Annotated in this window: 41 protein-coding genes, 2 pseudogenes and 3 riboswitches (2 of these 46 cut by a window edge); of the genes and pseudogenes, 10 read left to right on the top strand and 33 right to left on the bottom strand. The window is 74.5% G+C overall.

Annotation, left to right across the window (positions count from 1 at the left end; translation table 11 throughout):
* The 4 genes from ilvN to HJG43_04110 all read right to left on the bottom strand — a co-directional run.
* Nucleotides 1–148, bottom strand: partial view of an acetolactate synthase small subunit gene (gene ilvN, locus HJG43_04125; protein ID UER53876.1) — the 5' portion only. The gene continues 365 nt to the left of window position 1, outside the view; 148 of the gene's 513 nt are visible here — the first part of the coding sequence; it begins with the start codon at nt 146–148; its stop codon lies off the left edge, out of view.
* A 2-nt stretch (nt 149–150) separates the two neighbouring features.
* Nucleotides 151–2016, bottom strand: coding sequence for an acetolactate synthase large subunit (locus tag HJG43_04120; GenBank protein UER53875.1), 1866 nt, complete (start codon nt 2014–2016; stop codon nt 151–153).
* 302 nt (nt 2017–2318) lie between these two features.
* Entirely contained in the window at nt 2319–4025 is a 1707-nt protein-coding gene (ilvD, locus tag HJG43_04115; GenBank protein ID UER53874.1) for a dihydroxy-acid dehydratase, read from the bottom strand.
* A 41-nt stretch (nt 4026–4066) separates the two neighbouring features.
* Entirely contained in the window at nt 4067–5032 is a 966-nt protein-coding gene (locus tag HJG43_04110; GenBank protein ID UER53873.1) for a 2-hydroxyacid dehydrogenase, read from the bottom strand.
* Between HJG43_04110 and HJG43_04105 the strand changes: the two genes are divergently transcribed.
* Nucleotides 5031–6278, top strand: a complete 1248-nt coding sequence (locus HJG43_04105) for a PQQ-dependent sugar dehydrogenase (protein ID UER53872.1) — start codon at nt 5031–5033, stop codon at nt 6276–6278. The genes HJG43_04110 and HJG43_04105 overlap by 2 nt on opposite strands.
* A 7-nt stretch (nt 6279–6285) precedes the next feature.
* On the opposite strand, the gene gatB is transcribed toward HJG43_04105, so the two are convergent.
* The 12 genes and pseudogenes from gatB to HJG43_04045 all read right to left on the bottom strand — a co-directional run bounded on the left by gatB (nt 6286) and on the right by HJG43_04045 (nt 20800).
* A complete protein-coding gene (gene gatB / locus HJG43_04100; GenBank protein ID UER55691.1) occupies nt 6286–7797 on the bottom strand; it encodes an Asp-tRNA(Asn)/Glu-tRNA(Gln) amidotransferase subunit GatB in 1512 nt (503 codons plus the stop codon).
* Nucleotides 7798–7817: 20 nt separating this feature from the next.
* A complete protein-coding gene (gatA, locus tag HJG43_04095) occupies nt 7818–9332 on the bottom strand; it encodes an Asp-tRNA(Asn)/Glu-tRNA(Gln) amidotransferase subunit GatA (GenBank protein ID UER53871.1) in 1515 nt (504 codons plus the stop codon).
* Nucleotides 9329–9628 carry an Asp-tRNA(Asn)/Glu-tRNA(Gln) amidotransferase subunit GatC gene (gene gatC, locus HJG43_04090; GenBank protein UER53870.1) on the bottom strand — a complete coding sequence of 100 codons (300 nt, stop codon included), beginning with the start codon at nt 9626–9628 and terminating at the stop codon, nt 9329–9331. Before gatC ends, gatA begins: the two co-directional genes overlap by 4 nt.
* Before the next feature lie 11 nt (nt 9629–9639).
* The gene (locus tag HJG43_04085) at nt 9640–11781 is read right to left on the bottom strand and encodes an EAL domain-containing protein (protein UER53869.1); all 2142 of its coding nucleotides are present in this window, start codon (nt 11779–11781) and stop codon (nt 9640–9642) included.
* 94 nt (nt 11782–11875) lie between these two features.
* Nucleotides 11876–13996 (bottom strand): NAD-dependent DNA ligase LigA, encoded by a 2121-nt coding sequence (ligA, locus tag HJG43_04080; GenBank protein UER53868.1) that lies wholly within the window; start codon nt 13994–13996, stop codon nt 11876–11878.
* Between the two features lie 114 nt (nt 13997–14110).
* Entirely contained in the window at nt 14111–15103 is a 993-nt protein-coding gene (locus HJG43_04075; GenBank protein UER53867.1) for a methionine synthase, read from the bottom strand.
* Nucleotides 15100–16170, bottom strand: a complete 1071-nt coding sequence (gene mnmA, locus HJG43_04070) for a tRNA 2-thiouridine(34) synthase MnmA (GenBank protein UER55690.1) — start codon at nt 16168–16170, stop codon at nt 15100–15102. Before mnmA ends, HJG43_04075 begins: the two co-directional genes overlap by 4 nt.
* A gap of 14 nt (nt 16171–16184) precedes the next feature.
* Nucleotides 16185–17381, bottom strand: coding sequence for a cysteine desulfurase (locus HJG43_04065; protein UER53866.1), 1197 nt, complete (start codon nt 17379–17381; stop codon nt 16185–16187).
* 39 nt (nt 17382–17420) lie between these two features.
* Nucleotides 17421–18374 carry an electron transfer flavoprotein subunit alpha/FixB family protein gene (locus tag HJG43_04060; GenBank protein UER53865.1) on the bottom strand — a complete coding sequence of 318 codons (954 nt, stop codon included), beginning with the start codon at nt 18372–18374 and terminating at the stop codon, nt 17421–17423.
* Between the two features lie 37 nt (nt 18375–18411).
* Nucleotides 18412–19203: an electron transfer flavoprotein subunit beta/FixA family protein gene (locus tag HJG43_04055; protein ID UER53864.1), complete on the bottom strand. Its 792-nt coding sequence runs from the start codon at nt 19201–19203 to the stop codon at nt 18412–18414.
* A gap of 257 nt (nt 19204–19460) precedes the next feature.
* The gene (locus HJG43_04050) at nt 19461–20297 is read right to left on the bottom strand and encodes an enoyl-CoA hydratase/isomerase family protein (protein ID UER53863.1); all 837 of its coding nucleotides are present in this window, start codon (nt 20295–20297) and stop codon (nt 19461–19463) included.
* A gap of 89 nt (nt 20298–20386) precedes the next feature.
* Nucleotides 20387–20800, bottom strand: a pseudogene (locus HJG43_04045) (hypothetical protein).
* A gap of 92 nt (nt 20801–20892) precedes the next feature.
* Between HJG43_04045 and glgX the strand changes: the two are divergent.
* The gene (gene glgX, locus HJG43_04040; protein ID UER55689.1) at nt 20893–23025 is read left to right on the top strand and encodes a glycogen debranching protein GlgX; all 2133 of its coding nucleotides are present in this window, start codon (nt 20893–20895) and stop codon (nt 23023–23025) included.
* Between the two features lie 24 nt (nt 23026–23049).
* Here glgX and glgP read toward each other — a convergent pair whose 3' ends face one another.
* Nucleotides 23050–25608 (bottom strand): alpha-glucan family phosphorylase, encoded by a 2559-nt coding sequence (glgP, locus tag HJG43_04035; protein ID UER53862.1) that lies wholly within the window; start codon nt 25606–25608, stop codon nt 23050–23052.
* A gap of 167 nt (nt 25609–25775) precedes the next feature.
* Here glgP and HJG43_04030 point away from each other — a divergent pair, with 167 nt between their 5' ends.
* From HJG43_04030 to glgB, 3 genes and pseudogenes are all read left to right on the top strand, one after another.
* On the top strand, nt 25776–27842 hold the full coding sequence (locus tag HJG43_04030; protein ID UER53861.1) for an alpha-1,4-glucan--maltose-1-phosphate maltosyltransferase: 2067 nt from the start codon (nt 25776–25778) through the stop codon (nt 27840–27842).
* A 2-nt stretch (nt 27843–27844) separates the two neighbouring features.
* Nucleotides 27845–29539: a maltose alpha-D-glucosyltransferase gene (gene treS / locus HJG43_04025; protein ID UER53860.1), complete on the top strand. Its 1695-nt coding sequence runs from the start codon at nt 27845–27847 to the stop codon at nt 29537–29539.
* Nucleotides 29540–29619: 80 nt separating this feature from the next.
* Nucleotides 29620–33180, top strand: a pseudogene (glgB, locus tag HJG43_04020) (1,4-alpha-glucan branching protein GlgB).
* Nucleotides 33181–33201: 21 nt separating this feature from the next.
* On the opposite strand, the gene cobA reads toward glgB, so the two are convergent.
* Nucleotides 33202–33963: a uroporphyrinogen-III C-methyltransferase gene (gene cobA, locus HJG43_04015; GenBank protein ID UER53859.1), complete on the bottom strand. Its 762-nt coding sequence runs from the start codon at nt 33961–33963 to the stop codon at nt 33202–33204.
* Nucleotides 33960–34538 carry a histidine phosphatase family protein gene (locus tag HJG43_04010; protein ID UER53858.1) on the bottom strand — a complete coding sequence of 193 codons (579 nt, stop codon included), beginning with the start codon at nt 34536–34538 and terminating at the stop codon, nt 33960–33962. Before HJG43_04010 ends, cobA begins: the two co-directional genes overlap by 4 nt.
* Nucleotides 34537–34666, top strand: a riboswitch (cobalamin riboswitch). (Overlaps the previous gene by 2 nt.)
* Nucleotides 34667–34702: 36 nt before the next feature.
* On the opposite strand from HJG43_04010, the gene cobN reads away from it, so the two are divergent.
* Genes cobN through HJG43_03990 form a run of 4 tightly spaced genes read left to right on the top strand, consistent with a single transcriptional unit; the run spans nt 34703 to nt 41290 of the window.
* Entirely contained in the window at nt 34703–38320 is a 3618-nt protein-coding gene (cobN, locus tag HJG43_04005) for a cobaltochelatase subunit CobN (protein ID UER53857.1), read from the top strand.
* Entirely contained in the window at nt 38317–39033 is a 717-nt protein-coding gene (locus HJG43_04000; protein ID UER53856.1) for a precorrin-6A synthase (deacetylating), read from the top strand. The genes cobN and HJG43_04000 overlap by 4 nt, the downstream gene beginning before the upstream one ends.
* A 5-nt stretch (nt 39034–39038) precedes the next feature.
* Nucleotides 39039–40508, top strand: a complete 1470-nt coding sequence (locus HJG43_03995) for a cobyric acid synthase (protein ID UER55688.1) — start codon at nt 39039–39041, stop codon at nt 40506–40508.
* The gene (locus HJG43_03990) at nt 40505–41290 is read left to right on the top strand and encodes a cobalt-precorrin-6A reductase (GenBank protein UER53855.1); all 786 of its coding nucleotides are present in this window, start codon (nt 40505–40507) and stop codon (nt 41288–41290) included. The genes HJG43_03995 and HJG43_03990 overlap by 4 nt, the downstream gene beginning before the upstream one ends.
* On the opposite strand, the gene HJG43_03985 is transcribed toward HJG43_03990, so the two are convergent.
* From HJG43_03985 to HJG43_03955, 7 genes are all read right to left on the bottom strand, one after another.
* Nucleotides 41214–41942, bottom strand: a complete 729-nt coding sequence (locus tag HJG43_03985; GenBank protein ID UER53854.1) for a CbtA family protein — start codon at nt 41940–41942, stop codon at nt 41214–41216. The genes HJG43_03990 and HJG43_03985 overlap by 77 nt on opposite strands.
* A gap of 8 nt (nt 41943–41950) precedes the next feature.
* Nucleotides 41951–42148, bottom strand: a complete 198-nt coding sequence (locus tag HJG43_03980; GenBank protein UER53853.1) for a CbtB-domain containing protein — start codon at nt 42146–42148, stop codon at nt 41951–41953.
* Nucleotides 42149–42290: 142 nt separating this feature from the next.
* Complete coding sequence (locus tag HJG43_03975; protein UER53852.1) at nt 42291–43322, bottom strand: cobalamin biosynthesis protein; 1032 nt, start codon at nt 43320–43322, stop codon at nt 42291–42293.
* A complete protein-coding gene (cobT, locus tag HJG43_03970; protein ID UER53851.1) occupies nt 43322–44362 on the bottom strand; it encodes a nicotinate-nucleotide--dimethylbenzimidazole phosphoribosyltransferase in 1041 nt (346 codons plus the stop codon). Before cobT ends, HJG43_03975 begins: the two co-directional genes overlap by 1 nt.
* Nucleotides 44363–44372: 10 nt before the next feature.
* On the bottom strand, nt 44373–46817 hold the full coding sequence (locus tag HJG43_03965; GenBank protein UER53850.1) for a cobyrinate a,c-diamide synthase: 2445 nt from the start codon (nt 46815–46817) through the stop codon (nt 44373–44375).
* A 16-nt stretch (nt 46818–46833) separates the two neighbouring features.
* Nucleotides 46834–47448 (bottom strand): cob(I)yrinic acid a,c-diamide adenosyltransferase, encoded by a 615-nt coding sequence (gene cobO / locus HJG43_03960; GenBank protein UER53849.1) that lies wholly within the window; start codon nt 47446–47448, stop codon nt 46834–46836.
* Nucleotides 47448–49490, bottom strand: a complete 2043-nt coding sequence (locus tag HJG43_03955; GenBank protein ID UER53848.1) for a VWA domain-containing protein — start codon at nt 49488–49490, stop codon at nt 47448–47450. Before HJG43_03955 ends, cobO begins: the two co-directional genes overlap by 1 nt.
* A 28-nt stretch (nt 49491–49518) precedes the next feature.
* Nucleotides 49519–49661: riboswitch (cobalamin riboswitch) on the bottom strand.
* A 48-nt stretch (nt 49662–49709) separates the two neighbouring features.
* Between HJG43_03955 and cbiE the strand changes: the two genes are divergently transcribed.
* The gene (cbiE, locus tag HJG43_03950; protein ID UER53847.1) at nt 49710–50933 is read left to right on the top strand and encodes a precorrin-6y C5,15-methyltransferase (decarboxylating) subunit CbiE; all 1224 of its coding nucleotides are present in this window, start codon (nt 49710–49712) and stop codon (nt 50931–50933) included.
* On the opposite strand, the gene cobM is transcribed toward cbiE, so the two are convergent.
* The 7 genes from cobM to HJG43_03915 all read right to left on the bottom strand — a co-directional run.
* Nucleotides 50918–51685, bottom strand: coding sequence for a precorrin-4 C(11)-methyltransferase (gene cobM / locus HJG43_03945; protein UER55687.1), 768 nt, complete (start codon nt 51683–51685; stop codon nt 50918–50920). The two genes, cbiE and cobM, sit on opposite strands and share 16 nt — an antisense overlap.
* The gene (locus tag HJG43_03940; protein ID UER53846.1) at nt 51685–53205 is read right to left on the bottom strand and encodes a precorrin-2 C(20)-methyltransferase; all 1521 of its coding nucleotides are present in this window, start codon (nt 53203–53205) and stop codon (nt 51685–51687) included. The genes cobM and HJG43_03940 overlap by 1 nt, the downstream gene beginning before the upstream one ends.
* Complete coding sequence (locus tag HJG43_03935) at nt 53202–53867, bottom strand: precorrin-8X methylmutase (protein ID UER53845.1); 666 nt, start codon at nt 53865–53867, stop codon at nt 53202–53204. The genes HJG43_03940 and HJG43_03935 overlap by 4 nt, the downstream gene beginning before the upstream one ends.
* Nucleotides 53864–54709 (bottom strand): nitrite reductase, encoded by an 846-nt coding sequence (locus HJG43_03930; protein ID UER53844.1) that lies wholly within the window; start codon nt 54707–54709, stop codon nt 53864–53866. The genes HJG43_03935 and HJG43_03930 overlap by 4 nt, the downstream gene beginning before the upstream one ends.
* A 56-nt stretch (nt 54710–54765) precedes the next feature.
* Nucleotides 54766–54961: riboswitch (cobalamin riboswitch) on the bottom strand.
* A gap of 22 nt (nt 54962–54983) precedes the next feature.
* On the bottom strand, nt 54984–56723 hold the full coding sequence (thiC, locus tag HJG43_03925; GenBank protein UER53843.1) for a phosphomethylpyrimidine synthase ThiC: 1740 nt from the start codon (nt 56721–56723) through the stop codon (nt 54984–54986).
* Entirely contained in the window at nt 56723–57544 is an 822-nt protein-coding gene (thiD, locus tag HJG43_03920; protein UER53842.1) for a bifunctional hydroxymethylpyrimidine kinase/phosphomethylpyrimidine kinase, read from the bottom strand. Before thiD ends, thiC begins: the two co-directional genes overlap by 1 nt.
* Nucleotides 57541–57671 carry the end of a thiamine phosphate synthase gene (locus tag HJG43_03915; protein UER53841.1) on the bottom strand. The gene runs 454 nt beyond the window's last position, so 131 of the gene's 585 nt are visible here — the last part of the coding sequence; its start codon lies off the right edge, out of view; its stop codon occupies nt 57541–57543. The genes thiD and HJG43_03915 overlap by 4 nt, the downstream gene beginning before the upstream one ends.

Genomic DNA, 57671 nt, shown 5'->3' with positions numbered 1-57671 from the left:
CCACGGTCATCCGGGAGACGTCGTCGTGCTCGGTGGGGCCGACGGCCAGGGAGTGGATGTTGAACCCGCGGCGGGCGAACAGGCCGGCGACCCGGGTCAGCACGCCGGGCTTGTTCTCCACCAGCACCGACAGGGTGTGACGGCTCATCGCTACCCCTCCTCCCGGTCCCAGACGGGCGCGGTGCCCCGGGCGACCTGGATGTCGTCGTTACTGACCCCGGCGGGCACCATCGGCCAGACCATCGCGTCCCGGTGGACGACGAAGTCGATGACCACCGGCCGGTCGGTGACCTCCATCGCGCGGCGCAGCACGTCGTCGACGTCCTGGGGCCGCTCGCAGCGCAGGCCCACGCAGCCGTAGGCGTCGGCGAGCTTGACGAAGTCGGGCACCCGCTGGCCGGCCTCGACCGCCGACCCGGTGTGCAGGTCGGTGTGGGAGTACCGGCCGTCGTAGAAGAGGGTCTGCCACTGGCGCACCATGCCGAGGCTGGAGTTGTTGATGATCGCCACCTTGATCGGGATGCCGTTGATGGCGCAGGTGGCGAGCTCGTGGTTCGTCATCTGGAAGCAGCCGTCGCCGTCGACCGCCCAGACGGTGGCGTCCGGGCGCCCGACCTGGGCCCCCATGGCGGCCGGGACGGCGAAGCCCATCGTCCCCAGGCCGCCGGAGTTGATCCAGCTGCGAGGCTTCTCGTACCGGATGAACTGGGCCGCCCACATCTGGTGCTGGCCGACCCCGGCCACGTAGACGGCGTCCGGGCCGGCGAGCGCACCCAACCGCTCGATCACGTACTGGGGCGACAGCGTGCCGTCGTCCGGCTCGGTGTACCCGAGCGGGTAGGTCTCCCGCCAGGAGTCCACCTGCCGCCACCAGGGCGCCAGGTCGGGCCGCCCGCAGCCGGCGTGCTCCTCGGCCAGCGCGGCGACGAGCTCGGCGATGACCTCCTTGGCGTCCCCGACGATGGGCACGTCCGCGACCCGGTTCTTCGAGATCTCGGCCGGGTCGATGTCGGCGTGCACGACGGTGGCGTGCGGGGCGAACGTCGACAGCTGGCCGGTGACCCGGTCGTCGAACCGGGCACCGAGGGACACGATGAGGTCGGCCTTCTGCAGCGCGGTGACGGCCGCGACGGTGCCGTGCATCCCGGGCATGCCGAGGTTCTGCGGGTGGGAGTCCGGCAGGGCGCCGCGGGCCATCAGCGTCGTGACCGCGGGTGCACCGGACAGGTCGACGAGCCGCCGCAGCTCCTCGGTCGCGTCAGCCTTGATCACCCCGCCCCCGACGTACAGCACCGGACGACGGGAGGTGGCGAGCAGCCGGGCGGCCTCGCGCACCTGCTTGCCGTGCGGGCGGGTCACCGGGCGGTAGCCCGGCAGGTCGATCCGGGTGGGCCAGCGGAACGTCGTCGCCGCCTGCAGGGCGTCCTTGGAGATGTCGACGAGCACGGGACCGGGCCGCCCGGTGCCGGCGATGTGGAAGGCCTCGGCGATCGTGCGCGGGATGTCGTCGGCGTCGGTGACGAGGTAGTTGTGCTTGGTGATGGGCATCGTGATGCCGGCGATGTCCGCCTCCTGAAAGGCGTCGGTGCCGATCGCTGCGCTGGACACCTGACCGGTGATCGCGACCACCGGCACGGAGTCCATGTGGGCGTCGGCGATGGCGGTGACGAGGTTCGTCGCCCCAGGTCCGGACGTCGCCATGCAGACCCCGACCCGGCCGGTCGCCTGGGCGTAGCCGGCCGCGGCGTGCCCGGCGCCCTGCTCGTGGCGGACGAGGATGTGGCGGACCTTCTCGCTGTCCAGCAGCGGGTCGTAGGCCGGCAGGATCGCCCCGCCCGGGATGCCGAAGACCACGTCCACCCCGGCGGCCTCGAGGGCCAGGACGAGGCTGCCGGCCCCGGTGGTGCGTACCGGCTCCGGGTGTGCCGGGGCCGGTCGGTCGGCCGGGGCCTCGTCGACGCGCCGGCCGCTGGGCCGGGGTGCGGGGCGGGGCACCGCACGTGGTCCGCTGGACATCTGGCTTCCCTTCGGTGGTGACGCGGGCCGGGGGTGGTCCGCTCGGTGCTGCGGCACGAAAAAACCCCTCGGCCCGGAGGCTCAGCGAGGGGTCGCGCGCGGTCAGGTCGGCTCTCGGGTCGGCTTACGCGCGCCGTCCGAGTACGAGGAGCCGGGAGTTGGTCCGCACGCCGCCAGGTTGCTGCGGTTCACCCCGGGTGTCAACGCAGTGGGACGCACGTCTCGGTATCCGGACGCTCGGTATCCGGACGCTCGGTATCCGGACGCTCGGCATCCGGACGCCGCCGGCAGCGGCCGGCCGGTCAGTCGCACACGGCCCCCCCGGACGCCGGACCGACGAGCCGGGCGTACTTGGCCAGGACGCCGCGGGTGTAGCGCGGTGGCAGCGGCTGCCAGCCGGCCCGGCGCCGCTCGAGCTCGTCGTCGTCGACGAGCAGGTCGAGGGCGCGGGTCCGCAGGTCCAGGCGGATCCGGTCGCCGTCGCGGACGAAGGCGATCGGCCCGCCGTCGACGGCCTCCGGGCACAGGTGCCCGACGCACAGCCCGGTCGTCCCGCCGCTGAACCGGCCGTCGGTGAGCAGCAGCACGTCCTTGCCGAGGCCGGCGCCCTTGATGGCCCCGGTGATGGCGAGCATCTCCCGCATGCCCGGGCCGCCCTTTGGACCCTCGTAGCGGATCACGACGACGTCCCCGGCGCCGATCGTGCCGTCCTCGAGCGCGTCCATCGCGGCCCGCTCCCGGTCGAACACGCGCGCGGTGCCGACGAACTCCGTGCGCTCGAAGCCGGCACTCTTGACGACCGCGCCGTCAGGTGCCAGCGACCCCCGCAGGATGGTCAGGCCGCCGGTGGCGTGGATCGGGTCGGCGATCGCCCGCAGGACCTGTCCGTCGGGGTCGGGCGGCGCGATGTCGGCGAGGTTCTCCGCCACGGTGCGGCCGGTGACGGTGAGGCAGTCGCCGTGCAGCAGCCCGGCGTCCAGCAGCGCCTTCATGACGACCGGGACGCCACCGACCCGGTCCACGTCGGTCATGACGTGCCGGCCGAACGGCTTGACGTCGGCGAGGTGCGGGACGCGGTCGCCGACGCGCTGGATGTCGTCGAGGGTGAACTCGACCTCCGCCTCGTGCGCGATGGCGAGCAGGTGCAGGACGGCGTTGGTCGACCCGCCGAGGGCCATGACGACGGCCACCGCGTTCTCGAACGCCTCGCGGGTCATCACCTGCCGGGCGGTGATACCGCGGGCGAGCATGCCGACGACGGCCTGCCCGGATCGCCGGGCGTACCCGTCGCGGCGGCGGTCGGTGGCCGGCGGCGCGGCGCTGCCGGGCAGGGACATGCCGAGGGCCTCGGCCGCGCTGGCCATGGTGTTGGCGGTGTACATGCCGCCGCAGGCGCCCTCACCGGGGCAGATCGCGCGCTCGATCGCGTCGACGTCCGCCCGGCTCATCAGTCCCCGCGCGCACGCCCCGACGGCCTCGAAGGCGTCGATGATGGTGACCTCGCGCTCGGTGCCGTCGGACAGCTTGGCGACGCCGGGCAGCGTCGACCCGGCGTAGAGGAAGACGCTGGCGAGGTCGAGACGGGCCGCGGCCATCAGCATCCCGGGCAGCGACTTGTCGCACCCGGCCAGCAGCACCGACCCGTCGAGGCGCTCGGCCTGCATGACGGTCTCGACGCTGTCGGCGATGACCTCGCGCGACACCAGCGAGAAGTGCATCCCCTCGTGGCCCATCGAGATCCCGTCGGAGACGGAGATCGTGCCGAACTCCAGCGGGTAGCCGCCGGCGGCGTGCACGCCGTCCTTGACCGCCTGGGCGAGCCGGTCCAGCGACAGGTTGCACGGGGTGATCTCGTTCCAGCTGCTGGCGACGCCGATCTGGGGCTTGGCGAAGTCCTCGTCCCCCATCCCGACCGCGCGCAGCATGCCGCGGGCGGCAGCACGCTCCAGGCCGTCGGTGACGTCCCGACTGCGGGGCTTGATGTCGGGCTGGGAAGGCGCCTCGGTCATGTCCGCACTCTACCGAGCGTCCGAGTCCTAAGACGCTGTGCTCACCTGCCGAGACGGGAGTCCGGGACGAGGTTGCGTGGCGGCTCGCCGCGCGCGAGCCGGGCCACCTGGTCGCGCAGCAGCTCGAGTGCCCGTGGCCGCATCGCCGTGGTGTCCCCGCCGACGTGCGGGGTGAGCAGCAGCCCGGGGGCTCCCCACAGCGGGTGGTCGGCCGGCAGCGGCTCCGGGTCGACCACGTCCAGTGCCGCCCGCAGCCGGTGCCGGCGCAGCTCGGCGAGCAGCGCGCCGGTGTCGACGACCTGGCCGCGCGAGACGTTGACGAGCAGCGCGCCGTCCGGCATCGCGGCGAGGAACGCGGCGTCGACGAGGTGACGCGTGCGCTCGGTCAGCGGCACGGCGAGCACGACGACGTCGTGCCCGGGCAGCAGCGCGGGCAGCTCGTCCACACCGTGCACGTGACCGTCGTCGTCCTGCCGGGCCCGGGTCGCGACCCGGGTGAGGACGACCTCGAACGGCCGCAGCCGCTCGACGACGGCGCGGCCGATACCGCCGGTGCCGACGACGAGCACCCGCCGGTCGGCGAGGGATGGCCGCAGCACGTGCCGCCAGCGGGCGGACTCCATGTCCCGCGCCGCGTCGTCGATGCCGCGCAGCGAGGCGAGGGCGAGCCCGACGGCGAGCTCGGCGGTCGCCGCGTCGTGCACCCCGGACGCCGTCGCCAGGGCCACCCCGGGCGGGACGTGCGGGGCGACCGTGTCGTACCCGGTGGTGAGCGTCTGGACCAGCCGCAGCGCCGGCAGGTCGCGCAGCGACGGGAGGGCGGGGGCCGGGTGCAGGTAGGGCGGGACGACGACGGCCACGTCGGCGAGGTCGGCGCCGAGCGCGCCCGCGGGCGGGTGCTCGACGTCCCAGACGGCGGGGCGTACCCCGTCGGGCAGGTCGCCGAGGTCCTCCACCCACTGGGAGTCCGGCAGGGTGATCACCCACGAGTCCGGGAACGACAGCATGCCCGGCATCGTGGCAGCGACGCCGTGCCTGCGGCCACCCCTGGGGGACACTGCTGCCGTGCCCCGCGCTGCGCTCGCCGCCCTGTCCGCCGCCGTCGCGGCCGCCCTGCTCGCCTCGTGCACGGGGTCCACGGAGCCGACCGGCGGGGGCACCGGCCGGGCGGCGGCGCCGGCACCCACGGTGACCGGGGACGGGGCCGGGTCCGAACCGGCCGCCACGCCCACCGCCGTCGGCCCGCACGCCGCGACCCGGGTGACGGGACGCCCAGGAGCACCGCGCGACGTCGTCACCGACCTCGACGTGCCGTGGTCGGTGGCGGTGCTGCCGGACGGGTCGGCGCTGGTCTCGCTGCGTGACCGGGCGCAGCTGGTCCGAGTCGGCGCGGACGGCACGCCGGAGGTCGTCACGGCCACCGGCGCGGACGGCCGGGTCCCGGACGTGCGGCCGGACGGGGAGGGCGGGCTGCTCGGCGTGGCGGTCTCGCCGACGTTCACCGAGGACGCCCTGGTGTACCTCTACCTCACCGCCGCGGACGGCAACCGGGTCGTGCGGGCGCCGCTCGACGGGCTCACTCTCGGGGACCCGGAGGTGCTGCTCGACGGCATCCCCGCCGGGGCCAACCACAACGGTGGGCGGATCGCGTTCGGCCCGGACGGCATGCTCTACGCCACCACCGGGGACGCCGGCCAGGCCGACCTGGCCCAGGACCTGGGTTCGCTGGGGGGCAAGGTGCTCCGGCTCACTCCCGACGGCGGTGTCCCCGCCGACAACCCGTTCCCGGGCTCCCCGGTCTGGACCGTGGGGCACCGCAACGTGCAGGGCCTGGGCTGGGACGCCGAGGGCCGGCTGTACGCCAGCGAGTTCGGCACCGACCGGCTCGACGAGCTGAACCTGCTCGAGCCGGGCGCCAACTACGGCTGGCCGTACGTCGAGGGGCCCGGCGGTGACGACGACTTCGTCGACCCGCTGCTCATCTGGCCGACCGCGGACGCCTCCCCCAGCGGGCTGCTCGTCACCGGTGACGCCGTCTACCTGGCCGCCCTGCGCGGGCAGCGGCTGTGGCGGGTGCCGCTGGTCGACGGCCAGGTGGGCGAGCCGGAGGCCCTGCTCACCGGGGAGCTGGGCCGGCTGCGCGACGTCGTCCTGGCCCCGGACGGGGCCGCCCTGTGGGTACTGACGAACAACACCGCCCGCGGCGAGCCCCGCCCCGGCGACGACCGGCTGGTCCGCCTTCCGCTGGGCTGACGCCCGCTCAGCCGGACTGGCCGAGCCGCTCCAGGACGAGCTCGCGGACCCGACCGGCGTCCGCCTGCCCGCGCATCTCCTTCATCACCGCGCCGATCAGGGCACCGGCAGCGGCCACCTTGCCGGCCCGGATCTTGTCGGCGACGTCGGGGTTGGCGCTGATCGCCCGGTCGACGGCGGCACCGAGGGCCGCGTCGTCGCTGACCACCTCGAGCCCGCGGGCGGCGATCACCTGCTCGGGGTCGCCCTCACCGGCCAGTACCCCGTCGAGGACCTGGCGGGCGAGCTTGTCGTTGATCCGGCCGGTGTCGACGAGCCGTTGCAGCTCGGCGACCTGCGCGGGGGTGATGCCGAGGTCCGCCAGGTCGACGCCGTCCTCCTTGGCCCGCCGCGCGACCGGACCGCTCCACCACTTGCGGGCGGCGGCGGGGCTGGCCCCCGCCGCCACGGTGGCCTCGATCAGCGGCACCGCACCGGCGTTGAGGACGTCGCGCATCTCCAGGTCGGAGAACCCCCACTGCGCCTGCAGCCGGCGCCGGTGCTGCGCCGGCGGCTCCGGCAGGGTGCCGCGCAGCTCCTCCACCCAGGCCGGGTCGGGGGCGACGGGCACGAGGTCGGGCTCGGGGAAGTAGCGGTAGTCCTCGGCGGTCTCCTTGCTGCGCCCCGGGGTGGTCAGCCCGGTGTCCTCGTGCCAGTGCCGGGTCTCCTGGTGCACCCGGCCTCCCGCGGCGAGCACCGCCGCCTGCCGGCCGATCTCGTAGCGGACGGCCCGCTCGACCGAGCGCAGCGAGTTGACGTTCTTCGTCTCGGTGCGGGTGCCCAGCGGGGCCTGCGGGCTCTCGCGCAGGGAGAGGTTGACGTCGCAGCGCAGCGACCCCTGCTCCATCCGGACGTCGGACACCCCGAGCGCCCGCAGCAGGTCCCGCAGGGTGGCGACGTACGCGCGGGCGACCTCCGGGGCCCGTGACCCGGTACCCTCGACCGGCTTGGTGACGATCTCGATCAGCGGCACGCCGGCCCGGTTGTAGTCGAGCAGCGAGTAGTCCGCGCCGTGGATGCGGCCGGTGCCGCCGCCGACGTGCAGGGACTTGCCGGTGTCCTCCTCCATGTGGGCGCGCTCGATCTCGACCCGCACCACCTCGGGCGCGGCGTCGCTGCCCTCGGGGGCCGGCACCTCGACGTCGAGCCAGCCGCCGGTGGCGATCGGCTCGTCGTACTGGGAGACCTGGTAGTTCTTCGGCATGTCCGGGTAGAAGTAGTTCTTGCGCGCGAACCGGCACCACGAGGCGATGTCGCAGTTGAGCGCCAACCCGATCCGGACGGCCGACTCCACGGCGGCGGCGTTGAGCACCGGCAGCGCCCCGGGCAGACCGAGGCAGGTGGGGCAGACCTGGGTGTTCGGTTCGGCGCCGAACTCCGTCGGGCACCCGCAGAACATCTTCGTCGCGGTGCTCAGCTCGACGTGGACCTCCAGCCCCAGCACCGGGTCGAAGCGCTCCATCGCCTCCTCGAACCCCATGGGGGTCACCGTCTCGGTACTCACGCCGTCACCTCCGGGGCCCGGTCGAGCAGGCGGCCGCCCCAGCGCTCGGTGAGCATGGCCTCGAGGGCGGCGCCGACGTGGTAGAGCCGGTCGTCGGCGCGGGCCGGGGCGAGCAGCTGGACGCCGGCGGGCAGGTCGTCCTCGGCGAGCCCGCTGGGCAGGCTCATCCCCGGCACGCCGGCGAGGTTGGCGGGGATCGTCGCGATGTCGTTGAGGTACATGGCCAGCGGGTCCTCCAGCTTCTCCCCCAGCCGGAACGCGACCGTCGGCGCCGTGGGGGACACCAGGACGTCGGCACGCTCGAACGCGGCGGCGAAGTCGCGCTGGATGAGCGTGCGGACCTTCTGCGCGCTGCCGTAGTAGGCGTCGTAGTAGCCCGCGGACAGGGCGTAGGTGCCGAGGATGATCCGGCGCTTCACCTCCTCGCCGAACCCGACGGCGCGGGTCGCGGCCATCACCTGGGCCGCGGTGGGGGCACCGACCCCGTCGGGCAGCACCCGCAGTCCGTAGCGCATCGCGTCGAACTTGGCGAGGTTGCTGCTCGCCTCGCTCGGCAGGATGAGGTAGTACGCGGCGAGCGCGGACGCGAAGCTCGGGCAGGACACCTCGACGATCTCGGCGCCGGCGCCGGCGAGCAGGTCGACGGCCTCGTGGAAGCGGGCGCGCACCTGGGGGGCGTACCCCTCACCGTCGAGCTCCCGGACCAGTCCGACGCGCAGGCCCCGGACCCCGTCGCCGGACGCGCCCCGACGGGCGGCCTCCACCAGGGCGGGGACGTCGTCCGGCAGGGACGTCGAGTCCAGCGGGTCGTGCCCGCCGATGGTCTCGTGGAGCAGGGCCGCGTCGAGGACCGACCGGGTGACCGGACCGGCCTGGTCGAGGCTGGAGGCCAGGGCGACGAGGCCGTAGCGGGACACGCCGCCGTAGGTCGGCTTGACCCCGACCGTGCCGGTCACGGCACCGGGCTGACGGATGGACCCGCCGGTGTCGGTGCCGATGGCCAGCGGCGCCTCGAAGGCCGCGACGGCCGCGGCGGAGCCGCCCCCGGACCCGCCCGGGATCCGGTCGGTGTCCCAGGGGTTGCGGGTGGGCCCGAACGCCGAGTGCTCGGTGCTCGACCCCATCGCGAACTCGTCCATGTTCGTCTTGCCGAGGACGACGAGGCCGCCGTCGGCGAGCCGGCGCACCACGGTCGCGTCGTAGGGCGGTACCCAGCCCTCGAGCATCCGGGAGCCGCAGGTCGTCGGCATGCCGGTGGTGACCAGGACGTCCTTGACGGCCACCGGCACGCCCGCCAGCGGGCCGAGCGGCTCACCCGCGGCCCGCCGCCGGTCGACGTCCCGGGCGGCGGCCAGCGCCCGGTCGACGGCCACGTGGAGGAAGGCGTGGACGACGCCGTCGACGGCCTCGATCCGGTCCAGGTGGGCCCTGGTCACCTCCTGCGAGCTGACCTCCCCGGCGGCGAGCCGGCCGGCGAGGTCGGCGGCGTCCAGGCGGGTGAGGTCGGTCACTGCTCCTCCTCGAGGATCCGCGGCACCCGGAACCGCTGCTGCTCGCTGTCCGGCGCGCCGGAGAGGGCCTGCTCGGCGGTGAGCGAGGGCCGGACCTCGTCGGGGCGGGTGACGTTGGTCAGCGGCAGCGGGTGGGAGGTGGCCGGCACGTCCTCACCGGCCACCGTGGACACGGTGGCGACGGCGTCGACGATGGCGTCGAGCTGGCCGGCGAGCCGGTCCAGCTCGTCGTCGGTGAGGTCGATCCGCGCCAGGTGAGCGAGGTGCGCGACCTCGCTGCGGGAGATGGCGGACATGGGGACGGACTCTACCGACCGGCCAGGCCGGCCCCGTCCCCCGTCTGGCCCGGCACGGGCTGCGGGCGCTCCGTGCGGTCGCCGACCTGGCGCGCACCGTGGCGGTCCCTGGCTCGTTCACGCACCCACGCCGTCGCCGCCGGCGCGGGCAGCGACCGGGCGATGTGCCACCCCTGGGCGGTGTCGCAGCCCATCGCCGCCAGCGCGGACCAGGTGGCGGCGTCCTCGACCCCCTCGGCGACGACGACGAGATCGAGCTCGTGGGCGAGGTCGATGACGGCGCGCACGATGGCGGCGTCGCTGCGGGACCGGGCGACCTGGGCGACGAAGGATCGGTCCAGCTTGACCTCGGCGACCGGCAGCCGGCGCAGCAGCACGAGGGAGGACCAGCCGGTGCCGAAGTCGTCCAGCGAGACCCGCACGCCGAGCCCGCTGACCTCCTCGAGGGTGGCCTGGACGCGCAGCATGTCCTCGGCGAGGACGCGCTCGGTGATCTCCAGCGTGAGCATCGGCCCGAGCACGCCGTAGCGGACGAGCCGTTCGGCCACCCCGACGGCGAACCGGGCGTCCAGCACGTCGCGCAGCGACACGTTGACCGCGACCGGGACGCGCAGCCCCGCCTGCTGCCACGCCGCGCACTGGGCGAGCGCCTGCTCGAGCACCGACGCGGTGAGCCGCGGCATGAGCCCGGACTGCTCCGCCAGCGGGACGAAGTCGTCCGGCGGCACGAGCACGCCGTCGGTGGTGCGCCAGCGGACCAGTGCCTCGACGCCGTCCGTCGCACCGGTGCGCATGTCGATCTTGGGCTGGTACTCCACGACGAGGTCGCCGGCCTCGATCGCGCGGCGCAGCGACCCGAGCAGGCCCACCCGCCCGGTAGCACCGGAGTCCAGCTCCGGGCCGTAGACCCGGATGCCGCCGCCGTCGCGCTTGGCGGCGAACATGGCGGCGTCCGCCCGGGAGAACAGGGCCTCGAAGTCCCCGGCGTGCTGCGGCAGCAGCGCCACTCCGACACTGCCGCCGAGGTCGACGAGCCGGCCCTCCACCTCGAACGGCCGCTCGAGCTCGGCGACCACCCGCTGGGCCACGCCGAGAGCGTCGTCGAGGGAGGTGATCGCCGGGACGAGGACGGCGAACTCGTCGCCGCCGAGCCGCGCGACGACGTCCCCGTCCCGGACGGCGTGCCGCAGCCGCCGGCCGACCTCGACGATCGTCCGGTCACCGGCCTGGTGGCCGAGGACGTCGTTGACCTCCTTGAACCGGTCGAGGTCGACGACGAGCAGGGCGAGGGACTGGTCGCTGCGGGCGGCCAGGTCCATGGCGCTCTCGGCGAGGGTGAGGAAGTGCTTGCGGTTGGCGAGCTGGGTGAGGTCGTCGTGGGTGGCGGCGTGCCGGCTCTCCCGCTCGGCGACCGCCTGCCGGTGGATGGCCAGCACGGGCAGCACGCCGAGGGCGGTCAGCGCCGGTGCGTGCTCCATCACGACGGCGACCAGCGGCGCCAGCCCGAGCTGCGCACCGTTGGCGACCAGCTCGAAGTAGAGGACCGACCGCAGGTCGTCGAGGAGGCTGGTGCCGCTCAGCGCGCTGACCGCGAAGGTGACGAGCAGCTCGTTGACGACGAAGTACGCGGCGGCCGCGAGCGCGACCACACCGAGGTCGGACAGGTCCGCCGGGGACCACAGCTCCGAGGGGCGGGCGTCGCGGTCGAACACCACCAGCACGCCCCAGGCGGCGAGCAGGCTGAGGCTGTACTGGCCGGCGTTGAAGACCCAGCGGTAGGCGGCCTTGCGGGCGAGCACCCCGGAGAGCACCGAGGCACCGGCGAGCAGGGCGACCGCCGGCAGCAGCCCGGCGAACAGCAGGACGGCGAACGCGAACGTGGTCGACCAGGCGACTCCGCTGGGATCGACGGTCCGGCTGCCGAGGACGGGCCACAGCTCGCCCCCGACGACGAGCACGACCCCGACCGCCAGCGCGACTGCCGCACCGGTGGGGAAGGCCTGGCCGTCGGCAGGCCACCACGGCCCGGCAGTCGCCGTCTGCCACGCGACGAGCAGGACGGCGAGGACGGGCACGGTGACGACGTGTCCCCAGAACACCGCGGGCCGGGCCGGCGCCGGACGCTCGCGCTCGACGTCCGTCGCGCTCGTCATCGTGCCGTCATCCGCTCCACGTCTCGCTCCCGCGCCGATGGCCTGGTCCACCATCGGCACCGGCGGGCGGTTCTTGAGCCGGTCGGGTGCCCCCTCAGCCCTCGGAGCGGCCGGCAACGGCACCCGGACCGCCCTCGAGCAGAGCGCGGAACCCCTCCTCGTCGAGGACGGGCACGCCGAGCTCGGCTGCCTTGTCCGCCTTGCTGCCCGGGGAGTCCCCGACGACGACGAACGACGTCCGTCTCGACACGCTGGACGCGGCGCGGCCGCCCCGGGCCAGGATCGCCTCCTTGGCCTCGTCGCGGGTGAACCCGGCCAGGCTGCCGGTGACGACGACGGTGAGGCCCTCGAGGGTGCGGGGTACCGACTCGTCCCGTTCGTCGGCGGTGCGCACCCCGGCAGCCGCCCAGCGCTCGACGACCCTGCGGTGCCAGTCGACCTGCCACCAGGCGCGGACGGCCTCGGCGATGACGGGTCCCACGCCGTCCACGGCCGCCAGCTCCTCGACGTCCGCGGCGAAGATCCGTTCCAGCGACCCGAAGTGCTGGGCCAGCGCCCGGGCCGCGGTCGGACCGACGTGCCGGATCGACAGCGCCACGAGCACCCGCCACAGGGGCTGGGACCGGGCTCGCTGGAGGTTGTCCAGCAGCCGCCGCCCGTTCGCGGACAGCTGCCCGTCCTTGCGGGTGAACAGCGGGACGCGGCGCAGGTCGTCCTCGGTCAGGTCGAACAGCCCGCCCTCGTCGTCCAGGACGCCGGCCTCGAGCAGGGCGCCGGCCGCCTCCCACCCGAGCGCCTCGATGTCGAACGCCCCACGGCTGGCGACGTGGAAGAGCCGCTCGCGCAGCTGGGCCGGGCAGGACCGGGTGTTGGGGCAGCGGATGTCCTTGTCGCCCTCGCGCTCGGGGCGCAGCTCGGTGCCGCACGAGGGGCAGTGGGTGGGCATGACGAACTCGCGCTCGTCGCCGTCGCGCAGGTCGACGACCGGGCCGACGATCTCGGGGATGACGTCGCCGGCCTTGCGGACCACCACGGTGTCCCCGATGAGCAGGCCCTTACGGCGCACCTCGTCGGCGTTGTGCAGGGTGGCCATCTCGACGGTCGAGCCGGAGACCCGGACGGGTCGCATCACGGCGTAGGGGGTGACCCGCCCGGTGCGCCCCACGTTGACCCGGATGTCGAGCAGCTCGGTGGTCACCTCCTCGGGGGGGTACTTGTACGCGATCGCCCACCGAGGTGCCCGACTGGTCGACCCGAGGCGCCGCTGCAGGGCCACCTCGTCGACCTTGACCACGACACCGTCGATCTCGTGCTCGACCGCGTGCCGGTCCTCGCCGTAGGCGGCGACGATCGCCTGGACCTCCTCGATGGTGTCGACGACACGGGTGTGCGGCGAGGTCGGCAGCCCCCACGAGGCGAGCACCTCGTAGGCCTGTGACTGCCGCTCGACGTGCAGACCGTCGTGCAGCCCGAGGCCGTGGACGAGCATCCGCAGCGGCCGGGATGCGGTGACCCGCGGGTCCTTCTGCCGCAAGGAGCCGGCGGCGGCGTTGCGGGGGTTGGCGAACGGTGGCTTGCCTGCCTCGACGAGCGCTGCGTTGAGGTCGGTGAACGCCTCGACCGGGAAGAACACCTCGCCGCGGACCTCCACCCGCGGGGGGTGCCCGGCGCCGGCCAGCACGTGCGGGACACCGCTGATGGTGCGCACGTTGTTCGTGACGTCCTCGCCGGTGCGGCCGTCCCCGCGGGTGGCGGCCCGGGTGAGCCGGCCCTCCTCGTACAGCAGGTTGACCGCCAGCCCGTCGATCTTCAGCTCGCACAGGTAGTGGACGTCGGCGCCCCCGACCTCCCGCTCGACGCGGGCCGCCCAGGCGAGCAGCTCCTCGGTGGAGAAGGCGTTGTCGAGGCTGAGCATCGGCTCGAGGTGGTCGACGGGGGCGAAGTCGGTGGAGAAGGTCCCGCCGACCACCTGCGTGGGCGAGTCGGGTCGGCGCAGACCCGGGTACCGCTCCTCGAGCTCCGCCAGCCGGCGGACGAGCGCGTCGTACTCCCCGTCGCTGATGACCGGTGCGTCCCGGACGTAGTACGCGAACTGGTGGGAGCGGATCTCCTCGGCCAATTCGGTCCACTCGTGCTGGGCCTCCGGTGGCGGCGCCTCCTGCTCGGTCGCCGGCGGGACGTCGTCCGGGAGATCGGCGGGGCTGCTCTCGCTCACGCGCCCATCCTGCCCGAGCCCACCTCCGCCGGGGTTCGCACACGCAGTGGTCGTCAAACCGGGCCGTCAGGGGCCACATCACCGCCACTGGGTGCGCGAACCTCCGGCCGGGGGTCAGGCGGCGACCTCGGTCAGCGCTCCGGCCGCCTCCACCAGCAGCGCCAGGACGGCGCGGGCGTGCGCCGGTGAGGACCCCGCCAGCCCGCAGGCCGGCGACAGGACGACGTCCGCCAGGGCACTGTCCGGCAGCCCCACCCGCGCCCACGGGCGACGAACGGCGTCCACCACCGCGGTCACCGACGGCAGCGGGCCCGACGTCGGCACCGCCCCCGCCCACAGCCCCACACCGGACTCGACCGCCACGGCCACCGACTCCCAGGCGCCGGCACCCAGGAGCGCGACGTCCACCGACAGCGCGCCGGCGCCGGCGTCGCGGAGCAGGGCCACCGGCAGCTCGGCCGCGCAGCAGTGCACCGCCGTGCTCCCGGCGCCGGCGCCGGTCGCCGCGGCCAGCACCGAGCGCAGGGCCTCGGTGGTCTCGGGGCGGTCGACGGCGGGCAGCCGCCCCCACCCGCTGGACGTCGCCAGGTGGCCGGCGAGCACGGCCGGCAGCCCGGGCTCGTCGACCTGGACGACGACCCGGGCGCCCGGGAGGAGCCGCTGCACCTCCCGTACGTGCTGCGCGACCCCCTCGGCCAGCGACAGGGCCAGGTCGCGGCGGGCCCCGCGGTCGGCCAGGACGCGCTCCCCGCGGGCGAGCCGCACCGTGGAGGCCAGCGTCCACGGCCCGCACACCTGCACCTTGAGCTCCCCGGTCCACCCGTCAGCGGCCTCGGCGAGCGCGTCGAGGTCGGCACGCAGCAGGGCCCGGGCCCGCTCGAGGTCACGCCCCGGCCGGTCGACCAACCGCCACCCGCTCGGCTGCAGGTCCACCGGCAGCTCGACGAGGACGGCGGCCGCTCGCCCCGTCAGGTCGGCGCCGGGACCGCGTGCGGGCAGCTCGACGAGGTGCGGCAGGTGGCCGGCGCCGAGCTCGCCGAGCACCGTGCGAGCGGCCTCCAGCGGGTCGGCCCCGGGCCAGGAGCCGATACCGGTGGCGCGGGTCACCGGTCGCGCCCCGCCGCCTCGACGGTGGCGCTGCCGACGACGCGGTCGCCGTCGTACAGGGCGGCCGTCTGCCCGGGGGCGACCCCGCGCACCGGCCGGTGCAGGGCGACCACGAGCCGCTCGCCGGCCTCGGTGACGGTGCCCGGCACCTCTTCCCCGTGCGCGCGGACCTGCACGCCGACGACGGCACCGGGCTGGGCCGGTGGGCCGCACCAGACCGGCCCGGTGCCGGCGACCCGGTCCACGCCGAGGTCCTCGGCCGAGCCGACCGTGATGGTGTTCGTGGCCACCGAGACGTCGAGCACGTAGCGGGGCCGGCCGTCCGGCGCCGGGGTGCCCAGCCGGAGTCCGCGCCGCTGGCCGACGGTGTGCCCGGCGGCGCCGTCGTGGCTGCCGACGACCTGCCCGGCGGTGTCCACGACGGGGCCGGGACGCTGCGGCGGCAGCCGGCGAGCCAGCCAGCCGCGGGTGTCGCCGTCCGGGACGAAGCAGATGTCGTGGCTGTCCGGCTTCCCGGCCACGGCGAGCCCGCGCTCAGCCGCCTCGGCGCGCACGGCGGCCTTGTCCACCGCGTCCCCGAGCGGGAACAGCGCGTGGGCCAGCCGGGCGGCGGGCACCACCGACAGCACGTACGACTGGTCCTTGACGCGGTCGGCCGCCCGGTGCAGGGCGGGCCGGCCGTCCGGGCCCGGCGCGATCCGGGCGTAGTGCCCGGTGGCGACGGCGTCGAAGCCGAGCGCCAGGGCGCGGTCGAGCAGCGCGGAGAACTTGATCCGCTGGTTGCACAGCAGGCACGGGTTGGGTGTGCGACCGGCCGCGTACTCGGCGGTGAAGACGTCGACGACGTCGGTCGCGAAGCGCGCGGACAGGTCCCAGACGTAGAACGGGACGCCGAGGACGTCGGCGGTGCGCCGGGCGTCGTGGGCGTCCTCGACCGTGCAGCAGCCGCGGGCGCCGGTCCGCTCCCCGGCCGGTTCCCGGGACAGGGCCAGGTGGACGCCGACGACGTCGTGGCCGGCGTCGACCGCGCGGGCCGCGGCGACGGCCGAGTCGACCCCGCCGCTCATCGCGGCCAGGACCCTCACGACGCCACCCGGGGCGCGGCCGCGGCCAGCCCGGCTGAACGGGCCCGCTGCACCACCGGCCCGATGGCCTCGAGCACCGCGTCGACGTCCTGCTCGGTCGAGGCCGCGCCGAGGGTGAGCCGCAGCGCGCCCGAGGCGGTCTGCTCGTCCAGGCCCATGGCGAGCAGCACGTGGCTCGGCCGGGCGACCCCGGCCTGGCAGGCGGACCCGGTCGAGCACTCCACGCCACGGGCGTCGAGCAGGTAGAGCAGCGAGTCCCCCTCGCAGCCGGGCACGGTGATGTGCACGTTGCCGGGAAGCCGTCCGGCCGGGTCCGGGTCGCCGCGCAGGACGACGTCCGGCACCGTCTCGAGCAACCCGGCGACGAGCCGGTCGCGCAGGGCGGCCACCCGTGCGGCGGTCTGCGGGCGGCGGCGCACCGCGGTGTCCGCGGCCACCGCGAAGCCCCGGAAGGAGGCGGCAGCCAGCGTGCCCGAGCGCACCCCGCGCTCCTGGCCACCGCCGTGCAGCAGCGGGACGACGTCGACGCCGCGGCGCAGCAGCAGGGCCCCGGCTCCGACCGGACCACCGAGCTTGTGCGCCGAGACGGTGAGCGCGTCCAGCCCGCTGGCGGTGAAGTCGACGGGCAGCGCCCCGACCGCCTGGACGGCGTCGGAGTGCACCGGGACGCCGTACTCGGCCGCGGCGGCGACCACGTCGGCGACCGGCTGGACCGTGCCGACCTCGTTGTTCGCCCACATCACCGTCACCAGGGCGACGGACCCGGGGTCGGCGGCCAGCTCGGCGCGCAGGGCGTCGACGTCCACCCGGCCGACCGTGTCGACGGGCAGCAGGACGACCTCGGCGTCCTCGTGGACGGCGAGCCACTCCAGCGCGTCGAGGACGGCGTGGTGCTCCACCGCCGAGGCGAGCACGCGGCGCCGGCGCGGGTCGGCGTCCCGGCGGGCCCAGAACAGCCCCTTGACCGCGAGGTTGTCGGCCTCGGTGCCGCTGGCGGTCAGGACGACCTCGCCCGGGCGGGCACCGAGCGCGGCCGCGAGCAGCTCCCGGGACTCCTCGACCACCCGGCGGGCACGCCGGCCGGAGGTGTGCAGCGACGAGGCGTTGCCCACGGCGGTGAGCTCGGCCGTCATCGCTGCCACCGCCTCCGGCAGCATCGGCGTGGTCGCCGCGTGGTCGAGGTAGGCCGTCACGACCGAGGAGTCTAGGTCGGCTCGACGACGCGCCGGGTCTCAGCCCTTGCGGCGGAGGATCTCCTCGGTGGCCTGCGGCAGCACGGTGAACAGGTCACCGACGACGCCGAAGTCGACGAGCTCGAAGATCGGCGCCTCCTCGTCCTTGTTGACCGCGACGATGGTCTTCGAGGTCTGCATCCCGGCCCGGTGCTGGATCGCCCCGGAGATGCCCGCGGCGACGTACAGCTGCGGCGAGACCGTCTTGCCGGTCTGCCCGACCTGGTTCGCGTGCGGGTACCAGCCGGCGTCCACAGCAGCGCGGGAGGCACCGACCGCCGCCCCGAGCGCGTCGGCGAACGCCTCCACCGGACCGAAGTCGCCGTTCGTGCCCCGCCCGCCGGAGACGACGATGGCCGCCTCGGTGAGCTCGGGGCGGCCGCTCTTCTCGCGCGGCCTGCGCTCGGTCACCCGGGCGGTCCTGGCCGCCTCGGACACGGTCGGCGTGACGTCGACCCGCTCGGCGGCAGCCGGGGCCGGCTCGGGGGTCGTCGAGTTCGGCTTGACGGTGATGATCGGGGTGCCGGTGGTGACGGTGGCCTCCACCGTGTAGGAGCCGGCGAACACCGACTGGGTGGTGCGCAGCCCGCCGTCCGCCTGGACGTCGACCGCGTCGGTGATCAGGCCGCTGCCGGTCTTGATGGACAGCCGGGCCGCGACCTCCTTGGCCTCGGCGTTGGAGGGCAGCAGCACCGCGGCCGGCGAGGCCTGCTCGACGAGCTGGGCGAGCACCTCCGCCGTGGGCGCGACGAGGTAGTCGGTGACGTCGCCGGACGGCACGACGTACACCTTCGCGGCGCCGTACTCGGCGAGCGAGGGACGGGCGGCGTCGAAGCCGTCACCGATGAGCACGGCGGCGGGCTCGCCGATCCGGCGGGCGATGGTGAGCAGCTCGTGAGTGGTCTTGCGGACGGCGCCGTCGACGTGGTCGACGAGCACGAGGACCTCGGTCATCTGAGGTTCTCCTCCTTCGTGGCGTGGACGACGCCGGTCAGACGAACTTGCGGGAGACGAGGAACTCGGCGAGCTTCACGCCGCCGTCGCCCTCGTCGGTGACGACCTCGCCCTGGGTCCTCGGGGGACGAGCGGTGAAGGACTCGACCTTCGTCCAGGCGGCGGCCAGCCCGACCTGGGAGGGGTCGAGGCCGAGGTCGGCGAGCGACCAGGTCTCGACCGGCTTCTTCTTCGCCGCCATGATCCCCTTGAACGAGGGGTAACGGGGCTCGTTGATCTGGTCGGTGACGCTGACCACCGCAGGCAGGCTCGCCTCGACGACCTGCGTCGAGGCGTCCCCGTCCCGCCGGATGGTCACGGTGCCGTCGCCGACGGTCAGCTCCGAGGCGTAGGTGACCTGCGGCAGACCGAGCCGCTCGGCGAGCATCGCGGGCACGACGCCCATCGTGCCGTCGGTGGACGCCATACCGGTGAGGACGAGGTCGACCGGGCCGCTCTCGCCGATCTTGCGGACGGCGTGGGCGAGGACGAGGGACGTCGCCGGGGCGTCCGAGCCGTGCAGGGCGTCGTCGAGGACGTGGACGCCGGAGTCGGCGCCCATCTGCAGGGACTTGCGGACGGCGTCGACGGCGTCCGCCGGGCCCATGGTCAGGACCACGACCTCGGCCTCCGCGGACTCCTTGAGCTTGAGCGCCTCCTCGACGGCGTACTCGTCGAGCTCGGACAGCAGTCCGTCGACCGCGGTGCGGTCGGTGGTGTTGTCGCTGGCGTTGAACGTGCGCTCGCCCTGGGCGTCAGGGACGTGCTTGACCAAGACGACGATCTTCATGGCCGTGGGCCGACCTCCTGTGCTCGCGTCGTCGGCGGTGCGCCGACGCGGGACCGGGCGGTCCCGTGGACCCCGGTCAGGGTGCCAGATCGGAACCGTCCCGGGAATGTGACGGTGCTCTCGAGACCCGTCGCTTCCGACCCATGGTTACTTACGAGTAGCCCCGGGCTCAACCGGTGCCGGCGTGACCCTTCCCACTCCGCCCGCCGACACCACAGCCGCCCGCCGAACCACAGCAGAGTGCTCGCCGGCGGAGGTCACCGCCCCTCGAAGCGGGCCTTGCCGGGCCCCTCCTCGACGAACGACCTCATGCCGGTGTCCTTGTCGGCGGTGGCGAACAGGCCGGTGAACTGCATCCGCTCGATCGCCAGCCCGGTGTCCAGGTCGACCTCGAGCCCCCGGTCGACGGCCTCCTTGGCCGCTCGTAGGGCGAACGAGGCGGCCCCGACGTACCTCTCGACGCCCTGCCGGGCGGCGGTGTAGACCTCCTCGTCCGGGACGACGCGGTCGACCAGACCGATCCGCAGCGCCTCGTCGGCCGTCACGTGCCGACCGGAGAAGATCAGGTCCTTGGCCCGCGAAGGACCGACGAGCCGCGGCAGGCGCTGGGTGCCGCCGGCGCCGGGGATGATGCCGAGCAGGATCTCCGGCTGACCGAGGCGGGCGGACTCGCCGGCCACCCGCATGTCGCAGCACAGCGCCAGCTCGCAGCCGCCGCCGAGGGCGTAGCCGGTCACCGCCGCCACGGTGGGCTTCGGGATCCGCGCGACGGCGGTGAACGCGGACTGCAGCGCCGTGGAGCGCTCGACCATGTCCGTGTACGACATCGCCTGCATCTCCTTGATGTCCGCTCCGGCGGCGAACACCTTCTCGCCCCCGTAGACGACGACGGCGGCGACGTCGCGCCGCTCGGCGGCCTCCGTCGCGGCGGCCCGCAGCTCCTCCTGGACCTGAGAGTTCAGCGCGTTCATCGGCGGTCGGTCCAGCCGGATGGTGCCGATACCGCCGTCGACCTCGAGCCTGACGTACTCGCCCAACGGTGCCTCCAGTTCGTCGCAGGGGTGCTGGTCGGAGCAGGGATGGTGGCCGGGCATCAGGCCCGGGGGTCGTCGCCCCCGGGCGACCCGCCGGCGTCCTGGGGACCGGCGCCGGTGTCACCGGGGGCGGTGCCGCCGGCGGCGACGTGCCAGGTCTTGACCGCCTGGAAGATCCCGGCGAAGGCTCCCTGAAGCAGCTGGCGCAGCGGCGCCGGCTGCGGGACGACGAGGTCGACGGCGACGAGCAGCACGTCGTCGTGGACGGTCGCCTTGACGAGGTTGCTCCGCGCGGTGAGGTCGTTCGCGGCGCGCAGCCGGGTCAGCGGGTCGGCCGGCACCGACTCCCCGATCCGCCACTGCCCGAACACCCGCATGAGCGGGAGCGGTTTGTCCGCGCAGCGGACGAACAGCTTCTGCTGCTGGACGGTGACCGACACGTCGCCCTGGGCGTCCACGTTCGGCTGCTGGCCGAGGTCGATGAGCGCGTCGAGCACCCGGCCTCGCAGCGGGTGCTCGCTCTCCGGCGGGGGAAAGTTCGGCAGTGCAGTGGGATCGCTCACCCGTCCACCGTAGCCGCGACCGGGCACGGCCCGGGACCGGCCCTGGGGCAGACTTGCGCGCCGTGGAACGCTCCGGTCCCTGGCCCCTCGGCCTGCACCTGCGGGACGGTGGCGCGCACGTCGCCGTCCACGCCCCGCACGCCGACGCCGTCGAGGTGGCCCTGCTCGACGGCGGTCCCGGAGGTGGTCTCACCGAGCGCCGGCTGCCGCTGCGGCGGCGCACTCACGGCGTGTGGCACGACGTGCTCCCGGGTGTCGCCGAGGGCCAGCGGTACGGCCTGCGGGTGCACGGCCCGTGGGACCCGGCCGCGGGGCACCGCTTCAACCCCGCCAAGCTCGTCCTGGACCCGTACACCCGGGCGGTGACCGGACGGGTGCGCTGGGGGCCGGAGGTGTTCGGCCAGCAGGTCGACCCGGTCACCTGGGCGCCGCGGCCGGGCGACGTGCGGGACGAGCGGGACTCCGCCGGGCACGTGCCGCACGGGGTCGTCGTCCGGGCGCCGGTGGCGGACCCGGCCGAGCGGCCGCGCGTGCCGTGGGCCGACACGGTCGTCTACGAGGCGCACGTGCGCGGCCTGACCATGCGGCACCCGGACGTCCCGGAGGAGCTGCGCGGCAGCTACGCGGCGCTGGCGCACCCGGCGGTGGTGGGCCACCTCCTCGACCTGGGTGTCACGACGCTCGAGCTGCTGCCGGTCCACGCGATCGCCGACGAGCCGGCGCTGGTCCGGCGGGGGCTGCGCAACTACTGGGGGTACAACACCCTGGCGTTCTTCGCCCCCGAACCGCGGTACGCCAGCGCGGCGGCGCGGGCGGCGGGCCCGCAGGCGGTGCTCGACGAGCTGCACGACGCGGTCCGCGCCCTGCACGCCGCCGGGCTGGAGGTGCTGCTCGACGTCGTCTACAACCACACCGCCGAGGGAGGTCCGCACGGCCCGGTGCTGAGCCTCAAGGGCGTCGACCACGCCGCGCACTACCTGCTCGACGGCTCGGGCGGCGCGGTCGACGTCACCGGCTGCGGCAACACCCTCGACTTCACCAGCGCGCGGGTCGTGCAGCTGGCCCTGGACTCGCTGCGCTACTGGGTGCAGGCGTTCGGCGTGGACGGGTTCCGGTTCGACCTGGCCACGACGCTGGCACGCGGGCGCAACGGCTTCGACCCGGACCACCCCTTTCTCGTCGCGGCCCGCGCCGACCCGGTGCTGGCCGATGTCAAGCTCGTCGCCGAGCCGTGGGACGTCGGGCCGCACGGGTGGCGAACCGGGCAGTTCCCGCCGCCGTTCGCCGAGTGGAACGACCGGTTCCGGGACGGGGTGCGCACCTTCTGGCTGGCCGACCCGGCGCGCCTGGAGCGCGGGCACGGCCCGGGCCACGGGGTCCGCGAGCTCGCCACCCGGGTCGCCGGCTCGGCGGACCTGTTCACCGCCGGCGACCGGGGACCGCACGCCTCGGTGAACTACGTCACCGCGCACGACGGCTTCACCCTGGCCGACCTCACCGCCTACGAGCACAAGCACAACGAGGCCAACGGCGAGGGGAACCGCGACGGCCACCCCGACAACCGCAGCTGGAACCACGGGACCGAGGGCTGGGCGCCGCCGGGGCCCGACGGCGACGTCATCGAGGAGGTCCGGCGGCGCTCGGCGCGCAACCTGCTCGGCACCTTGCTGCTGTCCGCCGGGGTGCCGATGCTCACCGCCGGCGACGAGATCGGCCGCACCCAGCTCGGCAACAACAACGCCTACTGCCTGGACGACGCGACGACGTGGCTCGACTGGGCGGCGGTGCCGGGCAGCTGGCGGGAGGACCTGCTCGCCACCGTCCGCGAGCTGCTGCGGCTGCGCCGCGAGCACGCCGTCCTGCGCCGGGACACCTTCTGGGCGGGCCGGCCGGTGCACCCCGACGGCACCCGGGACCTGGCCTGGTTCGGGCCGGACGCGGCCCCCATCGACCACGCCCGGTGGCACGACCCGGGCCTGCGCACCCTGCAGGCCTACCTGGACGGCGAGGGACCTGGCACCTCGCTGCTGCTGGTCCTGCACGGGGACCTGGACGACGGACCGGTGCTGCTGCCGGGCCCGCCGTGGGCACGGGCCTGGCAGCTGCTGTGGGACAGCGCCTGGCGCAGCCCCCGGGACGCCGGGCAGGACGGCGAGACGCAGGCCGGCGGGACCTCGGTGCCGGTGACGGCGTTGTCGATGCGGCTCTACGGCGCCGCCGGCTGAGCCGGGCAGCGCGCCCCGCCCCGGTCAGGCGTTCGCGACCAGACCGGTCTCGGCGACGCTGGCGAGGTGCTCGTGCCGTGGCACGACCCGCACGGTGTACCCGAAGGGGCCGGTCCGGCGCAGGGTGACGTCACCGGCGAAGTGGTGCCGCCCCGCCTCGTAGGCCTCGACGTGCGCGAGCGTCTCGGTGCGCACGTCCGTCAGCTCGTCGTTCTCGCTGACCCGGCCGTGGACCACCTGGACGGCGACGTCCCGGGGGTCGAGGTCGCCGAGCGACACGTAGGCGTTGACGTGCAGCACCTCACCCACCTGCGGGGAGTCGCCCAGCCCGGAGGACTCGACGTGGTCGACGCGGACGCCGTGCCAGCCCGCGCGCAGCCGCCGCTTCCAGGCGGCGAGCTCGGCGGCGCCGGCGTACCGCGGGCCGTTGAGCGACCGCTGGGCGTGCGCGGCGGGCAGGTAGAGCTGGCGAACGTAGTCGGCGACCATCCGGGTGGCGAGCACCTTGGGGCCCAGGCTGGCCAGGGTGTGCCGGACCATCTCCAGCCAGCGCCGGGGCAGCCCGTCGGCGTCCCGGTCGTAGAACCGGGGGGCGATCTGGGACTCGATGAGCTCGTACAGGGCCGCGGACTCCAGGTCGTCGCGGTGGTCGGGGTCCTCGACCCCGTCGGCGGTCGGGATCGCCCACCCGTTCTCGCCGTCGAACCACTCGTCCCACCACCCGTCGCGGACGGACAGGTTCAGGCACCCGTTCAGGGCGGCCTTCATCCCTGAGGTGCCGCACGCCTCGAGCGGTCGCAGCGGGTTGTTGAGCCAGACGTCGCAGCCCGGGTAGAGGGTCTGCGCCATCTCGATGTCGTAGTTCGGCAGGAACACGATCCGGTGGCGCACCCCGGGGTCGTCGGCGAACCGCACCATCTGCTGGATGAGCCGCTTGCCCTGCTCGTCGGCGGGGTGCGACTTGCCGGCGATGACGATCTGGACGGGCCGCTCCGGGTCCAGCAGCAGCGAGCGCAGCCGCTGCGGGTCCCGCAGCATGAGGGTGAGCCGCTTGTAGGTCGGGACCCGGCGGGCGAAGCCGATGGTCAGCACGTCGGGGTCCAGGACGTCGTCCACCCACCCGAGCTCGGCGTCCGTGGCCCCGCGCTCCCGCCAGGAGGCCCGCACCCGCCGGCGGGCGTCGCGGACCAGCTGCTCGCGCATCTCCCGCCGGGCGTTCCAGATGGCGGCAGCGGGGACGTCGTCGACGTGCTCGAACGAGCGGGGGCCCGGCCGGCCACCGACGTGCTCGGCCGCCAGCTCGTAGACCCGGCGGTCCACCCACGTCGGCGCGTGCACGCCGTTGGTGATCGCAGTGATCGGCACCTCGGAGTGGTCGAACCCCGGCCACAGACCGTTGAACATCGCCCGGCTCACGCGGCCGTGCAGCTGGGAGACGCCGTTGGCGCGCTGGGCCAGCCGCAGACCCATCACCGCCATGTTGAACACCGTCGGGTCGCCGCCCGCGTAGTCCTCCGCGCCGAGCGCCAGCACCCGCTCGACGGGGACGCCGGCCAGGACGTCGGAGTCGCCGAGGTACAGCTCGACCTGGTCCCGGCCGAACCGGTCGATCCCGGCCGGCACCGGGGTGTGGGTGGTGAACACGGTGGCGGCCCGGACCGCCTCGAGCGCCGCGTCGAACTCGAGGCCGGCGGCGACGAGCTCGCGGATCCGCTCCAGGCCGAGGAAGCCGGCGTGGCCCTCGTTGGTGTGGTACACCTCCGGGGCCGGGGCGCCGGACAGCCGCGACCACAGCCGCAGCGCCCGGACCCCGCCGATGCCGAGCAGCATCTCCTGCTGAAGCCGGTGCTCCCCGCCGCCGCCGTAGAGCCGGTCGGTGACCGTGCGGGCGGCCTCGTCGTTGGACGGGACGTCGGAGTCGAGCAGCAGCAGCGGGACCCGCCCGACGTCGGCCTTCCACACGTGCGCGGTCAGCTCACGGCCGCCGGGCAGCTCGACGGTGACCGAGGCGGGCGTGCCGTCGGCGTCCCGCAGCAGGGTCAGCGGGAGCCCGTCGGGGTCGGTGACCGGGTAGGTCTCGGTCTGCCACCCGTCGCGGGTCAGCGCCTGCTTGAAGTAGCCGCTCTTGTACAGCAGGCCGACCCCGACGACGGGGACGCCGAGGTCCGAGGCGCTCTTGAGGTGGTCCCCGGCCAGGATGCCGAGGCCGCCGGAGTACTGCGGCAGCACGGAGGTGATGCCGTACTCCGGGGAGAAGTAGGCGATGGCCGCGGGCGGGGAGCCCTCCAGTCCCTGGTACCACATCGGCTCGGTCAGGTACCGGTGCAGGTCCGCGGCGGCGTCCTGGACGCGGGCGACGAACGCGTCGTCGGCGGCGAGCTCCTCGAGCCGCTCCGGCGGCAGGTCACCGAGGAGGGCCACCGGGTCCCGGTGCACGGCCTCCCAGCGGGCCGGGTCGATGGCGGCGAAGAGGTCCCGGGTCGGCTGGTGCCACGACCACCGCAGGTTGAGGGCCAGCTCGCCGAGCGCCTCGACGGGCTGGGGCAGGACGGTGCGGACGGTGAACCGGCGGATCGCTCTCACGGGCGGTCAGGGTACGCGCCCGCGGTCGCTCGCAGACCACCCCCGTGCCGTGTCCTTGCTCCGACCGCAAGTTCTTTCAGCCCTCTGGTGGCGCCGGCGGCCGGCGTACCGGCGCGGCGGCGCCGTGCGGGTGCCGGTGCCCGCCCCGTCTCGGTAGGTTTCCGCGGGTGAGCGACACACGCACCCCACGCCGGTCCCCCCGGAGCGAGGTCACCGCTCCCACACCCCCTCACCCGGCGACCGGCACCCGCGTCGGCCGGATCCCCGTCCTGGACGTCGGCCCGAGCGTGGACTGCGGCCGCTGGCCGGCCCGCTGCGTCGTCGGCGAGGCCGTGCCGGTGACCGCGACGGTCTTCCGCGAGGGGCACGACGCCGTCGCCGCGACCGCCGTGCTGCTGCGGCCCGACGGCTCGGAGCACACCCGGGTGCGGATGCAGCCGACGGAGCCCGGCACCGACCGGTGGCGGGCCTGGGTCGTCCCGGACGCCGAGGGCGAGTGGACCTTCCGGGTCGAGGGCTGGGACGACCCGTACGGCACCTGGGAGCACGACGCGGTGATCAAGGTCGCCGCGGACGTCGACACCGAGCTCATGCTCACCGAGGGCGCGCTGCTGCTCGAGCGCGCCGCCACCCAGGAGGGCCGCGACGCCGAGGGAGCGGCGGTGCTGCGGGCGGCGGTGGAGGGCCTGCGGGACACCGACCGTCCGGCCCAGGCCCGGCTCGCCGCCGGCACCTCCCCCGAGGTGCACGCCGCGCTGGCCCGGCTGCCGGTGCGCAACCACGTGACGCGGAGCGAGCCGCTCGGCCTGCGGGTGCAGCGGGAGCGGGCGCTCGTCGGCTCCTGGTACGAGATCTTCCCGCGCTCGCACGGCGCACAGCGCGACCCGGCCACCGGCGAGTGGCGCTCGGGGACCCTGCGCACCGCGGCCGAGGCGCTGCCCCGGATCGCCGGGATGGGTTTCGACGTCGTCTACCTCACCCCGGTGCACCCGATCGGGACCACGAACCGCAAGGGCCGCAACAACGCGCTGACCGCGCAGCCGGGTGACCCCGGCTCCCCCTACGCGATCGGCTCCCCGGACGGCGGGCACGACGCCGTCGAGCCGACCCTCGGCACGTTCGAGGACTTCGACGCCTTCGTCGCCCGGGCCCGCGAGCTCGGCCTCGAGGTAGCCCTCGACCTCGCCCTGCAGTGCTCCCCCGACCACCCCTGGGTGCGCGAGCACCCCGAGTGGTTCACCACCCGCGCCGACGGGTCGATCGCCTACGCCGAGAACCCGCCGAAGAAGTACCAGGACATCTACCCGCTGAACTTCGACAACGACCCCCGCGGCATCTACGAGGAGGTGCTGCGCGTCGTCCTGCTGTGGGTGTCCCACGGGGTGACGCTGTTCCGCGTCGACAACCCGCACACCAAGCCGGTCGAGTTCTGGGAGTGGCTCATCGCCGAGGTGACCGCCCGGCACCCCGAGGTCGTGTTCCTGTCCGAGGCGTTCACCCGGCCGGCGATGATGCGCACCTTGGCCAAGGTCGGCTTCCACCAGTCGTACACGTACTTCGCCTGGCGGCACTCCAAGCAGGAGCTCGGCGACTACCTCCTCGAGCTGTCCGAGGAGACCGCCGACTACCTGCGACCGAGCTTCTGGCCCACGACGCACGACATCCTCACCCCGTACATGCAGTACGGCGGACCGGGCGCCTTCCGGCTGCGCGCGGTGCTCGCCGCGACGATGGTCCCCACCTGGGGGATCTACTCCGGCTACGAGCTGGTCGAGAACGTCGCCCGGCCCGGCGCCGAGGAGCAGATCGACAACGAGAAGTACGAGCTGCGGCCCCGGGACTGGCAGGGTGCGCTGGAGCGGGGCAGCAGCCTGGAGCCGTTGCTCACCCGGCTCAACGCCATCCGCCGGGCCCACCCGGCGCTGCAGCGGCTGCGGGGGGCGGTCGTGCACCGCACCGACGACGACGCCGTCCTGGCCTACTCCCGCCGGGTGCCGGCCGACCAGTCCCCCACCGGCGTCGAGGACGTCGTGGTCACCGTCGTCCTGCTCGACCCGCACTCCACCCGGGAGACGATGCTGCACCTGGACATGCCCGCGCTCGGACTGGACTGGCACGACACCTTCGTCGCCCACGACCTGCTGGGCGAGCACACCTGGAGCTGGGGCGAGCACGTCTTCGTCCGCCTCGACCCGGAGAACCCCGCGCACGTCGTCCACGTCAGGAGGGCCTGAGCGTGGAGGGGCTCAACGTCACCGCGCCCGGTCTGCGACACGACCCCCACTGGTACAAGAAGGCAGTCTTCTACGAGGTGCTCGTCCGCGGGTTCGCCGACTCCAACGGGTCCGGCTCCGGGGACTTCACCGGCCTGATCGGCAAGCTGGACTACCTGCAGTGGCTCGGTGTCGACTGCCTGTGGCTGCCGCCGTTCTACGCCTCCCCGCTGCGGGACGGCGGCTACGACATCAGCGACTACTGCGCCGTGCTGCCGGAGTTCGGCACCCTGCCCGACTTCACCGAGCTGGTCTCCCAGGCGCACGCCCGCGGGCTGCGGATCATCACCGACCTGGTGATGAACCACACCTCCGACCAGCACCCCTGGTTCCAGGCCAGCCGCAGCGACCCGGACGGGCCGTACGGTGACTTCTACGTGTGGAGCGACACCGACCAGCGGTACTCCGACGCCCGGATCATCTTCGTCGACACCGAGACGTCGAACTGGACGTTCGACCCGGTCCGCCGGCAGTACTACTGGCACCGGTTCTTCAGCCACCAGCCCGACCTCAACTTCGAGAACCCGGACGTCGTGGAGGCGGTGTTCGACGTCGTCCGGTTCTGGCTGGACCTGGGGATCGACGGCTTCCGGCTGGACGCCGTGCCGTACCTCTTCGAGGAGGAGGGCACGAACTGCGAGAACCTGCCCCGCACCCACCGGCTGCTGCAGGACCTGCGGGCGATGGTGGACCGGGAGTACCCCGGGCGGGTGCTGCTCGCCGAGGCCAACCAGTGGCCCAGGGACGTCGTGGAGTACTTCGGCTCCGAGGACGAGCCGGAGTGCCACATGTGCTTCCACTTCCCGGTGATGCCGCGGATCTTCTACGCCATGCGCGACCAGAAGGCCGCGCCGATCCTCGACATCCTCGCCGACACCCCGCGGATCCCCCGCAGCGGCCAGTGGGGCACGTTCCTGCGCAACCACGACGAGCTCACCCTGGAGATGGTCACCACCGAGGAGCGGGCGGCGATGTACGGCTGGTACGCGCCGGACCCGCGGATGCGCGCGAACATCGGCATCCGTCGCCGGCTGGCGCCGCTGCTGGACGGCTCGCGCGCCGAGATCGAGCTCATCAACGCGCTGCTGCTCTCCCTGCCCGGGAGCCCGTGCCTCTACTACGGCGACGAGATCGGCATGGGGGACAACATCTGGCTGCCGGACCGGGACGCCTCCCGCACCCCGATGCAGTGGACCCCGGACCGCAACGCGGGGTTCTCCACGGCCGACCCGGGCAAGCTGTACCTGCCGGTCGTGCAGTCGCTCGTCTACCACTACAACAACGTCAACGTCGAGGCGCAGCTGGCGACGTCGTCGTCGCTGCTGCACTGGGTCCGCGGCATGCTCGCCGTCCGCCGGCGGCACCCGGTGTTCGGACTCGGTGACTTCGCCGCGGTCCCGGCGGACAACGAGGCGGTGCTCGCCTACCTGCGGGTCCACCGGCCGGCCGAGGGCGAGGACGGCGAGCCCGAGACCGTGCTGTGCGTCAACAACCTGTCGAGCACACCGCAGGCGACGACCCTGCAGCTGCCCGACCACGCCGGCGCCCAGCTCGAGGACCTCTTCGGCGGGGCCGGCTTCCCCAAGGTGGGCGACGACGGGAGGCTGCCGATGACGCTGGGGTCCCGGGACTTCTTCTGGCTGCGGGTGACGTCGTGACCGGCGACGGCGCCCCTGGGAGCCACGGCGCCGTGCCCGACCCGCCGGTCGAGGACCTGGACCGGCTGCTGCACCGGTGGATGCCCGCTCAGCGCTGGTACCCGGCCAAGGGACGCGGCGTCGCCCTGCGCCGGGCCGGCGCGCTGGCGCTGCCGTCCCCCGACCCGGACGCCGTCGTGGAGACGGTGGTCGTCGAGCTGGACTCCGGCGACCGCCGGGACGTCGTCCAGGTGCCGCTGACGTTCCGTTCCCGTCCGCTGGACGGCGCCGGGCCGGCGCTCCTGGGCCGCACCGACCGCCCCGGGACCGGCCCGGCCTGGGTCTACGACGGACCGCACGACCCCGCGTTCGTCGACGCCCTGCTCGGCGCGCTGGAGCCGGCACCCGGTCGTACCGGCTGGCAGGGCAGCGCGGTCTCGAGGGTGCTGTCCGGGGAGCAGTCGAACACGAGCATCATCGTCGGGGACACCCCCCTGGACGACGGCCGGCCGGCGGACCCGCTCATCGTCAAGGTGTTCCGCACCCTGCACCCAGGAGCGAACCCGGACGTCGAGGTGCTCGCCGCCCTGGCCGCGCAGGGGACCCGGCACGTGCCCGGCCTGGTCGGCTGGCTGGAGGGCCGCTGGACGGCGAGGGACGGCACCGAGCAGTCCGGGCAGCTGGCGGTCGCCACCGAGTTCCTGCCCGGCAGCCAGGACGCCTGGCGCGAGGCCACCGCGGCGGTCGAGCAGGGGCGGGACTTCACCGCCGAGGCGCGCGGCCTGGGCGAGGCCACGGCGGAGGTCCACCTGGCGCTGGCCGAGGCGTTCGGCACGACCGAGGCCGACGAGGAGGTCCGGGCCGCGCTCCTCGCCGGGCTGCGGGACCGGATCGCCTGGGCGCAGCGCTCCAGCGACGCCCTCGGCGGGTGGGCGGAGCAGCTCCGCGCGCACCGGGACCGCCTGGACCTGCTCACCGACCTGCCACCGCTGCAGCGGGTCCACGGCGACTACCACCTCGGCCAGGTGCTGCACGCGCCAGGCCGCGGGTGGGTGCTGCTGGACTTCGAGGGGGAGCCGCTGCGTCCGCTCGAGGAGCGGACCCGGCCGGACCTGGCGCTGCGGGACGTCGCCGGGATGCTGCGGTCCTTCGACTACGCCGCCCGGCACGTCACCGTCGGGCGGGACGACCCGGGGGCGGAGGCGGCCGCCGACGCGTGGGCGGACGCCGCCCGGGACGCGTTCTGCGACGGCTACGCCGCCCAGGCAGGCCGTGACCCGCGGGAGCACGAGGACCTGCTCGCGGCGCTCGAGCTGGACAAGGCCCTGTACGAGGTGGTCTACGAGAGCCGCAACCGACCGGCGTGGGTCGACGTCCCCCTGCACGCGGTGCGCCGGCTGCTCGGCTGAGCGCTCCCTTTGCCGCCGGTGCCCGGGACCGACAGACTGACGGGCATGGCTGACGACCCCCGCTCCGCCACTCCCACGCCCACGCCGCGGCCGGTCGCCGCCGAGGAGCTGCACCGCGTCGCCTCCGGCTCGCACTGGATGCCGCACTCGGTGCTCGGCGCGCACGTGCACGAGGGTGCGGTGACCGTGCGGACGCTGCGCCCGCTGGCGGAGTCCGTCACCGTCGTCACCGACGCCGGGCGCACCCCGCTGCGGCACGAGGCCGAGGGCGTGTGGGTCGGTGTGCTCGGCGTCCCGGAGGTGCCGGACTACCGGCTCGAGGTGGTCTACGCCGGCCACGACCCGCAGCTCGTGGACGACCCGTACCGGTTCCTGCCGACGCTCGGCGAGGTCGACCTCCACCTCATCGGGGAGGGCCGGCACGAGCAGCTGTGGACCGTGCTCGGCGCCCACGTGCGCCACTACTCCGGGCCGCTCGGTGAGGTCACCGGCACGTCGTTCGCCGTGTGGGCACCCAACGCGCAGGCCGTCCGCGTGGTCGGCGACTTCAACCACTGGGACGGGCGCTCGCACGCGATGCGCTCGCTGGGCTCGACCGGGGTGTGGGAGATCTTCGTCCCGGGCACCGGCGCGGGCACCCGGTACAAGTACGAGCTGCTCGGCCGCGACGGCCAGTGGCGGCAGAAGGCCGACCCGATGGCCCAGGGCACCGAGGTCCCGCCGTCCACCGCCTCCGTCGTCGTCGAGAGCCACTACGAGTGGCAGGACGCCGAGTGGATGGACCGGCGCGCCCGCACCGACCCGCACACCGGCCCGATGAGCGTCTACGAGGTGCACCTCGGGTCGTGGCGCGTCGGCCTGGGCTACCGCGAGCTCGCAGACCAGCTCGTCGACTACGTCGTCGACACCGGGTTCACGCACGTGGAGCTCATGCCCGTGGCCGAGCACCCCTTCGGCGGGTCGTGGGGCTACCAGGTGACCGGCTACTACGCCCCGACGGCGCGGTTCGGCCACCCGGACGACTTCCGGTACCTCGTCGACCGGCTGCACCAGGCCGGGATCGGCGTGATCATGGACTGGGTGCCCGCGCACTTCCCCAAGGACTCCTTTGCCCTCGCGCGCTTCGACGGCGAGCCGCTGTACGAGTACCCCGACCCGCGCAAGGGAGAGCACCCGGACTGGGGCACGCTGGTCTTCAACTACGGACGCAAGGAGGTCCGCAACTTCCTCGTCGCCAACGCCCTGTACTGGCTGGAGGAGTTCCACGTCGACGGGCTGCGGGTGGACGCGGTCGCCTCGATGCTCTACCTCGACTACTCCCGCCAGGACGGGCAGTGGGTGCCGAACCGGTACGGCGGCCGGGAGCACCTGGAGGCGATCGAGTTCCTCCAGGAGGTCAACGCCACCGCCTACAAGCGCGTCCCGGGCATCGTCACCGTCGCCGAGGAGTCCACCGCCTGGCCGGGCGTCACCCGGCCCACCCACGTGGGCGGCCTGGGCTTCGGGCTGAAGTGGAACATGGGCTGGATGCACGACTCCCTCGGCTACGTCGCCGAGGACCCGGTGCACCGGCAGTACCACCACCACCGGATGACGTTCTCGCTCATGTACGCGTTCAGCGAGAACTTCGTCCTGCCGATCAGTCACGACGAGGTCGTGCACGGCAAGGGCTCGCTGCTGCGCAAGATGCCGGGCGACCGCTGGCAGCAGCTGGCGAACCTGCGCGCCTACCTCGCGTTCATGTGGGCGCACCCCGGCAAGCAGCTGCTGTTCATGGGCGCGGAGTTCGGGCAGGAGGCCGAGTGGTCGGAGTCCCGCAGCCTGGACTGGTGGCTGCTCGACCAGCCGCTGCACGCCGGCGCGCACGCCATGGTGCGGGACATGAACCGGCTGTACCGGCAGACCCCGGCCCTGTGGGGCCTGGACTTCGACCCGGCCGGCTTCGAGTGGATCGACGCCAACGACACGACCCACAACGTGTTCTCGTTCGTCCGCCGCGACCGGGAGGGCGACGAGCTCGTCTGCGTCGTGAACTTCGCCGGCGTCCCGCACGAGGGCTACCGGGTGGGCATGCCCGCTGCCGGCGCCTGGGACGAGGTGCTCAACACCGACGCCGAGGGGTACGGCGGCTCGGGGGTCGGCAACCTGGGCCGGGTCCAGGCCGAGGAGACGCCGTGGCACGGGATGGCCGCCTCGGCCACGCTGCGGGTACCCCCGCTCGGCGCGCTGTGGCTGCGCCGGGCCAGGGACTGAGCGGTCCTCTCCCGGGGCGGCTCACAGGGCGGCGACCTCTCCGACCACGACGACCGCCGGCGGACGGATCCGCTCCGTCGCGATGACCCGGCCGAGGTCGGCCAGCGTGGTGCGCACCACCCGCTCGGTCGGCAGCGAGCCGTCACAGACCACGGCGGCTGGCTGGCTGCCCGGGCGTCCCGCGGCGAGCAGCGTGTCAGCGATCGCACCGCCGTTCTCCACCGCCATCATGAGGACGAGGGTGCCGCGCAGGGCAGCGACCGCGGCCCAGTCGACGAGGCTGTCCGGGTGGCCGGGCGGCAGGTGACCGGACACGACCGTGAAGTCGTGGACGACGCCCCGGTGGGTGACGGGGATCCCGGCGAGCGCCGGGACGGCGAGCGAGGACGACAGCCCCGGGATCACCCGGACGGGGACGCCCGCCTCCTGCAGCGCGAGCACCTCCTCGAAGCCTCGGCCGAACACGTAGCCGTCGCCACCCTTGAGCCGCACGACGCTGCGCCCGGCCCTCGCCCGCTCGACGAGCAGCTCGTTGATCCGCTCCTGCGCGGTCGAGCGGCCGCGGGGGACCTTGGCCACGTCGATCACCTCGACTCCTGGCGACAGCTCGGCGAGCAGGCCGGCCGGGGCCAGCCGGTCGGTGACCACGACGTCGGCGCCGAGCACGGCACGCAGCCCGGCGACGGTGATCAGGTCCCGGTCGCCCGGCCCGCCACCGACCAGGGTGACGCCGGGGAACCCGTCCGGTTCCACGGTCATGCTGCGCACCGTCATACCGGTCATTGTCCGAGCCAGGTCACGTCGTCGCCGACCCGGGCCACCGCGCCGTTCGGGACGTCGAGCCACCGGGTCTGGTCCGGCGTGACGCCGTCGAGGTGGGCTACCGCGGCCCGGATGGCGTCGCCGTGGGACACCAGGACCGTCACCGCTGAACGGTCCAGGCCGTCGAGGACGGCCCGCATGCGATGGTAGACGTCCATCGGCGACTCGCCGCCGCAGACCGGTTGGGTGGGGTCCGACCAGTCCGTCGCACCGGCCACGGCCCAGGCCTCCTCGTAGCGGCGGCCCTGCAGGGCCCCGAGGTGCTGCTCGCGCAGTCGCACGTCGCAGGTCAGGGTCGCGCCGAAGCAGGCAGCCACGACGTCCGCGGTCTCCATCGCGCGTGTCAGGTCGCTGGTGACGACTCGCTCGACCCGCAGGCCGAGCCGGGACACGTCCGAGGCGATGGTCCTCGCCGCCGCGGCGGCCTGCCGCCGGCCGAGGTCGGTGAGCCGGGGGTGGGGGGTCTGTCCCTGGGTCAGACGGGCGAGGTTCCACTGCGACTGACCGTGTCGCACGAGGTACACCGGACGGCTCACGAGGCCATCCTCCCGTAGGCTGCGTCGTGCCCGTGGACCAGGAACCCGGTGCGACTCCGGGGCGGTTCCGCCACTGTGACGTCGACTGACGACGTAGCCAGACACTGCTCACGGGTCGTCCGACCGCACGACGGGGCGAGAACCCCGGAGGAGGATCCCGGCAGATGGCCGAGTCGCCGGCGCACGTCGCGCTGCTGTCCACGTCCGACACGGACCTGTTGTCCGCGCGCGCCAGCGGCGCGAGGTACACCTGGGCCAACCCGAGCCGCGCCACGGAGGCCGAGCTGACGGCCACGGTCGCCGACGCCGACGTCGTCGTCGTACGACTCCTCGGCTCACCGCACGACCTGTGGCCGGGTCTGCGCTCGGTGCGCGAGCGCGGCACCCCGGTCGTGGTCCTGGGTGGCGAGCAGCAGCCGAGCGCCGAGCTGATGGAGCTGTCCAGCGTGCCGATGGGCGTGGCGACGCAGGCGCACCACTACCTGGCCGAGGGAGGTCCGGCGAACCTCACCCAGCTGCACGCGTTCCTCTCCGACACCGTGCTGCTGACCGGCCAGGGGTTCGAGCCACCCGTCGCCGTACCCGCCTGGGGGTTCGTCGAGCGGTCGGCTGCAGCCGACCCCGGTCTGCTGCGGGTGGGAGTGCTGTACTACCGGGCGCACCAGGCCAGCGGCAACACCGCGTTCGCCCACGCTCTGGCCGACGCGATCGACGCGACCGGCGAGGCCGTCGGCGTACCCGTCTTCGCCGGGTCGCTGCGCTCGGCGCCCGACGACCTCTACGAGGCGCTCGGCACGCTGGACGCCCTGGTGGTCACCGTCCTGGCGGCGGGAGGCTCGGCGCCGGCCACGGCGAGCGCGGGCGGGGACGACGAGGCGTGGGACGTCGAGCGGATCGCCGCCCTCGACATCCCCGTGCTGCAAGGTCTGTGCCTGACCACGAGCCGCGCCCAGTGGGAAGCCTCCGACGAGGGGGTGAACCCGCTGGACTCGACGACACAGATTGCGATCCCCGAGTTCGACGGCCGCATCATCACGGTGCCGTTCTCGTTCAAGGAGCTCGACGAGCAGGGGTTGCCGCACTACCTCGCCGACCCGGAGCGCGCCGGCCGGGTGGCTCGTACGGCCGTCAACCACGCTCGCCTGCGCAGGACGGCCAACGCCGAGAAGAGGATCGCCCTCGTGCTGTCGGCGTACCCGACCAAGCACGCGCGCATCGGCAACGCCGTCGGCCTGGACACCCCGGTCTCCGCCGTCCGGCTGCTGCGCCGACTGCGCGAGGAGGGCTACGACCTCGGGGGCGAGAACGAGGTCACCGCCCTGCTCGACCTCGACGACGACACGGTCGCGGGGGACGCCCTCATCCACGCCCTCGTCGCGGCCGGCGGGCAGGACGAGGAGTGGCTCACCGGTGCCCAGCTCACCGACGCGCACGTACGGATCACACCGGCCGAGTACGACGCCTGGACCGCCGACCTGCCGGCGGACCTGCGGGACGCCGTGGTCCAGGCCTGGGGCGCCGCCCCGGGACGTCTGTTCGTCAACGACGCCGGCGAGCTCGTCCTGGCCACCCTGCGGGCCGGGAACGTCGTCGTCCTGATCCAGCCGCCGCGAGGCTTCGGGGAGAACCCGGTGGCGATCTACCACGACCCCGACCTGCCGCCGAGCCACCACTACCTCGCCGCCTACCGCTGGCTGGAGCACGGCTTCGGCGCCGACGCCGTCGTCCACCTCGGCAAGCACGGCTCGATGGAGTGGCTGCCCGGCAAGAACGCCGCACTCTCCGCGTCCTGCGGGCCCGACGCGGCGATCGGCGACCTTCCGCTGGTCTACCCGTTCCTGGTCAACGACCCCGGCGAGGGCGCGCAGGCGAAGCGGCGTGCCCACGCCACCGTCGTGGACCACCTCGTCCCGCCGATGGCGCGCGCCGAGACGTACGGCGACCTCGCCCGCCTGGAACAGCTCCTCGACGAGCACGCCAACATCGCGGCGATGGACCCGGCCAAGCTGCCCGCCGTCCGCGGTGAGATCTGGCAGCTCATGCGGTCAGCGCAGATGCACCGCGACCTCGGGCTGGAGGAACGCCCGGACGACGAGGAGTTCGACGACTTCCTCCTGCACGTCGACGGCTGGCTGTGCGAGATCAAGGACGCCCAGATCCGCGACGGGCTGCACGTCCTCGGCGTGGCGCCGACCGGCGAGGCGCGCGTCAACCTCGTGCTGGCGATCCTGCGCGCCGCCCAGGTGTGGGGCGGCGCCGGCAACGCCGTGCCCGGCCTGCGGACGGCGCTCGGCCTGCGGGACGGCACGGACCTGCAGGCCGTCGACGCGGCCGAGGCCCAGGCCCGGGCCCTCGTGGAGTCGATGGAGGCGAGCGGCTGGGACCCGGCGGCGGTCTCGGCCCTGCACGACGACCCTGAGGTCCGGCGGGTGCTGGCGTTCGCCGCCGAGCAGGTGGTGCCCCGGCTGGCGAGGACCGGCGAGGAGATCGACGCCGTCGTGCACGCCCTGGCCGGCGGCTTCGTTCCCGCCGGCCCCTCCGGGTCCCCCCTGCGCGGACTGGTCAACGTGCTGCCGACGGGCCGCAACTTCTACACCGTCGACCCACGGGCAGTGCCCTCGCGGCTGGCCTGGCAGACCGGCCAGGCGATGGCCGACTCGCTGCTGGCGAGGTACCTCGAGGAGACGGGGACCTACCCGACGTCGGTCGGCCTGTCGGTCTGGGGGACCTCGGCGATGCGGACCAGCGGCGACGACGTCGCCGAGGTACTCGCCCTGCTCGGCGTGCGCCCGGAGTGGGACGAGGCCTCCCGCCGGGTCACCCGCCTGCAGGTGGTCCCGCTCGGCGAGCTGTCCCGGCCCCGGATCGACGTGACGGTACGCATCTCCGGGTTCTTCCGCGACGCCTTCCCGCACGTGGTCACCATGCTCGACGACGCCGTCCGGATGGTGGCGGACCTCGACGAGCCGGAGGACCGCAACTTCGTGCGGGCCAGTTACCTCGCCGACCTGGCCGAGCACGGCGACCCTCGACGCGCGTCGACCCGCGTCTTCGGCTCCAGGCCCGGGTCCTACGGGGCCGGCATCCTCCAGGTGGTCGAGTCGGGCTCCTGGCGCGACGACGCCGACCTGGCCGAGGTCTACACCGCCTGGGGCGGTTTCGCCTACGGTCGCGACCTGCACGGTGCCCCCGCGGCCGACGACATGCGCGCCAACTACCGGCGCATCAAGGTCGCGGCCAAGAACGTGGACTCCGCCGAGCACGACATCGCCGACTCCGACGACTACTTCCAGTACCACGGCGGGATGGTCGCGACGGTCCGTGCCCTGACCGGCACCGACCCGAAGGCCTACGTCGGCGACTCCACCTCGCCGGACTCGGTCCGCACCCGGACCCTCAGCGAGGAGACCGCCCGGGTGTTCCGGGCGCGGGTGGTCAACCCCCGCTGGGTGGCGGCGATGCAGCGCCACGGCTACAAGGGCGCGTTCGAGCTGGCGGCCACCGTCGACTACCTCTTCGGGTTCGACGCCACCACGGGCGTCGTGCACGACTGGATGTACGAGAGACTCGCCCAGGAGTACGTCCTGGACGAGACGAACCAGCAGTTCATGCGCACCTCGAACCCGTGGGCCCTGCGCGGCATCGTGGAAAGGCTGCACGAGGCCGCCGAGCGTGGCATGTGGGCCGAGCCGGACCCCGACACCCTCGCCGCCCTGCAGCAGGTCTACCTGGACGTCGAGGGCGACCTCGAGGACGGCGTCCAGCGGGCGAGGCCGGTGTGAGGGTCCGCATCCTCGGGGTCGGCATGGGGCCGCACCACGTCACCCGCGAGGTCGCGGACGCGCTGCGCGCGTGCGACTACGTACTCGCCACCGAGAAGTCCGCGGACGACGGGCTGCTGGCCGCGCGCCGGGCGGTCGCGGCGGCGCACGGCGTCCCGGTGGTCGTCGTCCCGGACCCGGACCGGGACCATGCCCCCGGCGACTACGAGCAGGCGGTGCGCGACTGGCACCGGGCGCGGGTCGCCGTGTACGAGGACGTCCTGCGGGCACGCGGTGGCACAGCAGCGCTGCTGGTGTGGGGCGACCCGTCGCTGTACGACTCGACGATCCGGGTCGTCGAGTCGCTGGCGGAGCGCCTGCCGGTCGAGTACGACGTGCTGCCCGGCATCAGCGCGCCGCAGCTCCTCGCCGCACGGCACCGGATCGTGCTGCACCCGGTCGGCCGACCCGTCCACGTCACCACGGCCCGTCGCCTGCGCGAGGACGTCGCCGCCGGCCAGAGGAACCTGTGCGTCATGCTCACCGGCTCGCTCGACCTCACCGGCCTCGACGACTGGTCGATCTGGTGGGGCGCCAACCTCGGCACGGACTCCGAGGAGCTGGCCGCCGGGCGGGTGGGCGACCTCGCCGGCCACCTCGAGGACGCGCGGCTGCGGGCCAGGCAGCGCGCCGGTTGGGTGATGGACGTGTACCTGCTGAGGGCACCCGAGTGAGCGGCCTGCTCGTGGCCGGCACCACCTCCGACGCCGGCAAGAGCGCCGTGGTGACCGGCCTGTGCCGCGCCTTCGCCCGCCGCGGCGTCCGCGTCGCGCCGTACAAGGCGCAGAACATGTCGAACAACTCCATGGTCTGCGCCAGCCCGGACGGCTCGACCGCCGAGATCGGCCGCGCCCAGTGGGTCCAGGCGCTCGCGGCGGGGGTCGTCCCGGAACCGGCGATGAACCCGGTGCTCCTCAAACCGGGCTCCGACCGGCGCAGCCACGTCGTGCTCATGGGGCGCCCCGCGGGGGAGGTCAGCGCGACCGACTGGGTGGCCGGACGTCGGCACCTCGCCGCGGCCGCGCACGCCGCGTACGACGACCTGGCCTCCCGGTTCGACGTGGTGGTCGCCGAGGGTGCCGGCAGCCCGGCCGAGGTGAACCTGCGCCGCGGCGACTACGTGAACATGGGCCTGGCCCGGCACGCCGACCTGCCCGTCGTCGTCGTCGGGGACATCGACCGCGGCGGTGTCTTCGCCGCGCTGTTCGGCACCGTCGCCCTGCTGGACCCCGGCGACCAGCGCCTCGTCGCCGGCTTCGTCGTCAACAAGTTCCGCGGGGAGCCTGCGCTGCTGGCCCCGGGGCTGCAGTCCCTGGAACGGCTGACCGGGCGACGCGTCCTCGGCGTGCTGCCCTGGGACCCGGGCCTGTGGCTGGACTCCGAGGACACCCTGGACATCCCCAGCCGGCGCGCGACCACGGACGGCGTCCGCAAGGTCGTCGTGATCCGGCTGCCCCGGATCAGCAACGTCACCGACGTCGACGCGCTCGGCCTGGAACCCACCCTCGACGTGACCTTTGCCACGGACCCGCGCGACGTCGCCGACGCGGACCTGCTCGTGCTCCCCGGCACCCGCTCGACGATCGCCGACCTGGCCTGGCTGCGCTCGCGGGGTCTGGACGTCGCCGTCGCCGACCACGTCCGTCGCGGACGCCCCCTGCTCGCCGTCTGCGGCGGCTTCCAGATGCTCGGCCGCACGATCAGCGACCCGCGCGGCGTCGAGGGTGCTGCGGGGACGGTGGTCGCCGGCCTCGGCCTGCTGGACGTCCGCACCGAGTTCGAGACCGACAAGTGCCTGCGGCTGCCCGTCGGCGAGGCCCTCGGCGTCCCGGCGAGCGGTTACGAGATCCACCACGGCCGCATCACCGTCGGGTCCGGCGAGGCCTTCGCAGGTGGGGTGCGCGCCGGCAACGTCTTCGGGACGATGTGGCACGGCACCCTCGAGGGGGACGAGCTGCGTCGCGCCTTCCTCGCCGCGACCCTCGGCCTGCCGCCGTCCGAGGCGTCCTTCCCGCAGGCCCGGGCGCGGATGCTCGACCGGTTGGGCGACCTGGTCGAGCAGCACCTCGACGTCGACGCCCTGCTCAACCTGGCCCGGCACGGCGCGCCCTCCGGCCTGCCGGTGCTGCCGCCCGGTGGTGCCGCGTGAGGCTGCTCCTGCTCGGCGGTACGAGCGAGGCCCGCGCGCTGGCGGCCCGGCTGGCCACCGACGGGATCGACGTCACCAGCTCCCTGGCCGGGCGGGTCACCCGGCCGCAGCTGCCGCTCGGCGCGGTCCGGGTCGGTGGCTTCGGCGGCGTCGACGGGCTGCGCGCAGCCCTCGCCGACTACGACGCGGTGGTCGATGCGACCCACCCGTTCGCAGTCGGCATCAGCCGCAACGCCGCCGCGGCCTGCGCGGCCCAGGCAGTGCCGCTGCTGAGGCTGGAGCGGCCGGCCTGGACGCCGCAGCCGTCCTGGACCTACGTCGACACGTCCGAGCAAGCGGCCCACGCCGCGGCCGACCTCGGACGGCGCCCGTTCCTCACGGTCGGACGCCAGGAGCTCGGTCGGTTCGTCCCCGCGCTGCGGGACCGCGCCGTCCTGGCCCGTGTGGTGGAGCTGCCGGAGCAGGTGTGGCCCAGCTCCTGGCAGCTCGTCACCAGCCGCGGCCCGTACACCGTGCAGGGCGAGCGAGGGCTGATGGGCCGTCACGGCACCGACGTCCTGGTCACCAAGGACTCCGGCGGCACCTTCACCTGGCCCAAGCTGCAGGCCGCCGCCGAGCTCGGCGCCGCGGTCGTCGTCGTCCGTCGTCCCGCCGGGCCGGTCGGCGTCCCGACCGTCGCCACCGTCGACGAGGCCGTCGAGTGGGTCAGAGGCCGGCGACCGTCTCACGCCGCGCGGCCGGTTCCGTCTCGACGGCGTCGAGCCGCGACACCAGACCCGTGAGCACCAGACCGATGACGCCCCAGAGGGTGGCGACGGTGACGAACGACGCCAGCCGGAAGGACCACAACGTGTCGGCGGGGAAGTCGCCGGTCCCCTCGGCCGGCGCGAGGACCTGGCCGGCCAGCACGACGACGACCAGGTAGCCGGTCACCCCGGCCACGACGCCGCCGTAGGTGCCGACCCGCTGGCGCGCCCACAGGGCACCGCGGGTGGCGAGAGCGGCCGCCGCGACCGACACCAGCACGAAACCGAAGAAGAGCGCGGTCCGCTGGCCGATCGTCTCGCCGTCGTGGACCCCAGGGGGTGACGCGGGGTACTTGAGGAACGGGACCAGCGCGACCGAGACGAACCCGAGCAGGGTCACGAGTGCGGTGGACTGCCCGGGCCGCAGGCGGCCCAGCCGGCCCAGCGTGCCCGCGACGACGAGCGCGACCGCTCCGCCGAGGGCCAGGCCGACCGCCGTCGTGGCGGTGAGCAGTCCCCAGGTCGCCTGCAGGTCTCGTGGGATCCCGCCGCCGGTGGCACCCGCTCCCTCCAGGGCGACGGCAGCCTCGACCTGTGGCTCTCCGACGGCGGAGGCGACGACGAAGGCGGCAAGCCCGGCGACCAGTCCGGCGGCGAGCCCGCGCAGGAGAAGCGCCCGTGCGCTCACAGCGGGCGTCAGTGGCAGGGGTAGCCGAGCAGGTGGCTGCCGTCGTGGACCCACTCGTGGACCACCGCGCCCTGGTCAGTGGTGGCGAAGAACAGCGCGAGCACGGCGAGGAGGCCGAGGAACAGCACCCAGGGCGCCAGCTCCCGCATCGGGACGGTGGGGACGGCGACCGGCTCGGTGACCGGGATGACGGCGGAGTGCGACATGGCGTGTCCTCTCAGGGATTCGTGCGTCCCTGTCGATGGGCTGAGTGACGGCCGCTCGGGTCTGACTCCACCGCCGAGGCGATGTCACAGTAGCGCGACTGTGCCGGACTCCCACCGGCTTCCTTGCGACCGCACGGCGACTCTAGCCGCCCGGCCGCAGCCGGCGCCAGAGGGCACGGGTCGGTCGCCGACGTGCCGAGCAGGACGACCGGTAGCCCCACTGCCTGCGTCCCAGCACGGCCGCCGTCACGGCGGCGGTCAGCGCGGCCCCGGCCCCGACGCGCCTGGCGAGGCGCCGCGCACGCGTGATGTCCTGGGGCCGTGGCGGACGGCCGTCCCCCATGACGGCGCGGTGCTCCACGCGGTTGCCGTCGTAGCGGTTCGTGCCGCCGAGCCGGACGCCCAGCGCACCCGCGAACGCGGCCTCCGCCACGCCCGCGTTCGGGCTCGGATGGCGCCCGGCGTCCCGACGCCAGGTGCGCCACGCGTCCCCGGCCCGAGCCGGGCTGGCGACGAGGGTCAGCACACCGGTGAGCCGCGATCCCGGCAGGTTCACCAGGTCGTCCAGTCGGGCCGAGGCCCAGCCGTAGCGCTGGTAACGGGCGTTGCGGTGGCCAACCATCGCGTCGAGGGTGTTGACGGCGCGGTACCCGAGCAGCCCCGGGACGCCGGCCACTGCGCCCCACACCAGGGGGGCCACGACCGCGTCGGACGTGTTCTCCGCGACCGACTCGACCACGGCCCGGGAGACCTCCGGCACGTCGAGCCCGCCGGTGTCCCGGCCGACGAGACGTCGGACCCGGGTTCGCGCCGCGGGCAGGTCGCCGCTGCAGAGCAGGCCCTGGACCGCGCCGGCCTCGAGGTCGAGGGTGCGCCCGCCCAGGACCGTCCACGTCGCGACGGCGGTGACCACGGCCCGGGCGGTCGGGCGGACCGTGAGGCGCTCGGCGGCGACACCGAGCGCCACCGCTGCCCCGACCAGCGCCGCGGCGTGGGCTGCGCCCCGAGCGCGCGAGTCGGCGTACAGCCGGCGCTCGACGGCTGCGGCGGCCCGACCGAAGCCGGCCACCGGGTGGTACCGCCGCGGGTCTGCCAGGAGGCGGTCCGCGGCGAACCCCAGCAGGATGCCGGCCGCACGTGCCGGCACCCGTGGTCCCGGGGCGTCCGGTGGCATCAGGCGGGGATCTCCTCGAGCAGGGCGACGTCGCGCAGCAGCGCGACCGCGCTACGCAGGACCGGTACGGCGGCGACCGCGCCTGACCCCTCTCCCAGCCGCAGGCCGAGGTCGAGCAGCGGCTCGAGCCCGAGCTTGCCCAGCGCGAGGGACTGCGCAGGCTCCGTGGACCGGTGCCCGGCGGCGAACCAGGCCGCCGCGCCCGGCTCGATCCGGTCGGCGGTCACGGCGCACGCGACACTCATCAGCCCGTCGAGCAGTACCGGGACGCCGTCCTGGGCTGCTGCGAGCAGGTAGCCCGTGGCGGCTGCCAGGTCCGCCGAGCCGAGCGCCGTCAGCGTCTCGACCGGGTCGGACACCCTGGTCCCGGCGCGGGTCAGGGCCGCGTCGATGACGCCGGTCTTGCGCCTCAGCGTCTCGTCGTCGATGCCGGTGCCGCGGCCGACGACCTCGGATGCGGGCACGCAGAGCGCGGCGGCGACCATGGCGGCGGCGGGAGTGGTGTTGCCGATGCCCATGTCACCGCTGATGAGCAGCTGCGCGCCGGCCTGGATCTCCTCGCGTGCCACCCGGGCCCCGGCGTCCAGGGCGGCGCGGGTCTGGTCGGCGGTCAGCGCGTCCTCGAGGTGGATGGCGCCGCTGCCGCGCCGGACCTTGTGCGCCGTCAGCGCGGACCTCGTCGCGTCGTCCAGGTCGTCGAAGGCCTCGTCGACCCCGAGGTCCAGGACGCGGACGGTGACGCCGTGCGTGGCCGCCAGCGCGCTGACGCCGGCCCTGCCGGCGAGGAAGACCCGGACCATGGCGCCGGTGACGGCGGGCGGGAACGCTGACACGCCGTGGGCGGCGACGCCGTGGTCGCCGGCGAAGATGACCAGACGGACGTCGTCGACCTGCCGTGGTGGCACCTGGCCCTGACAGGCGGCGACCCAGACGGCGAGCTCCCCGAGGCGGCCGAGGGCACCGGGCGGGGTCGCCAGCGCCGCCAGCCGCCTGGCGGCGTGATCGCGGGCGACGGCGGAGGGGGCGGACACGGCAGGCATCGGACTCCTGTCACAGGTGGGAACGGTTGGCGGGCAGTCGGTCGAGCTCCTCGAGGAGCCGCAGGGTGACGGCCGGCCGGCGGACGGCGATCCGCACCCAGCTGCCATCCAGGCCCGGGAACGTGTCGGCACGGCGGACGGCGACACCGCGCTCGCGCAGGGCCGCGTGCACCCCGGTGCCCGGGCGGGCCAGGACGAACGGAGCCGCTGACGGGACGACGTCGATGCCGCGGCGGCGCAGTCCGTCCTCGAGAAGCTCTCGGCGGCGCACCACCGACTGGGCGCGACGAGAGCCCTCGGCTGCGGCGGCCGGTCCGCAGCACGCGACCGTGGCGGCGATCGCCGGTGACGACACCGCCCAGGGGGTCTGGACCGCGGCGAGCCGGCGCACGACCGAGCGGTCACCGACGACGTACCCGGCGCGGATGCCCGGCACGGACCAGTGCTTGGTCAGGCTCCGAACCACCACCAGGCCGGCGAGCCGCTCCCCGGCGAGCGACTCCGCCTCGCCGGGCACGGCGTCCATGAAGGCCTCGTCCACCACCACGAGCCGGCCGCGGCGGCGCAGGCGTCTCAGGGCGCTCGCGGGGTGCAGGACCCCGGTCGGGTTGGTCGGGTTGCCTACGACGACGAGGTCGGCGTCCTGCGGGACGGCGTCGGGGTCGAGCGCGAAACCGTTCTCGGGCCTGCACAGCACGGTCGTGACCGTTCGCCCCGCCTGCTCCAGCGCCACGTGCGGCTCGGTGAACTGCGGGTGCACGACGACGGGCCGGCGCCACGGTTCGAGACGCGCCAGGAGGGTGAACGCCTCGGCCGCCCCGGCGGTCGGCAGCACCTCGTCGGCCTCCCGGCCGTGCCGCCGGGCGACGACGGCGGCGGCGGCGGACGCGTCCGGGTAGGACGCCGCGTCGGTCAGCGACTCCCGCAGCGCTCGTTCCAGCCACGGTGGCCGGTCGCCGTCGTACACGTTGACCGCCAGGTCCACGAGCCCCTCGCCGGTCTCGGCGTCACCGTGGTGCCGCAGCGGCTGGAGCAGCGGGTCCCGCGACGACGACGCCGCAGGCAGGACGGGCCTGGGCCGGCGCGGGTGGTGGCGCGGGTGGTGGTGGGGAGTGGCCGCGTGCACGGCGTCGGCGAACCGCTGGGCCGTGCGCGGGTGCCCCGCCCAGTGCACGTGGAGGTAGGACGCGTGCAGCGTCGCTGTGGCGAAACCCGTTGCCTCGCCGTCGATCTCCCACGCCGGGCAGCCGCCCGCCACCGGGCTGGTCCGGGTGCGGTGGAACTCGTGACCGGTCACCCGGTCCCCCGCCCGCGCCAGGAGGGAGTCGGCCGGTGCGACGGCGTCCGGGTAGCGCAGCGTCAGCCGGTCCGTCATGGCCGCCGTCGCGGGGACGACCCCGGCCATCGGGACGTCGTCCAGCGTGCTCGACAGGTAGAGCAGGCCGGCGCACTCGGCGACGGTCGGGACGCCGGCCTCGACGGCGGCACGCAGATCCTCGAGCAGGCTGTGGTTGGCAGCGAGCTCGGCGGCGTACACCTCGGGGAAGCCGCCGCCGAGATAGACACCGGCCGTCCCCTCGGGCAGCGCCGGGTCGGCGAGGGGGTCGAAGGACACGACCTGGCAGCCCGCCGCCTGCAACAGCTCGTCGGTCTCGGTGTACCGGAAGGTGAAGGCTCGCCCCGCCGCCACCGCGACGACGGGCCTGCCGCCACCGGGGGGACGGACGTCGTCGCGCGGGTCCCACGCCCGGCCGGGCAGGTCCACAGCGCTCCGAGCCACCTGCAGGACGGCGTCCACGTCGAGGTGGCGCCGGACCTGCTCCCCGAGCCGGCCGACCACCGCTGCCGACACGTCGCGCTCGGCCGCCGGCACGAGGCCGAGGTGCCGCGACGGCGTGGTCAGCTCCTCGGACCGCGGGAGCACCCCGAGAACCGGCAGCCCGGCGCGCTCCAGCGCCCTGACGACCTCGGCGTCGTTGCGCGCCGAGCCAGCGCGGTTCAGGACGACGCCGGCGATGTCGACGCCGGTGTCGAACGCCGCCATCCCCGCGGCGACCGCAGCGGCGGTGCGTGACTGCCGGGCGACGTCGACGACGAGGACGACCGGTGAGCGGGTCAGGGCGGCGACGTGCGCGGTGGAGGCGAACCCGTCGGTGCCCAGCCGACCGTCGTACAGTCCCATGACGCCTTCGAACACCGCGACGTCCGCGCCGGCCGCCCCGTGGAGCAGGAGCGGGACGATCCGCTCCTCGCCGACGAGGTGCGGGTCGAGGTTGCGCCCGGGTCGGCCGGTGGCGAGCGCGTGGTAGCCGGGGTCGATGTAGTCGGGGCCGACCTTGTGCCCGCTCACCCGGTGCCCGGCGGCGGCCAGAGCGGCCATCAGGCCGGTGGCGACGGTCGTCTTGCCCTGGCCCGTGGACGACGCCGCGACGACGAGCCGCGGCAGGGTCACCACACCGGCCCCCGCCGGCTCACCACTCGATGCCCTTCTGCCCCTTCTGGCCGGCGTCCATCGGGTGCTTGACCTTGGTCATCTCGGTGACCAGGTCGGCGGCCTCGACGAGCCGGGGGTCGGCGTTGCGGCCGGTGATCACCACGTGCTGGTGACCTGGTCGCCGCCGGAGCGTGGTGATGACGTCATCCACGTCCACCCACCCCCACGTCATCGGGTAGGTGAACTCGTCCAGCACGAGCAGGTCGTGAGCACCGTCCGCGAGGCGACGCTTGACCTCGCGCCACCCCTCGAGGGCGGCCGCGGCATGGTCCTCGGCGTCGCCCTGCTTGCGGCTCCAGGACCAGCCGGAGCCCATCTTGTGCCACTCGACCGGCCCGCCCTCTCCGGTCTCGCGGTGCAGGGCCCCCAGCCGCTCCAGGACCGTCTGCTCACCGATACGCCACCTGGCGGACTTCACGAACTGGAAGACCCCGATACGCCAGCCCTGGTTCCAGCCGCGCAGAGCGAGCCCGAAGGCCGCGGTCGACTTCCCCTTGCCGTCGCCGGTGTGGACCACGACGAGCGGGCGGTTGCGACGCTGCCGCGTCGTGAGCCCGTCGTCCGGGATCGTGGTGGGTCGACCCTCGGGCATCAGGCTGCTCCGTTCGTCGCGCGGGTGTGGCGCCGGACCGAGCCGGTCAGGGTCTGGGCGGTCACCTCCGCCACGGGCAGGTGCTCGGCCCGCAGCAGGCTCGCCAGCCGGGTCGCCAGGCCGAGTCGCACCGGGCCGCTCTCCCCGTCGACGACGACCGTGGTCACGCTCAGGCGGGCGACGTGCTCGGCAGCCTCACCCGACCGGGCGACTGCGTCCCTTCCCGCGGTGGCGCGCCCGTCGGTCACCACGACGAGCAGCGGGCGCAGGCGCGGGTCCCGCAGGCGCTCGCGCTCCAGCACCCGGGCCGCCTCCAGGAGGCCCTCGGCCAACGGTGTCCGACCGCCGGCGGGGAGCTCATCGAGGCGGCGGGCGGCGATCTCGACGCTGTGGGTCGGCGGCAGGACCAGCTCGGCGCCGCCGCCACCGAAGGTGATCAGGCCGACCTTGTCGCGCCGGCGGTAGGCGTCGAGCAGCAGCGAGAGGACCGCGGTCTTCACCTGGGTCATCCGCTTGCGCGCCGCCATCGACCCGGACGCGTCGACGCAGAACAGGACGAGGTTGGCCTCCCGGCCCTCACGGACCGCGATCCGCAGGTCCTCGGCCCGCAGGTCCACCCGGCCGCCTGCCCGGGGGCGGACGGGCTGCTGAGCGGCGGCTGCCTTGAGCGTCTCCACGAGGTGCAGAGAGCCACTGTCACCGGGCTCGCAGCCGACCCGCCTGCCGCTGCTGGAGATCGCGCGGCTGCGGCGACCGGCCGCCCCCGAGCCGACACCGTCGACGGTGAGCAGTCGCGGGCGCTGTGGCGCGCCGGCCTGGACGACCGACTGCTCACCGGCCCCGGCACGCGGCGCGGGCGCCTGCCGGTCCTCGTCGTCCTGCCTGGCGACGTCCCGCTGGGGGGTGTCCCGCTCGGCGGCCGGCTCGCCGTCCGGCTGGCGGCCGCCGTCCGGCTGGGCGCCGCCGTCCTCCTCCGGGGACGCGCCCGGGCCCGGGCCTTCTGGCGGGTCCGGAGGCAGACCGTCGCCGAGGACCTGGTTCAGCAGGTCCTCGTCCAGCCCTGGCGCGTCGAACGGCGTGCGCCGCCTCCGGTGCGGCAGAGCCAGCAGCGCGGCCCGGCGGATGTCTGCCGTGGTGACCTCGTCGCGCCCCGCCCACGCGGCGTGGGCCACGGCGGTGCGTGCGGTGACGATGTCCGCGCGCAGGCCGTCCACCTCGAACGCGGCACAGACCTCGGCAACCGTCAGCAGGGCGGACTCGGTCAGCCGCACGGTGGCGACCCGTTCACGGGCGCTCGCGATCCGCCCGGTGAGCGCCTGGTCGGCGGCGCGGTAACGCGCCGCAAACCCCACCGGGTCCGCGTCGTACGCCATCCGGCGCCGGACGACGTCGGCCCGCACCGCCGGGTCGCGCGGTGCCCGGACCTCGACGGTGAGCCCGAAACGGTCGAGGAGCTGGGGGCGCAGCTCCCCCTCTTCGGGGTTCATGGTGCCGATGAGGACGAACCGAGCCGCGTGCTCCACCGAGACGCCGTCCCGCTCGACCGTGGCGCGGCCCATGGCCGCGGTGTCGAGCAGGAGGTCGACGAGGTGGTCGTGCAGCAGGTTGACCTCGTCGACGTAGAGGATGCCGCGGTGGGCGCGCGCGAGCAGGCCGGGCTCGTACTCCACGGAGCCCTGGGACAGTGCGCGTCCGAGGTGCAGGGAGCCCAGCACGCGGTCCTCCGTCGCACCGACGGGCAGCTCGACGAGACGAACCGGGCGGGTGACCACTTCGGCGTCGCCGCCGAACGGACCGTCCGGCGAGACCGCGCAGGAGTCTGCCGGGTCGACCGAGAACCGGTCGGCCGCGTACACGTGGATCGGTGGGAGGACCGCCGCCAGCGCGCGGACGGCGGTGGACTTGGCCGTCCCCTTCTCGCCGCGGACGAGCACGCCCCCGATCTCCGGCGAGATGGCGGTCAGGACGAGGGCCAGCCCCATGTCGTCCAGGCCGTCGGCCTCGCACCCGAGGACGGCTGAGAAGGGGTACTGCACCGGCATACGAGGCTCCCGCTCGGTTGCGCCATGGAACACGGTCCGGTCCCGAGGCCGGTCTTCGGACTTGTCGGGTCCCCCGTCGCCAGGGGCCCGATTCACCGCAGCGGGCCTGTGCCGGACTCTCACCGGCTTCCCAGATTCTCCTCGTCGCCAGCCCCGCCGTTTCCGACGGCTCGGTCTCAGAGGCACCTCGTGACGGTGGCCACGATAGCGTGCGAAGCCGTGCCGGCACCCACGAGCCCTCGCCCGCAGCCGACGGTCACGGTGGTCGGCATCGGCGCCCGCGGCTGGAGCGGGCTCACCGACGACGTGCGCAGACTGCTGCTCGACGCCCGGGTGCTGGTCGGCGGGCAGCGGCACCTGGACCTGGTGCCGCCGCGGCCCGGGCAGCGACGCGAACGGTGGCCGACACCGCTGCGCGACGGCCTGCCGGACCTGCTCGCCACGCTGACGCAGGGACCGGTCGTCGCGCTGGCCTCCGGTGACCCGCTGGTCTCCGGCGTCGGGTCGACCCTCGTCGACCTGCTCGGTGAGGACCGGGTGGAGATCTACCCGGCGACCTCCTCGGTCGCGCTCGCCCGGGCCGAGCTGCGCTGGCCGGCGGAGTCCTGCGCGGTGGTCAGCGTCGTGGGCAGGAGCCCGGCCCTGGTCTTGCGGGAGCTGGCACCGGGCCGGCGAGTGCTCGTGCTCTCCTCCGACGAGAGCACCCCCGCGCAGGTGGCGCGGCTGCTGACCGCCGCCGGGTACGGCGCGTCGCGGGTGCACGTCCTCGGTGACCTGGGCTCCGACCGCTTCACCCGGGTGGACGGCACAGCCGGCACCTGGTCGGCCGTCTGTCCGCGGCTCAACGTCATCGGGCTGGAGCTGGACGGTCCCGCGCACGGTGCCTGGGTCGCCGGTCTGCCCGACGACCTGTTCGACCACGACGGGCAGCTCACCAAGCGGGACCTGCGCGCCGCTGCGCTGGCCCGCCTCGCGCCGGTGCCCGGAGCTCACCTGTGGGACGTCGGGGCGGGCGCCGGCTCGGTGGGAGTGGAGTGGATGCGCGCCCACCCGACCTGCTCCGCGACGGCCGTCGAGGCCGATGCGCAGCGCGCGGAGCGGATCACCCGCAACGCCCACCGCCTCGGGGTGCCCGGCCTGCGCGTCGTCCACGGCACCGCACCGGAGGCCCTCGCCGACCTGCCGGCCCCCGATGCGGTGTTCGTCGGCGGCGGTGCCACCACGCCCGGCGTCCTCGAGACCTGCCTGGCCGCGCTGCCGCCCGGCGGACGCGTCGTCGTCCACGGGGTGACCCTGGAGACCGAGCGGCTACTGGCGGACCTCTACCGCGACCGCGGCGGGGAGCTGACCCGGGTCGGTGTCGAGGTGGCGGCCCCGATCGGCTCGTTCACCGGCTGGACGCCCACCAGGTCGGTCACCCAGTGGGCCTACGTGCGCGGCTGACCTGGGGGTACCCGGCGGTCGCGGCGCGCGTCGTAGAGGAACGACTCCCCGCCGGGCCGGGGGTCGAGAGCCCGACCGACGAGGATGACCGCGGCCTGCCGCAGCGCAGCAGCCTCGACGGCGTCGGCGATGGTGGCGACCGTGCCGTGCAGGACGACCTCGCCCGGCTGACTGGCCCGGTAGACGACCACGACCGGGCAGTCGGCGCCGTACTCCGGTTCCAGCTCCGCCATGAGCTCACGGGTCCGGGTGATCGCCAGGTGCAGCACGAGCGTCGCACGGGTCGCGGCGTACGCGGACAGCGCCTCGGTGGCGGGCATCGGGCTGGAACGGGCCCGGGTACGAGTCAGCACGACGGACTGCGCGACGAGCGGGACGGTGAGCTCCCGGCCCACTGCGGCCGCTGCGGCGGCGTACGCCGGTACGCCGGGCGTGGCGTCCCAGGCCACGCCCGCGGCGTCGAGCCGGCGGGTCTGCTCGGCCAGCGCCGAGTACACCGACAGGTCGCCGGACGTGAGACGGACGACGTCCTTGCCCTCGTGGTGGGCGGCCGTCAGCCGTTCGGTGATCTGGTCGAGGTCGAGGTGCTGGGTGTCGACCAGCTCGGCCTGCGGGCTGACGTGGTCCAGGACCTGCGGGTCGAGGTACGTCCCCGGGTAGAGCACGACGTCGGCCTCGGCCAGCAACCGGGTCGCTCGAACCGTCAGCAGGTCGGCCGCGCCGGGCCCGGCGCCCACGAAGTGGACGACCATCAGCCCTGCACCCACCGCGGCGTCCAGACACCCGCCCTGGTGACGCGCGTGGCGTCGGCGCCCACGATGAGCAGGCACCTCATGTCGATCGTGGCCGGGTCGAGGCCGGCCAGCGTCGTCACGGTGAGCGACTCCTGTGCGCGGCCGACGTCGCGGCCCACGACGACGACGGTGTCGGGCCTGCGGTGCTCGAGCAGGACCCGTTGCGCCGTCGCGACCTGGTGGGTCCGCGACCGTGACGCCGGGTTGTAGATCGCCAGCACGAGGTCGGCCGCGGCGACGGCCCGAAGACGCCGTTCGACGACCGTCCACGGTTTGAGCCGGTCGGAGAGGGACACGACGGCGAAGTCGGCCCCGATCGGGGCACCGGCCCGGGCGGCGACCGCCTGGACCGCGCTGACACCCGGCAGGACGCGGACGGCCACGTCGGCGTAGGCCGGGTCCTCGGCCGCCTCGAAGACGGCGGCCGCCATGCCGAACACCCCGGGGTCGCCGCCGGAGACGACGGCGACCCGCTCACCGGCTCGGGCGAGGTCGAGGGCGTGGCGGGCACGGTCGAGCTCGACGGTGTTGCCGCTCGCGTGCCGGGTCAGGCCGCTGCGCTGGGGGACGCGGTCCAGGTACGGGCCGTAGCCGACGACGTGGTCCACCTGCGCCAGGGCGGCCGAGGCCTCAGGGGTGAGCCAGCCGTCCGGACCAGGACCGAGACCGACCACGAGCAGCTCTGCCGCCGGCTGGTCCCGCGCCGAGCGCCCGGCGTCCGCCTCGACCACGGCGCCGCGCTGCCGGGAGCGCCGTCCGTTGCGAGTGTCTCCTGGGACCACGACGAGCGCGAAGTACGGCACCGTGTCGGCGTCGACCTCGGCGACCGGCAGCCAGCGCTGCCCGGGCATCGACACCCGCTCGACGTAGAGCGCGTGGTCCAGCCGTCCGGCGGCCTCCAGCGCCCTGCGGACGGCCGGGAAGGTGCGGCCGAGCTTGAGGATGATCGCGGCGTCGGTGTCCGCCAGGCGACGGGCGAGCTCGGGCTCAGGCATCGTGCCCGGCAGCACGGTCAGCACGTCGGTCTGGCGCACCAGCGGCGCAGCCGCCGCGGCGGTGGCGGCAGCGAACGCCGGCACCCCGGGGACGATCTCGGTCGGGTACCTGCCGGCCAGCCGGTCGTGCAGGTACATGAACGAGCCGTAGAACAGCGGGTCGCCTTCGGCGAGCAGGACGACGTCCCGCCCGGCGTCGAGGTGCGCCGCCAGCCGGACGGCGGACTGCTCGTAGAAGTCGGCGAGCGCGCCGGCGTACCCGCCGGGGTGGTCGGTCGCCCCTGTCGTCACCGGGTAGCGGAGCTCCTCCTCGACGACACCCTGGGAGAACAGTCCAGCGGCGATGCGGCGGGCGTTGGACTCCTTGCCGGCACCGGCGTGGTAGGCGATCACGTCCGCGCTCGCGATGAGTCGGGCGCCCTTGCGGGTGATGAGGTCGGGGTCGCCGGGCCCGACGCCGACGCCGTAGAGGCGACCGGTCACTCCTCCTCCCGGGCCAGCGCGTTGAGCGCCGAGGAGGTCATCGCCGACCCACCTCGACGCCCGCGGACGGTGACGTACGGCAGGTCGACGCCGTGCCGGTCACCCAGGTCGACGAGGGCCTGCTTGGACTCGGTTGCGCCGGTGAAGCCCACTGGGCAGCCGACGACAGCAGCGGGGCGCGGCGCGCCGTCCAGGACCATCTCGAGCAGGTGGAACAGCGCAGTGGGGGCGTTGCCGATGGCCACGACAGCGCCGTCGAGGTACGGCTCCCACAGGGACACCGCGGCGGCGGTGCGGGTGGTCCGCCACTGCTGCGCCAGAACCGGGACCCGCTCGTCGTGCAGGAAGCAGAGCACCTCGTTGGCGTTGGGCAGGCGGCTGCGGGTGACACCGGTGGCGACCATCGTGGCGTCGCACAGGATCGGCGCACCGGCCTCCAGCGCGGCACGGGCAGCGACCACCAGTCGAGGGTGCACGACGAGGTCGGCGGCCAGGTCGACCTGGCCGCTGCCGTGGATCATCCGGACGGCGAGCTTCTCGGCGTCCGGGGGAACGCGGCTGAGGTCAGCCTCGCGACGGATGGTGGCGAAGGAGTCGGTGTAGATCTCCGGACCGGAGGAGACGTAGTCGTAACGGCGCACGGGCCTTCTCGGCTGTCTCACCGGTCGTTCTCCGGGACCAGTACCCCGCGCCACGGGGTGACGACGAGGTGATCGGTGCCCGACGTCAGCTCGGTGACGGCGGCGTGGTCGAGCCCGGACGGCGGGACCGCGACATGGCGGCCCCCCGGGACGTCACCGAACGGCAGCGGGGCCGCCGGCGGCGGCAGCCGAGGGTCGGGCTGCTGCTCGTCGGTGAGCGGGCGGTCGAGCTCGGCCACGTGCCACGGCGCGCTCGACAGCTCGCCGCGCACGTCGATGAACCGGACGGCGAGGGCCACCAGGGCGCGAGCGGCATCGCGCAACCCCACCACCGGCCCCCATGCCGGGCCGACCCGCAGCTGGGCCGTCGCGGCGTCCAGGGCGACGAGACCGAGGTCGCAGGGCCGGTCGCACAGGTCGCCTCGGCCGTCGTCCAGGACGAACAGGAACCGTCCCGGCAGCCCGGCCACCCGTGGCTCGGAGCAGAGCAGGTCGTCCAGCTCTCCAGCGACCGGTCGCACGTCGGCGCGGCCGCCGGTACACCCGGTCTGCGGGGACGCCATCACGTTGCGCACCAGCTCGTGCGTCCGGGTGGGCAGCAGCCCGGTCGCCTCCAGGGCCGTCAGCGCCGTCGGGTCGAGGTGGCCGTCTGCGCCCGGCAGCCCCCGGACCTGGAGGTTGGCGCGAGAGGTCACGTGGACGTAGCCGTCGCCGTACCGTCGGGCAACGCCGACGAGCTCCTCGAGCTGCCTGGACCGCAGGTGGCCACCGATCAGCCGAAGCCGCACGAGCAGGCCGTCCTCGGCGGGCCACGGCCGCACCGCGCCGGGGCAACGATCTCGTCGGTCTCGGACGACTGGCACGCTCGGTACCTCATCTGGTCATGGGCCCTGTCGCGGGGCCCGCTCCTGACCTGGCGGCGGTCACCGCTAGGGCCAGCAGGTCTTCGGACTCGGGATCGACCGGAGCGGGGCGCCTTCCCGGAGTGGACTCCAGTGGCTGCCGTCGGCCGGCGTGCCCCGCCCGTCACCCTCACCGCTGCGCGTCAGTCCCGGACTCCCACCGGGTTCCCTGACTCCACCTCGTGGAGCACGACTGGCGCTGCCCACGCTACCGCAGGGCGCACGGGGCGGGCCCTCAGTCCGGGCTGTCCCCGTGCACCGCGCCGTCCCCGCGCACCGAGCCGTGCACGTACACCGAGCCGCCGAGCTGGACGAACTCCTGGGACTTGGCGCGCATGCCGTCCACGAGCGCGGACTCGTCGTCCAGGCCGTGCTCCGCGGCGTACCGGCGCACGTCCTGGCTGATCCGCATCGAGCAGAACTTCGGCCCGCACATCGAGCAGAAGTGCGCGGTCTTGCTGGCCTCGGCCGGCAGGGTCTCGTCGTGGAATGCCTCGGCGGTGTGCGGGTCGAGGGACAGCGCGAACTGGTCGTGCCAGCGGAACTCGAAACGCGCCCTGGACAACGCGTCGTCCCAGTCGCGGGCCCCCGGGTGCCCCTTGGCGACGTCCGCGGCGTGGGCGGACAGCTTGTAGGTGACCACTGCGGTCTTGACGTCGTCCCGGTCGGGCAGCCCCAGGTGCTCCTTGGGGGTGACGTAGCACAGCATCGCCGTGCCGTGCATGGCGATCACCGCCGCACCGATCGCGGAGGTGATGTGGTCGTAGCCGGGGGCGATGTCGGTGGTCAGCGGTCCGAGCGTGTAGAACGGCGCGCCGTGGCACCACTCCTGCTGGAGGGTGACGTTCTCCGCCACGAGGTTCAGCGGCACGTGCCCTGGGCCCTCGACCATGACCTGGACGTCGTGCGACCACGCCCGCCGAGTGAGCTCGGCCAGGGTGCGCAGCTCGGCCAGCTGCGCCTCGTCGTGGGCGTCCGCCGTGCAGCCGGGCCGCAGCCCGTCGCCGAGAGAGAACGACACGTCGTACCTGGCGAAGATCTCGCACAGCTCGTCGAAGTGCGTGTAGAGGAAGTTCTCCTCGTGGTGGGCCAGGCACCAGCCGGCCATGATGGAGCCGCCGCGCGAGACGATCCCGGTGACGCGCTGCGCGGTCAGCGGCACGTACCGCAGCAGCACCCCGGCGTGGATGGTCATGTAGTCCACGCCCTGCTCGCACTGCTCGATCACGGTGTCGCGGAACACCTCCCAGGTCAGCCGGCTCGCGTCACCGCCGACCTTCTCCAGCGCCTGGTAGATCGGGACGGTGCCGACCGGGACCGGGGCGTTGCGCAGGATCCACTCCCGGGTGGTGTGGATGTCGTCGCCGGTGGACAGGTCCATCACGGTGTCCGCGCCCCACGTCACCGCCCAGGTGAGCTTGTCCACCTCCTCGGCGATCGAGCTCGTCACGGCAGAGCTGCCGATGTTGGCGTTCACCTTCACGAGGAACCGCCGGCCGATGACCATCGGCTCGGCCTCGGGGTGGTTGACGTTCGCGGGGATGATGGCCCGGCCGGCCGCCACCTCGGAGCGCACCAGCTCGACGTCGCAGCCCTCACGGATCGCGACGTACTCCATCTCCGGGGTCACGACCCCCCGGCGCGCGTAGTGCATCTGGGTGACGGTGCCGGTGCCGCGGCGGGGCCGCCACCTGGGCCCTCGCCACTGCTGCCGGCCCTCGCCGCGGCGCACGGCGGCCTTGCCGTCGTCGACGAGCTGCGGCCGGCGGCCGTCGTACTCCTCGGTGTCCCCACGCGCGGCGACCCACGCGGCGCGCAGCCGCGGCAGGCCGGCCTCCGGGTCGCCGCCGGGGCCGGCGGTGGTGTACCGGTCGAACGTCTCGCCGTTGGTCAGCGCGACCCGGGTGAACGGGACGCGCAGGTCGGGGCGGGTACCGCTGCGGTGGACGGTGCTGTGGCTGGGGTGGAGGTGCATCAGCTCTCCTGAGGGTTTCGCGGGTGAGGGTCTCGCGGGCACGTGTGGGCGACGGGGCCGTGGCCACGGCCCAGGTGCCAGCCGGCGCTGCGGCGCAGTGCTGCCGCGACGAAGGACTGGGCCGCGGCGGCGGCGTCCACCAGTGGCCGGCCCCGGCCGAGGTGGACGGCGAGGGCCGCGGAGAACGTGCACCCGGTGCCGTGGTCGCCGGTGGTGGGCACGGTGGGGTGCTCGAGGACCCGCACGTGCCCCCGGTCGTCGACGACGACGTCGCGGCAGGTGGCGGCCCCGGGGTCGCCGCCGGTGAGGACCACCGCGGGACCGAGCACGTGCAGGGCGAGAGCGACGTCCTCACCCGCCTCGTCCGGGCCGGCGCCGACGAGCCGGCGTGCCTCGTCGTCGTTCGGGGTGACGACCGTGGCCCTCGCGAGCACGTAGTCGCGGTAGGCGGCAACCACCGCCTCGTCGCCGAGCTCGGCGCCGCTGGTCGCCACGAGCACGGGGTCGACCACCAGGGGCAGGTGCGCCGGCAGGCCGGTGACGACCCTCGCGACCTGCGCGGTGCCGAGCATGCCGGTCTTGACGGCGGCGACGGGCAGGTCGCCGAGCACCGCGTCCACCTGGGCCTGGACGTCGTCGGCCGACAGCTGGACGACGCGGTGCACACCGGTGGTGTCCTGGGCGGTCACGGCGGTGACCGCGCACGTGCCGTGGGCACCGAGGGCCGCGAAGGTGGTTAGGTCGGCCGCCACGCCGGCCGCGCCGCCGGAGTCGGTCCCGGCGACGGTCAGCGCGACCAGCGGGGTGCCGGTGCCTGTCACCGGAGGACCTCCGCGATCCCGGCGAACGCGGCGGCCGGGTCGGCGGCGCGCATGACCGCTCCCATGACGGCGACGCCGTAGGCGCCGGCGTCGCGCACCGCGGCGGCGTTGCGGGCGTCGACGCCCC

It is taken from the genome of Kineosporiaceae bacterium SCSIO 59966, assembly GCA_020881835.1.
In the GTDB taxonomy this organism is placed as follows: domain Bacteria; phylum Actinomycetota; class Actinomycetes; order Actinomycetales; family SCSIO-59966; genus SCSIO-59966.
The sequence above is the reverse complement of the archived record's forward strand: the minus strand, read 5'-3'. Positions and strand labels throughout refer to the sequence as shown.

Excerpts from the sequence above, each read along its gene's own strand:
- HJG43_04120 (UER53875.1), bottom strand. The coding sequence starts at position 2,016 with ATGTCCAGCGGACCACGTGCGGTGCCCCGCCCCGCACCCCGGCCCAGC.
- ilvD (UER53874.1), bottom strand. The coding sequence starts at position 4,025 with ATGACCGAGGCGCCTTCCCAGCCCGACATCAAGCCCCGCAGTCGGGAC.
- HJG43_04105 (UER53872.1), top strand. The coding sequence starts at position 5,031 with ATGCCCGGCATCGTGGCAGCGACGCCGTGCCTGCGGCCACCCCTGGGG.
- HJG43_04110 (UER53873.1), bottom strand. The coding sequence starts at position 5,032 with ATGCTGTCGTTCCCGGACTCGTGGGTGATCACCCTGCCGGACTCCCAG.
- gatB (UER55691.1), bottom strand. The coding sequence starts at position 7,797 with ATGGGGTTCGAGGAGGCGATGGAGCGCTTCGACCCGGTGCTGGGGCTG.
- gatC (UER53870.1), bottom strand. The coding sequence starts at position 9,628 with ATGTCCGCCATCTCCCGCAGCGAGGTCGCGCACCTCGCTCACCTGGCG.
- HJG43_04085 (UER53869.1), bottom strand. The coding sequence starts at position 11,781 with ATGACGAGCGCGACGGACGTCGAGCGCGAGCGTCCGGCGCCGGCCCGG.
- mnmA (UER55690.1), bottom strand. The coding sequence starts at position 16,170 with ATGAGCGGCGGGGTCGACTCGGCCGTCGCCGCGGCCCGCGCGGTCGAC.
- HJG43_04060 (UER53865.1), bottom strand. The coding sequence starts at position 18,374 with ATGACCGAGGTCCTCGTGCTCGTCGACCACGTCGACGGCGCCGTCCGC.
- HJG43_04055 (UER53864.1), bottom strand. The coding sequence starts at position 19,203 with ATGAAGATCGTCGTCTTGGTCAAGCACGTCCCTGACGCCCAGGGCGAG.
- HJG43_04050 (UER53863.1), bottom strand. The coding sequence starts at position 20,297 with ATGCCCGGCCACCATCCCTGCTCCGACCAGCACCCCTGCGACGAACTG.
- cobA (UER53859.1), bottom strand. The coding sequence starts at position 33,963 with ATGACCGGTATGACGGTGCGCAGCATGACCGTGGAACCGGACGGGTTC.
- cobN (UER53857.1), top strand. The coding sequence starts at position 34,703 with ATGGCCGAGTCGCCGGCGCACGTCGCGCTGCTGTCCACGTCCGACACG.
- HJG43_03980 (UER53853.1), bottom strand. The coding sequence starts at position 42,148 with ATGTCGCACTCCGCCGTCATCCCGGTCACCGAGCCGGTCGCCGTCCCC.
- HJG43_03975 (UER53852.1), bottom strand. The coding sequence starts at position 43,322 with ATGCCACCGGACGCCCCGGGACCACGGGTGCCGGCACGTGCGGCCGGC.
- cobT (UER53851.1), bottom strand. The coding sequence starts at position 44,362 with ATGCCTGCCGTGTCCGCCCCCTCCGCCGTCGCCCGCGATCACGCCGCC.
- cobO (UER53849.1), bottom strand. The coding sequence starts at position 47,448 with ATGCCCGAGGGTCGACCCACCACGATCCCGGACGACGGGCTCACGACG.
- HJG43_03955 (UER53848.1), bottom strand. The coding sequence starts at position 49,490 with ATGCCGGTGCAGTACCCCTTCTCAGCCGTCCTCGGGTGCGAGGCCGAC.
- cobM (UER55687.1), bottom strand. The coding sequence starts at position 51,685 with ATGGTCGTCCACTTCGTGGGCGCCGGGCCCGGCGCGGCCGACCTGCTG.
- thiC (UER53843.1), bottom strand. The coding sequence starts at position 56,723 with ATGCACCTCCACCCCAGCCACAGCACCGTCCACCGCAGCGGTACCCGC.